This is a genomic window from Azospirillum sp. TSO5 (genome assembly GCF_003116065.1).
Classification (GTDB): domain Bacteria; phylum Pseudomonadota; class Alphaproteobacteria; order Azospirillales; family Azospirillaceae; genus Azospirillum.
Window position 1 is genome coordinate 1 of the sequence record NZ_LGQY01000062.1, and the last position, 40,736, is coordinate 40,736.

The 40,736-nt window shown below is 68.1% G+C and carries 39 protein-coding genes; 18 read left to right on the top strand and 21 right to left on the bottom strand.

Annotated elements, in window-relative coordinates:
* Positions 1 to 80 precede the first annotated feature (80 nt).
* Positions 81 to 1,268 (bottom strand): urate hydroxylase PuuD, encoded by a 1,188-nt coding sequence (locus tag TSO5_RS17460; protein WP_109152745.1) that lies wholly within the window; start codon positions 1,266 to 1,268, stop codon positions 81 to 83.
* A gap of 262 nt (positions 1,269 to 1,530) precedes the next feature.
* On the opposite strand from TSO5_RS17460, the gene TSO5_RS17465 reads away from it, so the two are divergent.
* Genes TSO5_RS17465 through TSO5_RS17475 form a run of 3 tightly spaced genes read left to right on the top strand, consistent with a single transcriptional unit; the run spans position 1,531 to position 6,556 of the window.
* Positions 1,531 to 2,220, top strand: coding sequence for a TetR/AcrR family transcriptional regulator (locus TSO5_RS17465; RefSeq protein WP_109152746.1), 690 nt, complete (start codon positions 1,531 to 1,533; stop codon positions 2,218 to 2,220).
* A 6-nt stretch (positions 2,221 to 2,226) separates the two neighbouring features.
* Positions 2,227 to 3,468, top strand: coding sequence for an efflux RND transporter periplasmic adaptor subunit (locus TSO5_RS17470; RefSeq protein ID WP_247870799.1), 1,242 nt, complete (start codon positions 2,227 to 2,229; stop codon positions 3,466 to 3,468).
* Positions 3,469 to 3,478: 10 nt separating this feature from the next.
* The gene (locus tag TSO5_RS17475; protein WP_109152747.1) at positions 3,479 to 6,556 is read left to right on the top strand and encodes a multidrug efflux RND transporter permease subunit; all 3,078 of its coding nucleotides are present in this window, start codon (positions 3,479 to 3,481) and stop codon (positions 6,554 to 6,556) included.
* Between the two features lie 86 nt (positions 6,557 to 6,642).
* Here the strand turns inward: TSO5_RS17475 and TSO5_RS17480 are convergent, their stop codons facing one another.
* The 3 genes from TSO5_RS17480 to TSO5_RS17490 form a co-directional block, all read right to left on the bottom strand.
* Positions 6,643 to 6,996, bottom strand: coding sequence for a MarR family transcriptional regulator (locus TSO5_RS17480; protein ID WP_109152748.1), 354 nt, complete (start codon positions 6,994 to 6,996; stop codon positions 6,643 to 6,645).
* Positions 6,993 to 7,286: a DUF6516 family protein gene (locus tag TSO5_RS17485; protein WP_109152749.1), complete on the bottom strand. Its 294-nt coding sequence runs from the start codon at positions 7,284 to 7,286 to the stop codon at positions 6,993 to 6,995. The genes TSO5_RS17480 and TSO5_RS17485 overlap by 4 nt, the downstream gene beginning before the upstream one ends.
* A gap of 81 nt (positions 7,287 to 7,367) precedes the next feature.
* Positions 7,368 to 7,556: a hypothetical protein gene (locus TSO5_RS17490; protein WP_109152750.1), complete on the bottom strand. Its 189-nt coding sequence runs from the start codon at positions 7,554 to 7,556 to the stop codon at positions 7,368 to 7,370.
* Positions 7,557 to 7,914: 358 nt separating this feature from the next.
* Here TSO5_RS17490 and TSO5_RS17495 point away from each other — a divergent pair, with 358 nt between their 5' ends.
* The 4 genes from TSO5_RS17495 to TSO5_RS17510 all read left to right on the top strand — a co-directional run bounded on the left by TSO5_RS17495 (position 7,915) and on the right by TSO5_RS17510 (position 12,565).
* On the top strand, positions 7,915 to 8,760 hold the full coding sequence (locus tag TSO5_RS17495; RefSeq protein WP_109152751.1) for a phosphate/phosphite/phosphonate ABC transporter substrate-binding protein: 846 nt from the start codon (positions 7,915 to 7,917) through the stop codon (positions 8,758 to 8,760).
* Entirely contained in the window at positions 8,757 to 11,489 is a 2,733-nt protein-coding gene (locus TSO5_RS17500) for a response regulator (RefSeq protein ID WP_109152752.1), read from the top strand. Before TSO5_RS17495 ends, TSO5_RS17500 begins: the two co-directional genes overlap by 4 nt.
* A 124-nt stretch (positions 11,490 to 11,613) precedes the next feature.
* Complete coding sequence (locus TSO5_RS17505) at positions 11,614 to 12,030, top strand: hypothetical protein (RefSeq protein WP_109152753.1); 417 nt, start codon at positions 11,614 to 11,616, stop codon at positions 12,028 to 12,030.
* Between the two features lie 160 nt (positions 12,031 to 12,190).
* Positions 12,191 to 12,565: a response regulator gene (locus TSO5_RS17510; RefSeq protein WP_109152754.1), complete on the top strand. Its 375-nt coding sequence runs from the start codon at positions 12,191 to 12,193 to the stop codon at positions 12,563 to 12,565.
* 35 nt (positions 12,566 to 12,600) lie between these two features.
* On the opposite strand, the gene TSO5_RS17515 is transcribed toward TSO5_RS17510, so the two are convergent.
* Positions 12,601 to 13,803 carry an NnrS family protein gene (locus TSO5_RS17515; RefSeq protein ID WP_109152755.1) on the bottom strand — a complete coding sequence of 401 codons (1,203 nt, stop codon included), beginning with the start codon at positions 13,801 to 13,803 and terminating at the stop codon, positions 12,601 to 12,603.
* Positions 13,804 to 13,939: 136 nt separating this feature from the next.
* Here TSO5_RS17515 and TSO5_RS17520 point away from each other — a divergent pair, with 136 nt between their 5' ends.
* On the top strand, positions 13,940 to 15,178 hold the full coding sequence (locus TSO5_RS17520; protein ID WP_109152756.1) for a winged helix-turn-helix domain-containing protein: 1,239 nt from the start codon (positions 13,940 to 13,942) through the stop codon (positions 15,176 to 15,178).
* 66 nt (positions 15,179 to 15,244) lie between these two features.
* Here the strand turns inward: TSO5_RS17520 and TSO5_RS17525 are convergent, their stop codons facing one another.
* Positions 15,245 to 15,724 (bottom strand): Lrp/AsnC family transcriptional regulator, encoded by a 480-nt coding sequence (locus TSO5_RS17525; protein WP_109152757.1) that lies wholly within the window; start codon positions 15,722 to 15,724, stop codon positions 15,245 to 15,247.
* 150 nt (positions 15,725 to 15,874) lie between these two features.
* Between TSO5_RS17525 and TSO5_RS17530 the strand changes: the two genes are divergently transcribed.
* Both TSO5_RS17530 and TSO5_RS17535 read left to right on the top strand, forming a co-directional pair.
* Positions 15,875 to 16,492: a DedA family protein gene (locus tag TSO5_RS17530; RefSeq protein WP_211099785.1), complete on the top strand. Its 618-nt coding sequence runs from the start codon at positions 15,875 to 15,877 to the stop codon at positions 16,490 to 16,492.
* 108 nt (positions 16,493 to 16,600) lie between these two features.
* Positions 16,601 to 17,287, top strand: a complete 687-nt coding sequence (locus tag TSO5_RS17535; RefSeq protein ID WP_109152759.1) for an alpha/beta hydrolase — start codon at positions 16,601 to 16,603, stop codon at positions 17,285 to 17,287.
* Here TSO5_RS17535 and TSO5_RS17540 read toward each other — a convergent pair.
* A complete protein-coding gene (locus TSO5_RS17540; RefSeq protein WP_247870800.1) occupies positions 17,280 to 18,017 on the bottom strand; it encodes an AraC family transcriptional regulator in 738 nt (245 codons plus the stop codon). The genes TSO5_RS17535 and TSO5_RS17540 overlap by 8 nt on opposite strands.
* A gap of 350 nt (positions 18,018 to 18,367) precedes the next feature.
* Here TSO5_RS17540 and TSO5_RS17545 point away from each other — a divergent pair, with 350 nt between their 5' ends.
* Complete coding sequence (locus TSO5_RS17545) at positions 18,368 to 19,876, top strand: acetyl-CoA hydrolase/transferase family protein (protein WP_109152761.1); 1,509 nt, start codon at positions 18,368 to 18,370, stop codon at positions 19,874 to 19,876.
* A gap of 60 nt (positions 19,877 to 19,936) precedes the next feature.
* Here TSO5_RS17545 and TSO5_RS17550 read toward each other — a convergent pair whose 3' ends face one another.
* From TSO5_RS17550 to TSO5_RS17605, 12 genes are all read right to left on the bottom strand, one after another.
* Positions 19,937 to 20,122: a hypothetical protein gene (locus tag TSO5_RS17550; RefSeq protein ID WP_109152762.1), complete on the bottom strand. Its 186-nt coding sequence runs from the start codon at positions 20,120 to 20,122 to the stop codon at positions 19,937 to 19,939.
* A 130-nt stretch (positions 20,123 to 20,252) separates the two neighbouring features.
* Positions 20,253 to 20,972, bottom strand: a complete 720-nt coding sequence (locus tag TSO5_RS17555; RefSeq protein WP_109152763.1) for a Fe-S cluster assembly protein HesB — start codon at positions 20,970 to 20,972, stop codon at positions 20,253 to 20,255.
* A gap of 57 nt (positions 20,973 to 21,029) precedes the next feature.
* Positions 21,030 to 22,859, bottom strand: a complete 1,830-nt coding sequence (locus TSO5_RS17560; RefSeq protein ID WP_109152764.1) for a NahK/ErcS family hybrid sensor histidine kinase/response regulator — start codon at positions 22,857 to 22,859, stop codon at positions 21,030 to 21,032.
* A gap of 3 nt (positions 22,860 to 22,862) precedes the next feature.
* A complete protein-coding gene (gene nosP / locus TSO5_RS17565; RefSeq protein ID WP_247870801.1) occupies positions 22,863 to 24,023 on the bottom strand; it encodes a nitric oxide-sensing protein NosP in 1,161 nt (386 codons plus the stop codon).
* 183 nt (positions 24,024 to 24,206) lie between these two features.
* Positions 24,207 to 24,602 (bottom strand): DUF779 domain-containing protein, encoded by a 396-nt coding sequence (locus TSO5_RS17570; RefSeq protein ID WP_199230922.1) that lies wholly within the window; start codon positions 24,600 to 24,602, stop codon positions 24,207 to 24,209.
* Positions 24,603 to 24,696: 94 nt separating this feature from the next.
* Positions 24,697 to 26,217, bottom strand: coding sequence for an aldehyde dehydrogenase (adh, locus tag TSO5_RS17575; protein ID WP_109152765.1), 1,521 nt, complete (start codon positions 26,215 to 26,217; stop codon positions 24,697 to 24,699).
* A gap of 177 nt (positions 26,218 to 26,394) precedes the next feature.
* Positions 26,395 to 27,396 carry a formate dehydrogenase subunit gamma gene (locus TSO5_RS17580; protein WP_109152766.1) on the bottom strand — a complete coding sequence of 334 codons (1,002 nt, stop codon included), beginning with the start codon at positions 27,394 to 27,396 and terminating at the stop codon, positions 26,395 to 26,397.
* A 169-nt stretch (positions 27,397 to 27,565) separates the two neighbouring features.
* Positions 27,566 to 28,201 carry a formate dehydrogenase FDH3 subunit beta gene (fdh3B, locus tag TSO5_RS17585; RefSeq protein WP_109152767.1) on the bottom strand — a complete coding sequence of 212 codons (636 nt, stop codon included), beginning with the start codon at positions 28,199 to 28,201 and terminating at the stop codon, positions 27,566 to 27,568.
* Between the two features lie 20 nt (positions 28,202 to 28,221).
* A complete protein-coding gene (locus TSO5_RS17590; protein WP_109152768.1) occupies positions 28,222 to 31,134 on the bottom strand; it encodes a formate dehydrogenase subunit alpha in 2,913 nt (970 codons plus the stop codon).
* Positions 31,135 to 31,152: 18 nt separating this feature from the next.
* The gene (locus TSO5_RS17595) at positions 31,153 to 31,377 is read right to left on the bottom strand and encodes a hypothetical protein (RefSeq protein ID WP_109152769.1); all 225 of its coding nucleotides are present in this window, start codon (positions 31,375 to 31,377) and stop codon (positions 31,153 to 31,155) included.
* On the bottom strand, positions 31,374 to 31,982 hold the full coding sequence (locus TSO5_RS17600) for a molecular chaperone TorD family protein (protein WP_109152770.1): 609 nt from the start codon (positions 31,980 to 31,982) through the stop codon (positions 31,374 to 31,376). Before TSO5_RS17600 ends, TSO5_RS17595 begins: the two co-directional genes overlap by 4 nt.
* A gap of 157 nt (positions 31,983 to 32,139) precedes the next feature.
* Positions 32,140 to 32,328, bottom strand: coding sequence for a hypothetical protein (locus TSO5_RS17605; protein ID WP_109152771.1), 189 nt, complete (start codon positions 32,326 to 32,328; stop codon positions 32,140 to 32,142).
* Positions 32,329 to 32,499: 171 nt separating this feature from the next.
* Here TSO5_RS17605 and nadA point away from each other — a divergent pair, with 171 nt between their 5' ends.
* From nadA to nadC, 3 genes are read left to right on the top strand one after another with little or no spacing between them, the layout of a single operon-like run.
* The gene (gene nadA, locus TSO5_RS17610) at positions 32,500 to 33,510 is read left to right on the top strand and encodes a quinolinate synthase NadA (protein WP_109152772.1); all 1,011 of its coding nucleotides are present in this window, start codon (positions 32,500 to 32,502) and stop codon (positions 33,508 to 33,510) included.
* 54 nt (positions 33,511 to 33,564) lie between these two features.
* Positions 33,565 to 35,226, top strand: a complete 1,662-nt coding sequence (locus tag TSO5_RS17615) for an L-aspartate oxidase (protein WP_109152773.1) — start codon at positions 33,565 to 33,567, stop codon at positions 35,224 to 35,226.
* Positions 35,211 to 36,044: a carboxylating nicotinate-nucleotide diphosphorylase gene (gene nadC, locus TSO5_RS17620; protein WP_109152774.1), complete on the top strand. Its 834-nt coding sequence runs from the start codon at positions 35,211 to 35,213 to the stop codon at positions 36,042 to 36,044. Before TSO5_RS17615 ends, nadC begins: the two co-directional genes overlap by 16 nt.
* Positions 36,045 to 36,109: 65 nt before the next feature.
* Here nadC and TSO5_RS17625 read toward each other — a convergent pair whose 3' ends face one another.
* Positions 36,110 to 36,664: a carbonic anhydrase gene (locus TSO5_RS17625; RefSeq protein ID WP_109152775.1), complete on the bottom strand. Its 555-nt coding sequence runs from the start codon at positions 36,662 to 36,664 to the stop codon at positions 36,110 to 36,112.
* A 218-nt stretch (positions 36,665 to 36,882) separates the two neighbouring features.
* Here TSO5_RS17625 and TSO5_RS17630 point away from each other — a divergent pair, with 218 nt between their 5' ends.
* Entirely contained in the window at positions 36,883 to 37,092 is a 210-nt protein-coding gene (locus tag TSO5_RS17630; protein ID WP_247870802.1) for a hypothetical protein, read from the top strand.
* Between the two features lie 137 nt (positions 37,093 to 37,229).
* Here the strand turns inward: TSO5_RS17630 and TSO5_RS17635 are convergent, their stop codons facing one another.
* Positions 37,230 to 38,402 carry a mandelate racemase/muconate lactonizing enzyme family protein gene (locus TSO5_RS17635; protein ID WP_109152777.1) on the bottom strand — a complete coding sequence of 391 codons (1,173 nt, stop codon included), beginning with the start codon at positions 38,400 to 38,402 and terminating at the stop codon, positions 37,230 to 37,232.
* 151 nt (positions 38,403 to 38,553) lie between these two features.
* Between TSO5_RS17635 and TSO5_RS17640 the strand changes: the two genes are divergently transcribed.
* From TSO5_RS17640 to TSO5_RS17650, 3 genes are all read left to right on the top strand, one after another.
* Entirely contained in the window at positions 38,554 to 39,564 is a 1,011-nt protein-coding gene (locus TSO5_RS17640; protein WP_109152778.1) for a LysR family transcriptional regulator, read from the top strand.
* 146 nt (positions 39,565 to 39,710) lie between these two features.
* On the top strand, positions 39,711 to 39,941 hold the full coding sequence (locus TSO5_RS17645; protein WP_109152779.1) for a hypothetical protein: 231 nt from the start codon (positions 39,711 to 39,713) through the stop codon (positions 39,939 to 39,941).
* Between the two features lie 115 nt (positions 39,942 to 40,056).
* Positions 40,057 to 40,635: a hypothetical protein gene (locus TSO5_RS17650; protein WP_109152780.1), complete on the top strand. Its 579-nt coding sequence runs from the start codon at positions 40,057 to 40,059 to the stop codon at positions 40,633 to 40,635.
* Positions 40,636 to 40,736 lie beyond the last annotated feature (101 nt).

A 40,736-nucleotide genomic window follows, 5' to 3' on the forward strand; every position in this document is an offset into this window, starting at 1 on the left:
TCTCCCGGGGCTCTCAGCGGATCTTCGATCCGCCTGACGCCGTCAGCACAAACGAAGTTTGTGCGAGAGGCGGGAGAGGGTTATTTCAGGTCCCCCGACCACGCCGCCAACACCGCGCGTTCCTGGGGCGTGATTCCGGTGATGTTGGCGGGGGGCATGGCGCTGCTGAAGCCGGCCTGCAGGCGGATCTGCTCGGCATGGCGGCGGATGCCGTCGCCCTCCAGCACGACGCCGCGCGGCGGGGTGGCGATGCCCTCCCACACCGGCTGGGCGGCGTGGCACATGCTGCAGCGGGTGGAGACGATCTCCTCAACCTGATTGAAGCCGACCTTGACCGGCGCCGCCGCCGCGGTGTCGCCATTCGCCGGCCCCATGGTGCTGAGCCACGCACAGGCCAGCATTCCGGCGGCGGCGACTCCCCAGGTCCACCAGGGCGTCGGCTTGCCGGCATGGCGGCTGTTGAAGAAGTGGCGGATCGCCGTGCCGACCACCAGCACCAGCGCCACCATCACCCAGTTGTAGCGGGTGGAACTGACCAGCGGATAATGGTTGGATAGCATCAGGAAGACGACCGGCAGCGTCAGGTAATTGTTGTGCAGAGACCGCTGCTTCGCCTTCTTTCCCAGCGACGGGTCCGGCGTCTCGCCGCGCAGCATGGCGGCCACCGTCTTGCGCTGGTTGGGGATGATCAGCATGAAGACGTTGCAGGCCATCATCGTCGCCATCAGCGCGCCGACCTGCAGCATGGCGCCGCGCCCGCTGAACAGCTTGGTCATCGCCCAGGCCGTCGCCACCAGCATCACGAAGCCGGCAATCGCCAGGGCACCGTCGTTGCGGCCCAGCGGCGACTTGCACATCAGGTCATAGGCGACCCAGCCCGCCACCAGCGCGCCGACGCTGATCGCCACCGCCTGCCAATGGCTGAGCGCCATCACGTCCTGATCGATCAGGAACAGGTCGGCGCCGCGGTAATACAGCACGCACATCAGGAAGAAGCCACTGAGCCACGTCGCGTAGGATTCCCACTTGAACCAGGTGAGATCCTCCGGCAACTGCGGCGGGGCGACCATGTATTTGGTCATGTGGTAGAAGCCGCCGCCGTGGATTTGCCACGCATCCCCCGCCGTCCCGGCCGGCGCCCCCGTCCGCTTGCGCAGCGAGGCGTCGAGATGGATGAAGTAGAAGGACGATCCGATCCAGGCGATGGCGGTGATGACGTGCAGCCACCGCACCAGGGCGTTGATCCATTCCCACAGGATGGGCTCCATCGCGCGCACGCTCCTTCCGGTCAAGATCGATGCCTTGACTGTAAGGCGAGTGTGCGGGTGCGGAAAACCATTCGTCCATCCCAACAGCTTCAAAAAATGACGAAAGATGGTGGTGCCCGTCAGGGCGGCTGTCAGGGGCCGGGCAGGAGACCCACGCTGGTCCTACCAAACCCCATGGACAGAATGCCGCACCCAAGCTATACCTCCGCCCGCAAAGGTGAGTAAGCACTCACTTATCACAAGCTACTGATTTAACGCCCCAATGGCCCCACGCCTCGACAGCAGCGCCCGCAAGCGGGCGATCCTCGACGCCGCCTTGCCGCTGTTCGCGCGCAAGGGTTTCGCCGCGACCACCACACGGGAGATCGCGCAGGCTGCCGGTGTGTCGGAGGCGCTGATCTTCAAGCATTTCCCGTCCAAGGCCTCGCTGTACGAGGCGATCTTCCTCAGCTGCATCGACGGCGACCCGGAATATGAACGGCTGGTCGCCCTGCCGCCGGGCACCGGCACGCTGGTGCAGATGATCCAGGGGCTGGTGAACTACTTCGTGGTCGAGGTGCCGTCCGATCCCAACGAACGGGCGCGCCACCGTCTGTCGATCATCAGCCTGCTGGAGGACGGCGAGTTCATGCGGCAGGTCTATGAGGGCATCCGCAGCCGCTTCATGCCCTGTTTCGCCGCCTCCATCGCCGCCGCCGTCGCCTGCGGCGACCTTGCGCCGGGGCCGATCGACGCGGAGAACGGACTCTGGCTCGCCGAACATCTGTGCGGAATGATGGCGACCGTCTGCCTGTCCGGCGGGACGGTGGTGCCCTATCCCTGCGGCCGTCCCGAGCTTGCCCGCCAGACCGTCTGGTTCATCCTGCGCGGCCTCGGCCTGCGCGACGACATCATCGCCGCCCGCGAGTGCGGCTCCAACAATGACGACCCCACACCCGAGAGACCGGAGTAGCCGAACGTGACCCTGGACCATTCGCCAAAGACCGAGACGTCATTCGGCCACCCGGCGTCCGAGCCGGGCCGCGGGACGCCTCCGCCGCCCTCCACGCCGCCGCGCAAACCGGTGACGCGCGGGCGGCTGACCCTGCGCATCATCATCACGCTGGTGATCCTCGGGTTGCTGGGGGCCGGGCTGTACGGCTTCAACAGCTTCCGCGCCAAGGCCATCGCCGACTTCTTCGCCAACAACAAGCCGCCGCCCACCCCGGTGGCTCTGGCGGACGCGACGGTGCAGACGATCCCGAAATATCTGCCGGCCATCGGCACGCTGCAGGCGGCGCGTCAGGTCACGGTGGCCCCCGAGGTCGCCGGCCGGGTGGAGCGCATCCCCTTCGAATCAGGCTCCCGCGTCAAGGTCGGCGACCCGCTGGTGCAGTTGAACGACGCCACCGAACAGGCCGACCTGCTGGCCCAGCGCGCCCAGGCGCGTCTGGCCGAGCTGAACCTGGAGCGCTACCGCGACCTGCGCCGCAGCCAGGCCACGCCCCAGAGCAACGTCGACCAGTATCAGGCGCAGCTCGACGAGATCAACGCGAACATGAAGCGCACGACGGCGCTGATCGGCCAGAAGCTGATCAAGGCGCCGTTCGACGGCGACCTCGGCATCCGGCAGGTCAATGTCGGCGACTACGTCAATCCCGGCGCCACCATCGTCACCCTGACCGACCTGTCGCAGCTCTACATCAACTTCACCCTGCCGGAGCAGGCGCTGCCGAAGCTGTCGGTCGGCCAGGGTGTGCTGATCAACGTCGATGCCCTGCCCGGCCACGATTTCGAGGCGAAGATCACCACCATCGAACCGCAGGTCAGCGCCGACACCCGCGCGGTGAAGGTGCAGGCGACCATGGATAACCGCGAGCGCCAGCTGCGGCCGGGCATGTTCGCCAGTGTCCGCGTCGTCCTGCCGCCGCAGCCCGACACGCTGACCGTGCCGGAAACCGCGGTCGACTACACGGTCTACGGCGATTCCGTCTTCGTCACCGTGAAGAAGCAGGGCCAGGACGGCAAGGAGCAGATGGTGGTGGAGCGCAAGGCGGTGAAGACCGGCGACCGCCTCGCCAACCGGGTCGAGATCCGCAGCGGCCTGAACCCCGGCGACCGCGTCGTGGTGTCCGGCCAGCTGAAGCTGGACAACGGCGCCGCGGTCGTCGAGGCGCAGAGCAATCCGCTCACGCCGCCGCAGACCCTGCCGCAGAACTGAGGCCGATGCCATGGGCAGTTTCACCGACATCTTCATCCGCCGGCCCGTTCTGTCCGTCGTGGTCAGCCTGCTGATCCTGCTGGTCGGCATCCGCTCGATGCTGGAGCTGCCGATCCGGCAGTATCCGCAGCTGCAGAACACGGTCATCACCGTCACCACCAGCTATCCCGGCGCCTCGCCGGAGCTGATGCAGGGCTTCATCGCGACGCCGATCGAACAGGCCGTGGCGACGGCGGAGGGTCTCGACTACCTGACCTCCTCCTCCACCCAGGGGCAGAGCGTCGTCACCGCCTATGTCCGGCTGAACTTCGACCCCAACGTCGCGATGACCGACGTGATGGCGAAGGTGCAGCAGGTCAAATACCAGCTCCCGCGCGAGGCCAACGACCCGGTCATCCTGAAATCGACCGGCGAGACGACCTCCATCCTCTATATGGGTTTCTCCAGCCCCGATTTGTCGGGGGCAGCGATCTCCGACTATCTGACGCGCGTGGTTCAGCCGGTGCTGTCCACCGTGAACGGGGTGGCGCAGGCCAAGATCCTGGGCGGCCAGACCTTCGCCATGCGGCTTTGGCTGGACCCGGCCAAGATGGCGGCGCGCAACATCTCGCCGGCCGACGTCTCGGCGGCGGTCGCCGCCAACAACTACCAGTCGGCTCCCGGCCAGACCAAGGGCGTCTTCGTCATCTCCAACGTCACCGCCAACACCGGCCTGACCGACGTCGACCAGTTCCGCGACATGGTGGTGAAGGCCAAGGACGGGGCGCTGGTGCGGATGCGCGACATCGCCACCGTCGAACTCAGCTCCAAGAGCTTCGACGCCAGCGTGGCGATGAACGGGCAGCAGGCGATCTTCATCGGCGTCGACAGCACCCCCACCGGCAACCCGCTGAACATCGTCGAAGACATCCGCAAGATGGAACCGGAGCTGCGGCGCAACCTGCCGCCCGGCATGAAGATGGAAATCGTCTATGACAGCACCCGCTTCATCCAGGCGTCCATCGACGAGGTGGTGAAGACGCTGCTCGAAGCGGTGGCCATCGTCATCGTCGTCATCTTCCTGTTCCTGGGATCCCTCCGGTCGGTGCTGATCCCGGTGGTGACGATTCCGCTGTCGATCGTCGGCGCCGCCACCTTCATGCTGGCTCTCGGCTTCTCGCTGAATCTGCTGACTCTGCTGGCGATGGTGCTCGCCATCGGCCTTGTGGTGGACGACGCCATCGTGGTGGTGGAGAACATCCACCGGCACATAGAGCACGGCAAATCGGCGGTCGCGGCATCGCTGATCGGCGCGCGCGAGATCATCGGACCGGTCATCTCCATGACCATCACGCTGGCGGCGGTCTATGCCCCCATCGGCCTGCTGGGCGGACTGACCGGCGCGCTGTTCCGCGAATTCGCCTTCACGCTCGCCGCGTCGGTGATCGTGTCGGGCATCGTGGCGCTGACGCTGTCGCCGATGATGTGCTCCGTCATCCTCAAGGAGGGCGGGAGCCAGGGCCGCTTCGCCGCCTTCCTCGACCGCCAGTTCGAACGGCTGGCGGGGTGGTACGAGCGGCGACTGGACGGCATGCTGGACTATCGCGCCGCGACCCTTCTGTTCGCGCTGGGCATCCTGCTGTCGGTCGGCTACCTGTTCGCCAACACCATGTCGGAACTGGCGCCGGAAGAGGACCAGGGCATTCTGTTCGGCATCTCCAAGGCGCCGCAATATGCCAACCTCGACTATATCGACAGCTTCGGAAAGCAGATCGACGACACCTTCGCCAGCTTCCCGGAGACCGACACCCGCTTCGTCCTGACCGGCATGCCGACCCTGAACCAGGGCTTCGCCGGCATGATCCTGAAGCCGTGGGGCGAGCGCGCGCGGTCGGCCAAGGAACTGCAGCCGCTGGCCCAGGCCGAGCTGAGCAAGGTGACGGGCATCAACGTGTTCCTGGTGTCGCCGCCGGCCCTGCCCGGTTCCACCGGCGGCCTGCCGGTGCAGATGGTGATCTCCAGCCCCGGCGATTACCGCACCATCTTCGACGCCATCGAGCGGATCAACGACGCCGCCATGAAAAGCGGCATGTTCATCGTCACCGACACCGACCTGAAATACGACAGCCCGGTCGTCCGGCTGAAGATCGACCGCGCCAAGGCGGCCGACCTCGGCCTGTCGATGAAGGCGGTGGGCGACACGCTGGCGGTGCTGGTCGGCGGCAACTACGTCAACCGCTTCAACCTGAACGGCCGTTCCTACGAGGTGATTCCGCAGGTGCCGCGGGCCGACCGCCTGACGCCTGAATCGTTGACCAACTATTACGTCACCTCCGGATCGGGCGCCCAGATCCCGCTGTCCACCGTGGTGTCGGTGGATACGGCGGTGGAGCCGAACGCGCTGAACAAGTACAACCAGCTGCCCTCGGCCACCTTCTCCGCCGTGCCGATGCCGGGCGTCTCCATGGGTCAGGTCGTCGATTTCCTGGAGGCGCAGGCGCGCACCCAGCTGCCGGCCGGCTTCAACCACGCCTACCTGTCTGAATCGCGCCAGTTCGTGACGGAGGGCAGCCAGCTGATGGTCACCTTCGCCTTCGCGCTGATCGTGATCTATCTGGTGCTGGCCGCGCAGTTCGAATCGCTGCGCGACCCGCTGGTGATCCTGGTGTCGGTGCCGATGTCGATCTGCGGCGCGCTGCTGCCGCTGTTCTTCGGCGCCGCCACCATGAACATCTACACCCAGGTCGGTCTGGTGACTCTGATCGGCCTGATCTCCAAGCACGGCATCCTGCTGGTGGAGTTCGCCCGCGAGATGCAGATCAACGAAGGCGTGGACCGCCGCACCGCGATCGAGCACGCGGCCCGCGTCCGCCTGCGCCCGATCCTGATGACCACCGCGGCGATGGTGGTCGGCCTGCTGCCGTTGCTGACCGCGGCGGGGGCCGGTGCGGCCAGCCGCTTCTCCATCGGTCTGGTGATCGTGTCCGGCATGCTGATCGGCACGCTGTTCACGCTGTTCGTCCTGCCGGCGGTCTACACCCTGCTGGCCAAGGACCACTACGCCGCGTCCCGTTCCAGCCGGGCGGAGCAACTGCGCAGCACGACCTGACGCGCCGTCGGGAACCGCAAGACGAAACAGGCCCCTCCCGACCGGGAGGGGCCTGTTTTCGTTTGGGGTAATCGTTGCTTGGAGGTTTACAGCGCGATCCGCGTCTGGATGCCGTCATATTCGGCACGCAGGTCGCCATCCTCGCTCCGCTCGATCAGCCCGGCTTCCGTCAGCGCCTGGACATCGGCATGGACGTTGCTGTAATCGCGCTTCAGCGCCATCGCCAGCGCCCGTACGCTCGCGGTCGGCTGCCGGTGAAGATGGCGCAGGAGTTCCAGGCGCTTCCCTGTCAGTGTCCGCGCCAGGGTTTCCCAGTCCGCGAAGTTGATGGAGCTTTCAGGTTCGACGGTTTCGCCACGCTCGACGCGATGCACGGCGTCCGCAACCTCCGCCGCGATGTCCCGCAGGCTTTGACCGACCGTGATCTTCAGATCCGTCATAGCGGTTCTCCCCTCAAGGTCCCGATATCCGCCAGAAAGTCTCCCAGCAGCGTTTCGATGTCGGTGAAGCGGTACGGCACCTCGTCCATTCCAATGTGCTTGTGGTCGCCCTTGCCACGTTCATTATCGTAGGCAACCAGACGCTCGCCGTTGCGCCCATAATATAGGCTGTACTTGAAGCGGTGTTCGCTCGGGGGCACCGGCACAGTCACCAGCCACACCCGGATCTGCACGATGGCACCGTCAGGCAGCACCATTTTGCGGTCGCGCAGAAGTTTGGCCTTGGTCATGACAGGATCATGGCATTCCCACGCTATGGTTTCAATCACCATATGGTGAAATGCGCCATGCTTCCATGCGGATTACACGTCTCACCCCGCCAGTTCCGCCGGCACCGGCAGATCCTCGCCCTCTTCACAGCGGAGCATCCAGACCAGCCAGCGCTCGGTGTGGATCAGCAGGCGCCGGGTTTCGATGCTGTCGCAGCCGCGGCTGTGGGCGCGCAGCAGACCGATTGCGCTGCAGATCGCTGACTGCGGGTCGAGGGCTCGTTCCGGCACGGCGGAGGTCCTTTGCGGCGAGGAGGCACGCCCGACACATAGCGGACCGCCCCGCAACCAAAGCGTGATCTTTCTTGGACGCCCGCCGAATCCTTCCCCGCCCCCGTTTCAAAGTTGCGCAGGGCCGGCAGAATGATGCGAGCAGGAATGGCCAAAGCTCCACAAGCTTTTCACATCGCGTAAAACCCGCCGCGGCATGCGCGAAAGAGGCCGCCCTGCGCGCTCTTGTCCCTACCTGCGGCATTTATCGAATGTTATATCTTTTGTCCTAGGCCACTGGTCGGGCCGCCGTCGTAACGAATGCTGTCCGTTCATGCGCCGGCATTTCACGCCTGCACAACGTAGGGATCCGAGATCCATGACAAAGCGTCTGTTGGCCGGCCTTGCCGCGCTCTGTTCCGCCCTGCTGTGCGGGCTGGCAACTCCCGCTCCGGCCGTGGCGGCGGAGCAGGCGTTCCGCATCGGCATCGCCCCGCACACCAGCGCCCGCGTCATCATCGAACAGTACCAGCCCGTCCGCCGCGCGGTGGAGGCGGCGCTGGGCCGGCCGGTGGAGATCGTGACGGCGCCCGACTTCACCGCCTTCGCCCGCCGGGCGGTCGACCAGGAATACGACATCGCCGTCACCACCGGCCATCAGGCGGAACTGCTGCGCAAGGACGCCGCCTATCTGCCGCTGCTGACCTACAAGGCCGACTTCCGCGCCGTCGCAGTGACGGCTGCCAAGGGACCGTACCAGACGGCGGCGTCGCTTGCCGGCACCACCGTCCTGGGCCTCAGCCCGTCGTCGCTGGTGACGCTGTGGGGCCAGCATTGGCTGGCCGAACAGAAGCTGCCCAACATCCAGCTTCGCTATGTCAGCGCCGCCGACAGCGTGGCCCAGCTGATCCTGGCCGGCGATGCGTCGGCCGGCTTCATGTCGCTGGCCAACCGAGCCAAGCTGGCGCCGGAGGTTCAGGCCCAGCTCTCCACCATCGCCGAAAGCCGCCCGATGGCCGGCCGCGTCTATATGCTGAACGGCAAGCAGGCGGACCTGGCGGACCCTTTGCGCAAGGCGCTGTTCGCCTTCGGCGAGACGGCGGAGGGCAAGGCGTATTTCGACGCCAACCAGCTCGACGGCTACCGCATGGTCACCGATGAAGAGCTGGAGGCGATGGAACCGCTGGCCGACGAGGTCCGGAGCGTTCTGAAGGCCGGGAAATGATCCTGACCCGTCTGGCGCCCTGGAAGACCCTGCGCGGGCGCATGCTGGTCGCCGCGATGGCGGTCGAGGCGATCATGCTGACCCTGCTGGTCGCCAACAGCGTGCGGCTGCTCTACGGCAGCCTCGCCGAACAGGCAAGGCTGCATGCGGGGCAGGTGGCGCCGGTGCTGAACGCCGCACTGGTGGCGCCGCTGGCCCAGCGCGACTATGCGACGCTGCAGGCGGTGCTGGACGAAAGCCGCTCCACCGGCGGCGTCCTCTATCTCGCCGTCAGCGACAGCAACGGTAGGCTGGTGGCGATCAGCGGCTGGCCGGAAAACCGCGCGCTGCCCAATCCCGACCCGGCCCTGACGCTGGACACCAAGGACGGCATCGCCCGCTACGACGTGGCGGTGCCGGTGTCGCTGGCCGGGCAGAAGCTGGGCGCGGTGCAGTTCGGTCTCGACCTGCTGCACATCGTCGAGGCGCGGCGTGACCTGCTGACCCAGGGCATCGCCATCGCCCTGTCGGAAATCCTGCTGTCTGCCGGGCTGCTGACCCTGCTGGGCCTGTGGCTGACCCGCCATCTGGCGGCGCTGGCGCGGGCCAGCGAACGGGTGGCGGCCGGCGACTACAGCCCGCCCGAACTGGCGGAGGGGAGCGACGACATCGGCCGGCTGGGTGCGGCCTTCAACACCATGTCGCACGCCATCAAGGAGCGCGTCGACCAGCTGACCGTCGCGCTCGACGAGCAGGAGGCGTTGGCCCGCGACGTGGAGCAGGAACGCGCCCGCCTGTCCGCTCTGCTGTCGGCGATGGATTTCGGCGTGCTGTTCGTCGGCGGCGACGGGCGCATCGCCTACGCCAACCCGGCCTTCTCCGGCCTGTTCGCGATCACCGTGGCGCCGGTCGGCCACCGGCTGGACGAGACGCTGGCCAACGCCGGCAACGCCCCGCGCGACACCGACTATACCCTGCTGTCGGCGGTGGACGGCGACGAGCGGCGCGAGATGACGCTGACCGACGGGCGCATCGTCAGCTGGCACAATGTGCCGGTGCGCAAAGGCGCCGGGGCCACCGGCACCGCCATCGGCAAGCTGTGGCTGTGCATCGACGTGACCGAGCCGCGTCAGGCGGCCGAGCAGCTGCTCCAGGCCAAGGAGAAGGCGGAGGCCGCCAGCCGGTCGAAGACCGAGTTCCTGGCGACCGTCAGCCACGAGCTGCGCACCCCGATGAACGGCGTGCTGGGCAACCTGACCCTGCTGGCGGACGCCTCGCTGCCGACGGAGGAGAAGCGGCTGGCCGACGTCGCCCGCCGCTCGGCCGAAACGCTGCTGCGGCTGCTGGACGACATCCTCGACCTGTCGAAGCTGGAGGCCCGCCGCATCGATCTGGAGGAGGCGGACTGCGCCCTGCCCCAGCTGATCGACGGGGTTCTGGAGGTGCTGCGCCCGAACGCCACCGACAAGGGGCTGGAGCTGTCGGCCCGGCTGATGCCGTCGGTGCCGGAGGTGATCGTCACCGACCCGGCCCGCCTGCGCCAGATCCTGTTCAATCTGGTCGGCAACGCGGTGAAATTCACCGAGGAGGGCCATGTCGCCGTGCGGGTGCGCCGGCTGGACCGCACCCCCGCCGACGTCATCGCTTATGGTCATCCCGACTCCTTCCTTCTGGAGTTCGAGGTGGAGGACACCGGCATCGGCATCGCGCCGGGTTCGGTGCCGACCCTGTTCGACCGCTTCACCCAGGCCGACAGCTCGATCACCCGGCGCTATGGCGGCACCGGGCTGGGGCTGGCGATCTGCCGCGACCTCTGCCTGCTGATGGGCGGCAGCATTGCGGTGGACACCGCCCCCGGCCGCGGCAGCGTCTTCCACTTCACCGTCGTCGCCCGTCCCGGCGACCCGTCGGCCCTGCGCCGCGTCGAGCCCGGACACGGCACCAGCGTCGGCGAGGCGGCACGCGCCGCGGCCTTGCCGACGCTGCGCGTGCTGGCGGTCGACGACATCGAGGTCAACCGCGACATCGTCCGCGGCATCCTGGAGCGCGCCGGCCACAGCGTGGCGCTGGCCGCCAGCGGCGGGGAGGCGGTGCGCATGGTGCGCGACCAGCCGTTCGACCTCGTGCTGATGGACATTCAGATGCCGGGCATGGACGGGCTGACCGCCACCCGCCGCGTGCGCGAACTGCCCGACCCTCAGGGAAGCGTCCCCATCCTGGCGCTGACCGCCCATGCGTCAGGCAGTTCGCGGCCGGAATGTCTGTCGGCGGGGATGAACGGTTTCGTCACCAAGCCCTTGCGCCCCGCCCTGCTCTTTGCCGAAATGGCGTCGGTGCTGGGCAACGGCGCGGCTGTGTCCGCCGCCCCCGCGCCCGCCGCTCCGGAGCCCGCCATGATCGACCAGCCTGCCATTCCCGACGCCGACCTGCTGGATGAGGAACAGGTGTCCCTGCTGCTGGAGGTGCTGACGGCCGACGACTGGACCGCCTCCGTCGCCGGCTTCACCGACAACGGGCAGAAGACCATCGACAGCATGGTTGCCCAGGCCCGCGCCGGGGAGCCGCACAACCGCACCGCCCACACGCTGAAGGGCACCTCGCTGAATCTCGGCGCCGCCGCCCTCGGCCGTCTGGCGAAGGAGCTGGAGCACGCCCCGGCCGCCGCGGTTCTGGAGCAGGAACAGCGGTTGCGCGACCTGCTGGACCGCTCGCTCGCCGCGCTCCGCACCCGCCAGCCGCTAAACGTCTGAACGGATAAGTGGTGGCCGCAACGCCACCAACAGGCAGCCGCTCCCTCCACATTCGGACAGGTCGGCGTGGCACAAAAGTCCTCCTGGCGCGTTGTCTCCTCAGGACCAAGACCAGAGAGGCGACATGAGCGACCTAGCGGACGATCTCGATCAATGGACCGGTCCACATACCGGGCCACATACCGGGTTGCTGGCCGGATTGCGGGCCGACCGGGTGCGACCGGCGGTGCGGAAGGCCATGACCGAGGCTGGCTTCACGCCGATGGATCTCGGCGACGGCTGCCGGGCCTGGTACCGTCGGTCGGACGACGGCACCCATGCGCTGATTTCGCACAACAACGCGCTGGACGGCGACCCGACGGTCAAGGACTGGATCGTCGGCCAGTATGGCGAGCGCGGCGGCTTCGTCGAGGTCGGCGGCCTGCCGCTTTTCCGGGCGCTGGAAGGGGCCGACACCCTGCCGTCGCCGGTGCGGCCGGACGGATCGCTGGTGGAGGCGCTCTATCCGTCCCTCCAACAGGCGCTTGATGATCTGGGGTGATAGTCCAGCTGTAGCTCGTGGATGGCCCAATGGGCGATGACCAAGGTCGGGCTGGACAAGCGGAGGGCTGAACGGAAAAGCTCACGCCGGTTGCCATATGGGATTAAGACCCCCATCTGACGGCCGACAACAGCCCCGACCATCAGCGAGCCGCCTGTCCATGGAAGCCGACCGATCGAAGCCCTTGCGCATCCTGCTCGTCGAGGACGAGCCGCTGGTGGCCATGGCCATCGAGGATTCGCTGGAAGTCCAGAATGTCGGCGTCGTCGGTCCCGCCGGCACGGTGGCGGAAGCGCTGGAGCTGATCGCCAAGGGCGGCATCGACGCCGCCCTGCTGGACGTCACCCTGCGCGGGGAGCGCGTCGACAGCGTCGCCGACGCGCTGAGCGCCCAGGGCATCCCCTTCGTCTTCACCACAGGCCACGGCGCCGCCGGCCTGCCGCGGAGCCATCAGGACCGGCCGGTCCTGACCAAGCCCTTCCGCGAGGTCGAGATGACGGACGCCATCGACCGTTACTTCCGCGGCGCCGCCTGACCGCCCGTCGGCCAACCCCGATCAGCCAACGCCAATCAGCCCGGCCGCCCGTCGACCCGCGGCGACATCAGGACCGGGGCGTAGGCGACGAGATACAGGGTGAAGGCCGCGACCCAGGCATAGCCGGAGCATTGCAGCGCCGACCACACCCACTCCACCGGCAGCAGCGGCGAGGCGGTGCGGGCGACCGCCGCGACCGTCAGCAGCACATAGGCGGCAACCGTCAGCCGCGACACCACCAGCGGCCGCCCGGTGTGGCCGAGCGAGGCGCGGCTCATCACCGCCAGGATCAGGGTGGCGAAGGCGCCGATCGTCATCGCATGGGTTCCCGCCGCCGCCGGCAGCCCGGCCAGGGCATGCAGCCCGCGCAAGCCCAGCGCCACCGGCACCCACAGATAACCGACATGCAGGATCCACAGGATCGGCGAGCGCCAGGCCTTCCAGCCCTGCCAGCCGGCCAGCCGCACCGCATGGGCCACCGCGGCGGCGAGCGCGATCAGCCCGGTGACCACGGACTCCGGCGCCACCATCGCCGCCGGGATCAGCGCCAGCGTCAGCACCAGCACCGGACGCTCCACCATCGGCCAGGACCGCACGCCCAGCCCCGCCTTGCCCAGCCCGTTGCGGGTGAAGGCCGGCAGGATGCGCCCGCCGATCACCGTCACCATCATCAGCACGACGCCGAGGCCCAGCGCGAAGCCGGCATCCGTCCCGCCGTCCAGAATCTCCAGCCAGTCGAGGTGGATCAGCAGGTTGGCCGCCGTCAGCAGGCCGATCAGGATCAGGAAGGCGCTGTTCCGCCACTTGCCCGCCGCCACCAGCGGCCGGCCGAGCGCCAGCCCCAGCCCCGGCAGGAAGGCGATGTCGATCACCGCCGCCACCGGCTCCGGCATGCCGGTCCAGGGGAAGACGGCGACGCGGCCGGCGATCCACAATGCCGCGAGCGCCATCAGCGGCGCGCCGGACACCGCCTTGGTTCCGGTCCAGCTCGGCACCGCGGTCAGCAGGAAGCCGGCGACGGCGGCCACCACCGTGCCGAACAGCATCTCATGCGCATGCCAGGCGCTGGCGCCGACCGCATGCTCCGGCCACTCCCCGGTCACCAGAACGCCCAGCCAGGCGCCGAGCAGCCCGACGGCGGCCACGCCGCTGAACAGGAAGAAGAAGCGGAAGCCATATTGGAACAGGATCGGGATGGCGGGGCCGTCGTCGCGGCCGGCAAGACTGGGGGAGGACATGAAGGGGAACTCCGCAAAAAGACGGGTGCTGCAGTGCAGGATTGACCATCAGCCTGCGCCCCACGCCCCCACGCCGCCTTGACGAAAATCAAACGCATTCGCAAGCTGGCATCCCGCCCGCTTTCCTTTCAGGTCCATGCCCCGTCCCGACAGCCTGTCCCTGCGGGAGGCCCGCCGCATCGCCATCGCGGCCCAAGGCTTCCCCAATGGGTTCCCCAACACGCCCCCCGAAGCCGATCCGGTAGAGGCCCGCCATGCCCGGCGCCTGATCGGGCGGCTGGGGCTGGTGCAGATCGATTCGGTCAACGTGCTGGTGCGCTCGCATTACCTGCCGCTGTTCTCGCGGCTGGGGCCGTACGAGGCGGCGCTGCTCGACCGGCTGGCCTATGGCGGCAAGCGGCGGGCGCTGTTCGAATATTGGGGCCACGAGGCATCGCTGATCCCGGTGGAACAGCAGCCGCTGTTCCGCTGGCGCATGGCGCGGGCCGAGCGTGGCGAGGGCATCTATGGCGAGCTGGCGCGCTTCGCCGCCGAACGCCGCCCCTACATCGACTCCGTCCTGGCCGAGGTGGCGGCGCGCGGGCCGCTGGGCGCCTCGGAACTGTCCGAGGCTGGGCGCGGGGCCGGCGGCTGGTGGGGGTGGAGCGACGGCAAGCGGGCCGTGGAGTTCCTGTTCTGGGCCGGTCTGGTCACCACCGCCGGCCGCCGCGGCTTCGAGCGACTCTATGACCTGCCGGAGCGGGTGCTGCCCGCCGCCGTCCTCGACACGCCCACCCCGGACGAGGCCGAGGCCCAGCGCGCCCTTCTGCGCATCGCCGCCCGCGCCCATGGCGTGGCGACCGAACGCGACCTGCGCGACTATCACCGACTGGAGGTCGCCGACGCCCGCCTGCGCATCGCCGAGCTGGTGGAGGCCGGCGACCTGCTGCCGGTGACGGTGGAGGGCTGGGACCGCACCGCCTACGTCACCCCCGACCTGCGGATTCCCCGCAAGGCCCCGGCCCGCGCCCTGCTCTCCCCCTTCGACTCACTGATCTGGGAGCGGCAGCGCACCGAACGGCTGTTCGGCGCCCGCATCCGGCTGGAGATCTACACGCCCGCCCACAAGCGGGAACACGGCTATTACGTCCTGCCCTTCCTGATGGACGAGCGCATCGCCGCCCGCGTCGACCTGAAATCCGACCGCAAGGCGTCCACCCTGCTGGTCCAGGCCGCCCACACCGAACCCCACGCCAGCCATGGCACCGTCACCCCGCCCTTGGCGGCGGAACTGCGCCGTCTGGCCGGCTGGCTGGGGCTGGAGCGTGTGACGATGACCGGCGGCGGCGATCTGGCGCCGGCCTTGGCGGCGGAGTTGCAAAGGGCGGGAGGCTGAGTTCGACCGGAGGTTAGGAAATCGCATCGGCTCCCTCTCCCGGGGCGGGAGAGGGCGAATCGCGCCTCACTCCAGATGGTCGAGCGGCAGCCGGGTCTCGAACTTGACCTCCTTCAGGGTGACGCTCGATTTGACGTGCGACACTGCGGGGATGGAGAAGATGCGTTCGCTGAGGAAGCGGCCGTAATCCTCCGTCGTCGGCACGACGATGCGCAGCAGGTAATCGGCGTCGCCGGTGACGGCGAAGCATTCCAGCACCTCCGGCATGTCGGCGATGGCGGTCTCGAACTGTTCGACCGCATTCTCCTTGTGGCGTTCCAACGTGACATGGGCGAACACGCACTCGCCCAGCCCCAGCTTGCGCGGGTCGAGCTGCACCGTGTAGCGGCGGATGACGCCGATGTCCTCCATCGACCGAACCCGGCGCCAGCAGGGCGAGGCCGACAGGCCGACAGTGTCGCCCAGCTCCTGCATGGTCAGGCGGGCGTTCTCCTGCAGGGCCGTCAGGATGCCCTTCTCATGCCGGTCGAGCTTGATCGCCGCCATCTGCGCCTTCCCCCTCCTCCGCCCAGTCAATCGTTACACCTGCAAACATAAGCAGAGCCGGCGGCCGGTGCGAGCCCTTCCATGCAACCAATCCCACCCTCCGGTGTTGGTCCGACGGTGGGAGTGGGCGCCAAGCGTGGGAGAACGAACGTGTTCGATTGGATCGTCGGTATGGTGGAGCACACCGGCTATGTCGGCGTCGCTCTGCTGATGTTCGCGGAGAACCTGTTTCCCCCCATCCCGTCGGAGCTGATCCTGCCGCTGGCCGGCTTCACCGCCGCGCGCGGCGAGCTGGGGCTGGTGATGGTCATCGTCTCGGGCACGGCCGGCGCCTTGCTTGGGGCGCTGTTCTGGTACATGATCGGCCGTTGGGTCGGCTGCCGCCGGCTGAAGCATTGGGCCGGGCGCCATGGCCGCTGGCTGACCATCGCGCCGGAGGAGGTCGATCAGGCCGCCAGCCGCTTCCGCGAGCATGGCGGCCGCTCGGTGCTGATCGGCCGGATGATCCCGGCGGTGCGCACGCTGATCTCGATTCCCGCCGGGGTGTCGGAGATGCCGCTGGGGTCCTTCCTGCTCTACACCACCGTCGGCACGGCGATCTGGACCACCTTCCTCGCCAGCGCCGGCTATCTGCTGGAGGACCGCTATCAGCAGGTCGCCGGCTGGCTGAACCCCATCTCCAACATCGTCGCCGCAGGGATCGCCCTCTGGTACGTCTACCGCGTCGCCACTTTCGGCCGGCGGACGAACCAGCAGCCGGCGGAATAACCGGCAAACCCTTTTCCACCCTGAGGAAAAGCTCCCCGCGCCGGCTGGACGCCGCGCCGCCGCCATGCTCTGACTGGCCGATCCGACCGCCAGGGGGAGCGCCCTTCCATGAGTTCCACACCCACCATCATCCTCGTCCATGGCGCCTTCGCCGACGGCTCCTCCTGGGGCCGGGTGATTCCTCGCCTGCAGGCGGAAGGCTTCGCGGCGGTCGCGGTGCAGAACCCGCTGGTCTCGCTCGACGACGATGTCGCCCATGTCCAGCGCGCCATCGACCGGACCAAGGGGCCGGTGGTGCTGGTCGGCCATTCCTGGGGCGGAGCCGTCATCACCCAGATCGGCGCTCAGGAACGGGTGAAGTCCCTGGTCTACATCGCCGCCTTCGCCCCCGACGCCGGGCAGTCGCCGAACGACACGCTGAAGCCCTTCCCGCCATCGGCCGGCCTGTCCGGCGTCTCGGTGGACAAGGACCGTTTCCTGACCCTGAAGCCGGAAGGCATGGCCCGCAACTTCGCCCAGGATTTGCCGGCGGAGGATGCCGCCCTACTGGCCGCCACCCAGGGGCCGGTGGCGGCGGCCTGCTTCGCGACCAAGGTCACCGCCGCCGCCTGGAAGACCAAGCCCGCCTGGTATGTCGTCGCCACCCAGGACCGCATGCTGCCGCCCGACTTCCTGCGCGCCACCGCGTCGCGCATCGGCGCCCGGACGGTGGAGGTCGACAGCGGCCATGCCCCGCATCTGTCGCGCGCGGAAGCCGTCGCGGCGGTGATCGTCGAGGCGGCCCGCTCTATCTAGACCTCCGCACCGCCCCCGGCGTGATGCCGCGGCGGCGGCGCAGGCTGCGGGTCAGGGCGCTCTGGTCGGAAAAGCCCACCGCCAGCGCCACCTCGGCCAGCGGCAACCGGCCGTCCCGCAGCAATGCCTCCGCCCGATCCAGCCGCAGCTCCGCCAGCATGGCGGCGGGGGTACTGCCGGTCCGGGCACGGAAGCGTTCATGGAACCGGCTGGGCGCCAGACCAGCCGCCTCGGCCAACTCCGCCACCGTCAGCGACTCGGCACAACGCTCCGCCATCAGGGCCAGGGCGCGGTCGATGGGGTCGGTCGATATGGGCGGCGGCTGGCGGGCTTCCAGGGCGCGTAGCAGCAGCCCCGCCGAATGATGGGCCAGCACCGGGTCGAGCGGCCGGTCGGCCGCCTCCGCCGCCAAATAGCGCACCAGCCCGTCCAGGGCGCCGTCGATGGTGAAGAAGGCGTCACAGGCGCGCACCGCCGCCTCCGGCACCAGCCCGGCGGACGGCACGTCCAGCACGACGAAGCGGTTGGTCCCGCCGCTGCGGAAGCTGTGCGGCACGCCGTCGGCCACCAGCACCCCGCGCCCATCGCCCACCCGGCCGCAAGCGCCGCCGACCTCCATGTCGAGGGTCCCGGCGACCGGCAGCACGATCTGGTGATGGTCATGGGCGTGCCGCCGTTCATGCCCGTCGTAACTGCGGGTGCTGACGGTCGGCCGATGCGGGGATGCCACGCCGGCGGGCTCCTTGCCGTTGGATCGACGGGCCGATGCTACGCCCTCCTCCCCGGCGCGTACAGGCACAGCTGTGCACAGGCACGGGACCGGTCGCCCGGCACAAATACCAGAACGCGAAACTGAGTTTCACCAAATCACACCGACACTTACCAAAGACCACGCCCATATTTCGCACCGATCATCCGATATTCGCCCACCTATTCACTTCCAAATGGCCTGATATTCCGGACGAACAATTGCAGCCCCCGACAGCCCATCCCTATTGATTATTTTCAAATAAGAAAGACGACCGCTATGGCACGGATCGTTCGCCATTCGCTAAAAAGCACTCATAAAAGGAACGCCCGATGTACCGAGATCGCATCCGCCTGAAATCCCTGTGGGGCAAGGTGGTTCCGGCGGAAGAGGCCGCCTTCCTCATCAAGGACGGCATGACCGTGGGCATGAGCGGCTTCACCCGCGCCGGCGACGCCAAGGCGGTACCGCTGGCGCTGGCCGAGCGCGCCGCGTCGGAAAAGCTGAAGATCACGCTGATGACCGGCGCCTCGCTGGGCAATGACGTCGACCGGATCCTGACCGAGGCGGGGGTGCTGTCGCGCCGCCTGCCCTTCCAGGCCGACCCGGTGCTGCGCAAGGCGATCAACCGCGGCGAGGTGATGTTCGTCGATCAGCATCTGTCGGAAACGGTGGAACTGCTGCGGTCCCGCCAGATGGGTCCGGTCGACGTCGCGGTGATCGAGGCCTGCGCCATCACCGAGAATGGCGGCATCGTGCCGACCACCTCGATCGGCAATTCGGCGACCTTCGCCATCCTGGCCGAGAAGATCATCATCGAGCTGAACCTGACCCAGCCGCTGGATCTGGAGGGGATGCACGACGTCTACATCCCGACCCGCCGCCCCTTCCGCGAGCCGATCCCGGTGGTGACGGCGGAAAGCCGCGCCGGCCTGCCCTATATTCCGATCGACCCGTCGCGGATCGCGGCCATCGTGGTGACGCGCAAGCAGGACAGCTCCGCCAACATCCTGCCGCCCGATGACGAGACCAACGCCATCGCCGGCCACCTGGTCGAGTTCCTGGGCCGCGAAGTGAAGCAGGGCCGGATGGGCCGCTCGCTGGCGCCGCTGCAGGCCGGCATCGGCACCATCGCCAACGCGGTGCTGCACGGGCTGATCGACGGGCCGTTCCACGACCTGACCATGTACAGCGAGGTCCTGCAGGACAGCACCTTCGAGCTGTTCGACGCCGGCAAGCTGAATTTCGCCTCGGGATCCTCGATCACGCTCAGCGCCGGAAAGTACGCCGAAGTGCTGCCGAAGATCGGCTCCTACAAGGGCCGGCTGCTGCTGCGCCCGCAGGAGATCTCCAACCATCCGGAGGTTATCCGCCGCCTGGGCGTCATCGGCATCAACACGGCGCTGGAGTGCGACATTTACGGCAACGTCAACTCCACCCACGTCAACGGCACGCAGATGATGAACGGCATCGGCGGTTCCGGCGACTTCGCCCGCAACAGCCACCTCGCCATCTTCGTCACCAAGTCGCTGGCCAAGGGCGGCGCCATCTCCAGCGTCGTGCCGATGGTCACCCATGTCGACCACAACGAGCATGACGTCGACGTTCTGGTGACGGAGGTCGGGCTGGCCGACCTGCGCGGGCTGGCTCCGCGCGAGCGGGCGGAGACGATCATCCGCAACTGCGTCCATCCCAGCTACCGCGAGTTGGCAATGGACTATCAGCGCCGGGCGCTCCAGCGCGGCGGCCACACCCCGCATCTGCTGGAGGAAGCTTTCGCCTGGCACACCCGCTTCCAGCAGACCGGCAGCATGATGCCGAGGCCGCTGGCGGCCGAATAGGGGCCCTCGAAAACGGGCGGGCCGCGAAATTCCGCGGCCCGTTCCCGTTACCTGTACTGGTCAGACATGCTGCCCGCCATTGCGCTCCAAGTAGAGAAGCAATGCTGGATAATAGTGCTTGCGCTCGGACGAAATCTTCTCGCAGAAACGCCGGGCAGCACCGCTCTTGAGCCAATCCTCGAGCTGACCGTTCTGACGTTTTTCCGCGACGATGGCATCGATCGCGTCCAGAATCTTGTGTATCACCTCAGGCCTCGTCTTATGAAGATCGGAGCGGCGTCTTCGTCGCTCTCACAATCTTATATGCGCTCAGCTGCCGGTGAACGGCCCTGCATTCTGGGAATGGCTGCGTGTTGCAATGCACAAAACGCATGAGTTAAGCCCTCTCCCGCTCATCCTCCGGCGGGCGCAGAGCTTGGCCCGTCGGGCACAGGCGCAGCAGCACGCAACGGTCACAGGCCGGCGCCTGATAGTAGCAGCAGCGCTGGCCGTGCAGCATCATGACCTCGTGGTTGTCGTAGACCTGCTGGGCGTCCCAATCCTCCGGCAATTGCGCCGACAGTACCGCATGCGACGGACCGACGGCGACGTTGGCGGGGATCAGGCCGGTGCGGACGGCGACGCGGTGGTGATGGCTGTCCACCGGCAGCGCCGCCTGCCGCAAGGTGGAGAAGCTGAGCACCGCCGCGCTGGTCTTCGGACCCACTCCCGGCAACTCCTCCAGCCATGCGCGGGCGTCGGGCACCAGCATGCCGGACAGCAGGTCGAGCGATAGGCTGCCGACCCGTTCGGTGATGCGGTGCAGGATGGCCTGGATGCGCGGGGCCTTCTGTTCCGGCCAGGTGACGCCGGCGATGGTCGCCTCCACCTCCGCGACCGGTGCGTCGCGCACCGACTCCCAGTCGGGCCAGCGCCGCCGCAGCGCCTTGAAGGCGGCGCCGGAGGCGGCGTTGCGGGTGCGGTGCGACAGCAGCGACGACACCAGCTCGCTCAGCGGGTCGAGGCTGTGGAAATAGGCGACCGGGCAGCCGTAGACGGTGCACAGCAGCCGGTGGATTTCGAGCGCCTTGTCGCGCAACGCAGCCGGGTCGGTCATAAGAACCGACAACAGCCGAACCGGTAAGGCGTTACCGGTAAATCATCACGTCTCGACTCAGCCCACCAGCCCGGACATCACCGCGCGCAGTTGCGCCGGTTTCACCGGCTTGTTCAGCACCAGACAGCCGGCCGCCTTGGCCTCGTCCGCCAGTTCGGGCGTGCGGTTGGCGGTGACGATCACGGCGGGCAGGATTCGGCCGCAGGCGGCGCGCAGCCGCGCAACCTCGTTGACGCCCAGCGCCCCGTCGTCGAGGTGATAGTCGGCGATCAGCAGATCCGGCGGCTGCGGCATGCCGGACAGCAGGGCCAGCGCCTCGTCGCCGTTGGTGGCCGACACCACGTCGCAGGCCCAGCCGCGCAGCAGCGCCTCCATCCCCGCCACCACCGCCGGCTCGTTGTCCAGCACCAGCACAGAGGTGCCGGCCAGCCGGTTGGTCATCGGCCGGGCGGCGACGCTGGCCGGACGTACGGCGCGCCGCTCCGTCCCGCGCGGCACGGTGACGGCGAAGACCGAGCCACGGCCCGGCTCCGACCGCACGGTGATGGGGTGGCCCAGCATGCGGGCGACGCGGTCGACGATGGCAAGGCCAAGCCCCATGCCGCGGTCGCGCCCCTTGGTGACGGGGGTGTCGAGGCGGCGGAACTCCTGGAAGATCTCGGTGATCTTGTCGCGCGGGATGCCGGGGCCGTTGTCCCACACCTCGATGCGGATGCCGTCGCCGGTCCGGCGGCAGCCGACCACCACCCGGCCGCCCTGGACATAGCGCAGCGCGTTGGACAGGAAATTCTGCACGATCCGGCGCAGCAGCCGCATGTCGCTGCGCACCACCGCACCGGATCCCACCACCTTCAAATCGATGCCGCGCTCCGCCGCCACCGCGGCATATTCGGTGGCGAGCGGCGCCAGGATGCCGCGCAGCGGGAAGTCCGTGACCTCCGGCGTCACCGCCCCGGCATCGAGCTTGGAGATGTCGAGCAGCGCCGACAGCAGATCCTCCACCGACGCCAGTGCCAGGTCGATGTTGTCCACCAACTCCGCATTGGCGGCCGGCTGCTCCAGGTCGGCCAGGGCCGAGACGAACAGGCGGGCGGCGTTCAGGGGCTGCAACAGGTCGTGGCTGGCGGCGGCGATGAAGCGGGTCTTGGACAGGTTGGCCTGATCGGCCTGGGATTTCGCCTGCTGAAGCTGGTCGTTCAGCGTCATCAGCGCGGATTTCTCCGCCTGCTCGGATTCGCGCCGCCGCTCCTCCTCATGCTTGATGACGGTGATGTCGGTGTAGACGCCGACGATGCCGCCGTCGCGGGTGCGCCGCTCGTTCACCTGGATCCAGCGGCCGTCGGACAGGCGATTGAGAAACACGCCCTTCAGGTCGTGGCGGTGCTCCATCCGCTCGCGCAGCCAAACGTCGGGCGGCGGTTCGCTGACCGCGCCGGCGGCGGCGACCATCGCCACCAGATCGTTGAAGCGGATGCCGGCCTGGATGCGGCCCGCCACCGACGGCCAGTAGGACAGGTATTTCCGATTGCACAGCACCAGCCGGTCGGACGAGTCGAACAGGGCGAAGCCCTCGTTCACCGACTCGATCGCCTCGAACAGGCGGGTGCGCATGGTGTCCGCCAGTTCCTTGGCGCGGGCGAGGTCGCGGTTGCTGTCCTCCAGCTTGTGCAGGGCGCGTTCCAGCTCCAGCGTGCGTTCGCGGATCTTCTGCTCCAGCACGATGGCGGTCTGGAACAGCGAGAAGGCGCCGCCCTGGAAATCCATCGACCGCTCGACGCGGTCCATCAGCACCTTGTTGATGCGCTGGAGCTTGGCGTTCTCGCGCTCCAGCCCGGCGATGCGGTCGGCGGGGTCGAGCGTCCAGTTGCGGGTGGGGATGCCGGCCATGGCTTAGCGCCCTCCGATGGCGACGCCCGTGAAGGTCTGGTTGACGTGCATGCCGTTCACCTGTTCGCCGTAGGCGCAGAATCCGACAACCCGGTTGCGCGCCAGCCGTTCCGCCATGACGGCGTTCAATTGCCGCTGCTCCATCTCCAGCCGGCGCAGGATGCAGTCGCAGCCGAGGATCAGGTCGGGGGCGCCGACCTCCGCCTCGATGCCCGCGATCAGCCCGTCGAAGTTGGAGACCGGATCGACCCCCTCCGCCACCGTCAGGACGATGCCCTCGTCGATGGCGCAGAAGAAGGTCAGGCTCTCGTCGTCGTTCACCTTCTGGATGGAGCGGACATGGTACTGGCCGCCGACCCGCACGACGACCGGATGGGCGGCGAAGATCATCGGGGTCAGCGGCTCGCCCTCCAGCCCGACCAGCCGGGCGTATTCGCGGCCGGCCGGCTCGGCATTGATCTCATGGACGATGCGGTGCTGCGGGTCGGCGCCGGTCACCACCATCTTGCGGTCGGAGCTGACGAAATGCTGGGTGCGGAAGACGGTGAAGGGCCGGTTGGTGGTGAACAGCGCCACCACCGCGGCATTGGGGTGGAAGGCGCCCTCGTGCAGGACGAAGGTGCGTTCGAAATGCAGGTCGTCGCCGGCCGAGGCGCCGAACAGCGGGATGTCGATCAGCGCGTTGTGCAGCGCGCTGACCACCGTCTCCTCGCTCATCGACAGGCCGTCGATCAGCAGCATGGCGAAGCTGCGGGCATCCTCGCCCAACGGCACCGGCCGGCTCGCCATCGCCCGATCGCGGCGCGACAGCAGCGAGCGCGCGATGGCGGTGCTGTCGGCGATCTCGAAACGGTCGACATGATCGACCAGCGCGGTGACGACGCAGAAATCCTCGCTCGGGAAGCCGACCGCCACCAGTGCGTTGGTGGTGTAGCCGCCAGGACCGATCTCCCCCGCCGTGGTGCAGCCGATGACCGGCACCATGCCGAACTCCCGCGCCAGGGCATCGGCCAGGGCGTCGCGGTCATAGCTGGGGGCGCAGAACACCACCACCAGCTCCAGCGGCACCTCGCCCAGCCCGGCGCGCAGTTCCCTCGCCGCCTCGTCGAGACGTTCGGCATGGGTGACGGCGCGCGGCATGCCATCGCCGGACGCGGGTTTCACCGGGCCGTCTGCGGAGGGACCGTCTGCGGAGATCTCCCGTGTGGACATCGATGCCGCCTGCGCCTCCCTCTCCGTGCGCGGATGCGATCCGGCAAGGGTACTCCAGGGATGGCGGCGGGCAAGACCAATCCGCGGACCGGTGAAGGAGGACATGATGCGGGGCGGCTCCTGAAGATGCTCGGCCTAGATACTCTCTGCCGGCTGCGGATCGGGCAAGCCGGCCAATTCCTCGTCGGTGAACAGGCGGGCCCTGGCGGTGAAGCGGACACCGTCCGGCGCCTCGATCGAAAAGCCGCCGCCGCGCGCCTGGATAACGTCCAGGATGACCTGGGTGTTGCGCCACCATTGGAAAGTGTCGTCGGACATGCAGAAAGGCGTGTCGCCAATCTTGCCGATGCAGATGTCGCGCCCGCCCAGCCGGAACTCCCCCTTCGGCAGGCAGAGCGGCGCCGACCCGTCGCAGCAGCCGCCCGACAGATGCAGCATCAGCGGCCCGTGCTTCGCGGCAAGGCGGTCCAGCAGGGCGATGGCTTCGGGGGTGGCGGTGACGCGTTCGGTCAGGACGGGGGCTGTCGGCATGGAACGTTCCCTTATCACGAAACCACGCTTGGAAAGAAAAAAGGCCGGGGGACGCGCCCCCGGCCCAGGTTTGCCCGATAGGGAGGAGCAGGGCTCAGAAGAAGCCGAGCGCTTTCGGGCTGTAGCTGACCAGCAGGTTCTTAGTCTGCTGGTAGTGGTCGAGCATCATCTTGTGCGTCTCGCGGCCGATGCCGGACTTCTTGTAACCACCGAAGGCGGCGTGCGCCGGGTACAGGTGGTAGCAGTTGGTCCACACGCGGCCAGCCTGAATGCCGCGGCCAATGCGGAAGGCGCGGTTGCCGTCACGGGTCCAGACGCCGGCGCCCAGGCCGAACTCGCTGTCGTTGGCGATGGCCAGCGCCTCTTCCTCGGTCTCGAAAGTCGTCACGGCGACGACCGGGCCGAAGATCTCCTCCTGGAAGATGCGCATCTTGTTGTGGCCTTCCAGGATGGTCGGCTGGACATAGTAGCCGCCCTCCAGCTCGCCGCCCAGATGGGCACGGCCGCCGCCGGCCAGAACCTTCGCACCCTCGGCCTTGCCGATCTCGATGTAGGAGAGGATCTTCTCCATCTGCTCTTGCGACGCCTGGGCGCCGATCATGGTGCCGCCGTCCAGCGGATGGCCCTGGGCGATCTTGTTGACGCGCTCGACCGCCAGCTTGATGAAGCGGTCGTAGATCGACTTCTGGATCAGGACGCGGCTCGGGCAGGTGCAGACCTCGCCCTGGTTCAGCGCGAACATCGCGAAGCCTTCCAGCGCCTTGTCCAGGAACTCGTCGTCGGACGCCATCACGTCTTCGAAGAAGATGTTCGGCGACTTGCCGCCCAGCTCGACGGTCGACGGGATGATGTTCTCCGACGCGTACTGCAGGATCAGGCGGCCGGTCGAGGTCTCGCCGGTGAAGGCGATCTTGGAGATGCGCTTGTTGGTGGCGAGCGGCTTGCCGGCCTCGATGCCGAAGCCGTTGACGACGTTGATGACGCCCGGCGGCAGCAGATCGCCGATCATCTCCATCAGGACCATGATCGCCATCGGGGTCTGCTCGGCCGGCTTCAGCACGATGCAGTTGCCGGCGGCCAGCGCCGGGGCCAGCTTCCAGGCGGCCATCAGCAGCGGGAAGTTCCAGGGAATGATCTGGCCGACGACGCCCAGCGGCTCATGGAAGTGATAGGCGTAGGTGGTGTGGTCGATCTCGGCGATCGAGCCTTCCTGGGCGCGGATGCAGCCGGCATAGTAGCGGAAATGGTCGATGGCGAGCGGAACGTCGGCGGCGCGGGTCTCGCGGATCGGCTTGCCGTTGTCCAGCGTCTCGGCCAGCGCGATGATCTCCAGCCGCTCTTCCATGCGGTCGGCGATCTTCAGCAGGATGTTCGAGCGCTCGGTCGGCGAGGTGCGGCCCCAGGCGTCCTTCGCCTTGTGGGCGGCGTCCAGCGCCAGCTCCACGTCGGCGGCCTGGGAACGGGCGACCTCGCACAGCGGCTTGCCGGTAATCGGGGTCAGGTTGGTGAAGTATTGGCCGTCCACCGGCGCCACCCACTGGCCGCCGATAAAGTTGTCGTAGCGGGGGCGGAGCGCGATCTGCTTCTGGAGCGTTTCGAGAGCCTGGTGGAGCATTTGGGCCGTTCCTCTCAGTGTGGTGAACCGGTCAGGTCTCCGGTCCAACGCGTTTGTCGGGGCCATTCAGCCACTCTGAGAGGTCGAGGGTAAATTGTACTATGGAAGGAGACGGTGCGGGGGTGGGATTGTTCGCCCACCACCCAATGGGCCACCCAATGAGCGGCGCGAAACCGCTCACTCCGCCGGCTGGCGCACTTCGACATAGCCCTTGCGCAGTTGCTCCTGATACCAGCGGCGGTGATGCTCCATCGCCCAGTTCTCGTCGACGTCGCCGGAGCCCATGGCGTCGAAGGCGCCCTCCATGCCGATGGTGCCGATGTAGATGTGACCGATCACCGCGGCGATCAGCGCCGCCGCCAGCAGCCCGTGGATGACGTGGATGGTCTGCATCCCGCCGATCCCGGTGACGGCGAAGGGCACCATCAGCAGGTAGCCGGTGGCCGCCATGCCCGAGCCGCCCAGCACGATGCTCCAGAACACCAGCTTCTGCCCGGCGTTGAAGCGCCCGGCCTCCGGATGGTGGCCGCCGGCCTTGGAGAAGAGCCCGCCGGCCGTCTTGATCCAAAGCCAGTCGGCTTTCTCCGGAATATTGTCGCGCAGCCAAAGCGCGACGATCATCAGCAGCCCGACGACGAAGGGCACGCTGACGAAGTTGTGGATCGACTTGGAATATTCCGCCAGCGGCGTGAAGGCCTGATGGCCGATCAGCGGGATCAGCAGCGGCCGGCCGAAGGTCAGGATCACGCCGGTCAGCGCCATCGTCAGGAAGCTGCCCGCCGTCGTCCAATGGGCGAAGCGGTCCAGTCCGTTGAAGCGCAGCACCAGCCGCCCCGCCTTGCCGCCATGGATGCGGATGGTGCCGCGATAAAGGAAGAAGATCGCCAGCACCACCGTCATGCCGATCGCCAGCCCGCCGATGGCCAGGCGCAGCGTGTGGGTGCGCCATTCCCGCCACTCCCGCCCTTCCGGCTGGACCAGCACCGCCAGCTTCTCGTCCGGAATGCTGACGCGGCCGACGACCTTGTCGTCCTGCGGGACGTAGAGCGGCACCTGCTCCTTCGTGGTCGGCGAGTTGGGGCCGGGCGCCTGATAGAGCTGCGCTTGTGCGAAAGTCGGAGCGGCCAGACCAGCAACGGCCAACAGGGCGATCAGCAGCAGGGCGTGCAGGGGGCGCATGGTGGTCTCCCAATTGACGAATTGGCGCCTTACTTGCCCCCACCCCAACCCTCCCCCGCTCTCGCGGGGGAGGGAGCAAGTGCTTGTGCGGGAGAGTGGCGGCAGTCCCTCCCCCGCGAGAGCGGGGGAGGTTAGGTGGGGGTCTAACGTCGCACTCGCTCAGAACTCCTCACGCCCCTCCCGTGCTCGGCCCGCCGGGCGCGAAGGGGGAGCCGCGGTCGTTGCGGCCGTAGGCGGTGGACCAGCCCGGCGCACCGGAGCCATAGCCACGGCGCACCGACCGTTCCTGATAGATGTCGGCCAGGATCGCGCCGTCGCCGGCCATCAGCGCGCGGGTGGAGCACATCTCCGCGCAGAGCGGCAGCTTGCCCTCGGCCAGCCGGTTGGCGCCGTATTTCTGGTACTCCTCGACGCTGCCGTCCGGTTCGGGGCCGCCGGCGCAGAAGGTGCACTTGTCCATCTTGCCGCGGCTGCCGAAATCGGTGGTGCGCGGGTATTGCGGCGCGCCGAACGGGCAGGCGTAGAAGCAGTAGCCGCAGCCGATGCACAGATCCTTGCTGTGCAGCACCACCCCGTCTTCGGTCTGCAGGAAGCAGTCGACCGGGCACACCGCGGCGCAGGGTGGGTCGTTGCAATGCATGCAGGCCATGGAGATCGACCGCTCGCCCGGCTTGCCGTCGTTCAGCGTGACCAGCCGGCGGCGGTTGATGCCCCACGGCACCTCATGCTCGTTCTTGCAGGCGGTGACGCAGGCGTTGCATTCGATGCAGCGTTCCGAATCGCACAGGAACTTCATCCGGGCCATGTCTCATCAGCTCCTGCACGTCATGCCGGCTCGACCCGGCAGAGGGTGACCTTGGTTTCCTGCATGAAGGTGACGGGGTCGTAGCCGTAGGTCGTCACCCCGTTGGCCGGCTCGCCCAGCACGATCGGGTCGGTGTTGGGCGGGTAGTTGCCGCGCAAACTGTCGCCGCGCCAGAAACCGGAGAAGTGGAAGGGCAGGAACACGGTGCCGCTGCCGACGCGGTCGGTGACCAGCGCCTTGACCTTGGCCTTGCTGCCGTCCTCCGGCCCATGGATCCACACCCAGGCGCCGTCCCGGATGCCCAGCCCTTCGGCGTCCTTGGTGTTGATCTCCGCGAACATCGACTGCTGCAGCTCGGCCAGCCAGGGGTTGGACCGGGTTTCCTCGCCGCCGCCCTCATACTCGACCAGCCGGCCGGAGGTCAGGATCATCGGGAAGCGCTGGCGCAGGTCGCTGTCCGCCACCTTGAACTGAAGCGAGCGGGCAAGCTGGACCAGACGGAAGTCGCGCCGGTCCTCGATGGCCGGGAAGGCCTTCACCAGATCGGGGCGCGGGGAATAGATCGGCTCGCGGTGGATCGGCACCGGGTCGGGCAGGTTCCAGGCAACGGCGCGCGCCTTGGCGTTGCCGTGCGGCACGCAGCCATGCTTCAGCGCCACGCGGATGATGCCCATCGACAGGTCGGTCTGCCAGCTGACATTGTCCACCTCGGCCCCGCCGCCGCCGATGGCCTGGATGACGCGCATCTCATCGGGCGTCAGATCCTTGTCCCAGCCCAGCTTCTTCAGCACGGCCATGGTGAATTCGGGATAGCCGTCCTCGATCTCCGATCCCTTCGAATAGGAGCCGTCGGCCAGCAGCGAGACGCCGTTGCGCTCCACCCCAAAGCGGGCGCGGAAGACGCCGCCGCCGTCCATCACATGCTTGGAGGTGTCGTAGAGCACCGCCGATCCCGGATGCTTGATCTCCGGATGGCCCCAGACCGGCCAGGGCAAGCCGTAGTAATCGCCGGCGCAGGGGCCGGAGGAGGCCCGCATGGTGATCTTGTCGAAATCGGCCTGATGCTTCATGTGCATCTTCAGCCGTTCCGGCGACTGGCCGGTGGCGCCGATGGACAGGCAGCTGCGGTTCATCTCGCGCAGGATGTCCTCCGGCACCGGCCGGGTGTTCTCCACCGTGATGTGCTTGAACATCTCGTCGGCGAAGCCCAGCTTGCGCGCCAGCAGGTACATGATGGTGTAGTCGTCCTTCGATTCGAAGATCGGCTCCACCACCTTCTCCCCCCACTGCATCGAGCGGTTGGAGCAGGTGCGCGACCCGTCGGTCTCGAACTGGCTGCAGGCCGGCAGGATGTAGGTGCCGTTGCGCCGTTCCTTAATCGCGGCGAAGGTGGTCGGGTGCGGGTCGGCGATGACCAGCAGGCTCAGCTTCTCCAGCCCCTTCACCATGTCCGGCATGCGGGTGACGGTGTTGCCGCCATGGCCGAAGCACATCATGGCGCGCAAGGGGCTGGGCTGGTCGATCTCGCCCGGCTTGGCCAGCACCGCGTCGAACCAGCGCGTGGTCGGGATGCCCTTGGCCTCCATCAGTTCCTTGGAGGCGAACCGGCTCTTCATAAAGTCGTATTCGACGTCCCAGGCGCGGGAGAAATGCTTCCACGCCCCTTCTGCCAGCCCGTAATAGGAGGGCAGCGTGCTGACGTCGAGGCCGAAGTCGGTGGCGCCCTGCACGTTGCAGTGGCCGCGATAGATGTTGGCGCCGCCACCGGCCACGCCGATGTTGCCCAGCGCCAGCTGCAGGATCGACAGCGCGCGGACGTTCGCGGTGCCGACCGTGTGCTGGGTGACGCCCATGCACCAGATCACCGTGCTGGGCTTGTTCTTCGCCAGCGCCTCCGCCACCCGGCGCAGTTGGGGACCGGGGACGCCGGTCACCCGCTCCACCTCCTCCGGCGTCCATTTCTTCACCTCGGCGCGGACCTCGTCCATGCCGTAGACGCGCTGGCGGATATACTCCTTGTCCTCCCAGCCATTCTCGAAGATGTGCCACAGCAGGCCCCAGGCGATCGGTATGTCGGTGCCGGGACGGATGCGGACATATTCGGTGGCGTGGGCGGCGGTGCGGGTGAAGCGCGGGTCGATGACGATGAAGGGGGCGCGGTTGTGCTCCTTGCCGCGCAGCATGTGCTGCATCGACACCGGGTGCGCCTCCGCCGGGTTGCCGCCGACGATCACCAGCGCCTTGGAGTTCTGGATGTCGTTGTAGCTGTTGGTCATGGCGCCGTAGCCCCACGTGTTCGCCACGCCGGCGACCGTGGTGGAATGGCAGATGCGCGCCTGATGGTCGACGTTGTTGGTGCCCCAGAAGGCCGCCAGCTTGCGGTAGAGATAGGCGCCCTCGTTGGAGAACTTCGCCGAGCCGAGCCAGAACACCGCGTCCGGCCCCGACGCCTGCCGAATCTCCATCAGCTGGTTGCCGATCTCCTCGATCGCCTGGTCCCAGGTGATCCGCTGCCACACGCCGTCGACCAGCTTCAGCGGGTATTTGACCCGGCGGGTGCCCTTGGTCAGTTCGCGCACCGACGCGCCCTTGGCGCAGTGGGTGCCCTGGTTGATCGGGCTTTCCCAGCCCGGCTCCTGCCCGACCCAGACGCCGTTCTGCACCTCCGCGATCACGGTGCAGCCGACCGAGCAGTGGGTGCAGACATTCTTGCGCGTCACCACCTCGACATTCGGCAGGATGGGACCGGCCTCCGCCTTGCGGATCATCGCGCCCGGCAGCGCCCCGACGGCGGCGATGCCGCCCGCGGCAAGGCCGGAGCGGCGCAGGAAGCCGCGGCGGCTGACGCCCGACTCCAGACTGTCGGCCAGCGCGGCGACCAGACCGGAGCGCTTGTTGCCTGTCGTTTTCGCCGAGCTGCGTTTGACCAGCATGGACACCCTCCGGATCGCCTACAGGCGGTTCAGCGCGTAGAAGCGCTTGACGTGTTCGGTTTCGCGGTAGCGGGTCTTCACCTGCTCCTGCGGCGATTCCATCGCCTGCGCCTCGCCCCCCGCCGGCAGCACGGCCGCCGCGGCGGCACCTGCCGCGCCGAGACCCAGCGTCTTCAGGATGTCGCGGCGTTGCAGGGGATTGCGCGGCGCGGAATTACGTGAGGGTTCTGGCGGCGTCTTCATGCGTCGGCCTCCTCCAACTGGTCGGTCTGTCGGTTGAGTGCTTCCTGTTCGATCTCCAGGAACAGGCGGCCGATGGTGCCGACCGGGCGGTAGAGGCCGGCCGCCTCCGCCCCTTCCAGATCGCCGAAGAAGCGGTCGGCCCAGGGCAGCAGATGGCTGTCCAGCATGTGGCGCTGCACCGCCGGGTCGGCCCCCTCGCGGATCAGCACCGCCATCACGTCGCAGAGCGCGGCGATGTGGTCCTCCGGCTCCGCCACGTCGGGCGCGCGCTCCAGCCCCAGCGCCTGCAGGTCGGCGCGCAGGGCTGACAGCGGCCGGTCGGTCAGGAAGCCCGTGCGGTAATAGGAGGCGTAGGGGACCAGCTCGCCCTGGACGACGCCGATGAACAGCGCGTTGAACTCGCGCTCCGCCGCTTGGGGATCGGTGGCGCGGGCGCGGGCGGCCAGATCGTCAAAGGCGCGGCCGATCGGCGTCGCATCGCCGGCAAGGCCGCCCAGCAGCGCCAGCAGGTCGGCGCCCGGCGGGGCCGACAGCGTCAGCACCAGCAGCCGGTAGACGTCGGCGCGCAAACCATCCGCGCCGCTTTCCGGATCATGAACCGTCATCACACTCCCGCAAGCCGCTCCGTAACTCTCTTCAAAAGCCATGACCGGTCGAAAGCCATGACTGGCCCGAACATGGACAACGCCCGGCAGGACCAAAGGTTGCCTTACCCGGTCGGGGCTATCCCGCCGGGGTCATCCCTTTTTTCCGGCGGAAGGATCACTCCTTACGGTCGGCCTGCGGGCGGCCGGAAAAGTTGCGGTGCTCGACCGACGCCTCCTCCCCCACCCGTGCGCCCACCGATGCGAAGGTCTCGTCGGCGCTGCGGGCGAACAGGCTCGGCAGGATCGCCCAGGCGCCACCCGCCAGGACGAGGATGGCGACGAGCGCGGCAAGAAAGGCTTTCATCGGCTGAACTCCGGACAGCGCTGACCGGAACGAAGCCGCGCTGCCGGCTCCGCCCACGCCACGCACAACGCTGCCCAAGCCGGATTGTTTCCATCCGATCTTTTCCGCTTGATATGCTCTAATCGAGCACATATGGTTTTGCTCAGAACGAGCATAGAGCGGAGCACACCGATGCCCGAGGTCGCCGAACTCGCCTACACCCCCGCCGTCGCCGCGGCGACCGCACCAATCTATGACCGGATGAAGCGCGTCGTGCCGGCCATCGAATGGCCCTTCCACGCGCCGCTGGTCCACGCCATCAACGAGCTGAAGCGCGAGCGCAACGCCGTCATCCTGGCCCACAACTACCAGACGCCGGAGATCTTCCACGGCGTGGCCGACATCGTCGGCGACAGCCTTGCGCTGGCCGCCAAGGCGACGCAGACCGACGCCGACGTGATTGTGCTGGCCGGCGTGCATTTCATGGCGGAGACGGCGAAGCTGCTGAACCCGGCCAAGACGGTGCTGATCCCCAGCCGCAACGCCGGCTGCTCGCTGGCCGACAGCATCACCGCCGCCGACGTCCGGCTCCTGCGCGAGGCGCATCCCGGCGTGCCGGTGGTCGCCTATGTCAACACCTCCGCCGAGGTGAAGGCGGAGGTCGACATCTGCTGCACCTCCGGAAACGCGGTGGAGGTGGTGGAATCGCTGGGCGTCGACCGGGTGATCTTCCTGCCCGACGAGTATCTGGCGAAATACGTTGCCACCCAGACCAAGGTCGAGATCATCGCCTGGAAGGGTCATTGCGAGGTGCATGAGCGCTTCACCGGCGCCGAGATCGAGGAGTTCCGCCGCCGTTTCGACCGGCTGACCGTGATCGCCCACCCCGAATGCCCGCCCGACGTGCTGGAGGCGGCCGATTTCGTCGGCTCCACCGCCCGGATGATCGATTTCGTCGGCACGGAGAAGCCGCCGCGGGTGCTGATGGTCACCGAATGCTCGATGAGCGACAACGTCGCCGCCGCCTCGCCGGAAACGGAGTTCGTGCGGCCCTGCAACCTCTGCCCGCACATGAAGACGGTGACGCTGTCGGGCATCCTGGAGTCGCTGCAGACCCTGGAACCACGCGTCGAGATCCCGGACGCGCTGGCCGCCCGCGCCCGCCGCTCCGTGGAGCGCATGCTGGCGGTGAAGCCGAAGTGAGTGCGTAGAAAAGCCCTCTCCCGGGGCGGGAGAGGGAGAGTCAGGAGTCCCCCCATGATCTCCAGCATGCCTTACGATGTCCGCGATGCCGAGGTGATCGTCGTCGGTTCCGGCCTTGCCGGGATGACCGCCGCCCTGCAACTCGCCCCGCGCGCGGTCACCCTCATCACCAAGACCGCCGGCCTGCCCGGCGGCTCCAGCCTCTATGCCCAGGGCGGCATCGCCGCCGCAGTCGGTCCCGACGACCGGCCGGAGGACCATGCCGCCGACACCGTCGCCGCCGGGGCCGGGCTGGTCGACGCGGCGATGGCGGCCCTGCTGACCCGCGACGGCGCCGCCCTGGTCCGCCGGCTGCTCGATGACGGCCTGCCCTTCGACCGCGCGCCCGACGGCTCGCCTTTGCTGGGCCGGGAAGCCGCCCATGGCGCGGCGCGCATCGTCCATGCCGGAGGCGACGCCACCGGCCGCACCCTGGTCACCGCCCTGGCCGAGCGCCTGCGCGCCACCCCCTCGGTCCGGGTGGAGACCGATGCCTTCGCCGTCGATCTCGTTCTCCGCAACGGCCGGGTCTGCGGTCTGCTGGCCTGCCACCCGGAGGGTTGGGTTCTGCACCGCGCCCCGCGCGTGATCCTGGCGACCGGCGGCATCGGCGCCACCTTCGCCCGCACCACCAACCCGGCGGAGGCCACCGGCGACGGCCTCGCCATCGCCGCAAGAGCCGGCGCCCGGCTGGCCGATCTGGAGTTCGTGCAGTTCCACCCCACGGCGCTCGCCGTCGATGCCGACCCGGTGCCGCTGCTGACCGAAGCGCTGCGCGGAGCCGGCGCCATCCTGCTCGATCACGCCGGCCACCGCTTCATGCCCGACGAGCATCCGCTGGCCGAACTGGCGCCGCGTGACATCGTCGCCCGCGCCATCGGCCGGCGCGTCGCGGCGGGAGAGCCTGTGTTCCTCGATTTGCGCCCGGCGCTGGCCGCCAAGCCCGACGGCTTCCCCACCGTGCTGGCTCTCTGCGCCGAGCATGGGCTGGATCCCTTCGCCGAGCCGATGCCGGTGGCGCCCGCCGCCCACTACCACATGGGCGGGGTGGTCACCGACGCCGACGGGCGCACCAGCCTGGAGGGGCTGTGGGCCTGCGGCGAGGTCGCCTGCACCGGCGTCCACGGAGCCAACCGGCTGGCGAGCAACTCGCTGCTGGAGGCGCTGGTGTTCGGCGCCCGCGTCGCCCGCGACGTGGCGGAGCGCCCCCTGGCGCCGCTGCCGCCCTTCGCCCTGCCCCGTCCGCCGGCGGTCGCCGCCGATGTCAGCTATATCCTGCTCGACGCTATCGGGGCGGAGGCGCGCAGCGCGCTTTATGACGGCGCCGGGCTGGTGCGCGACGGCCTGGGGCTGCTGGCCGCCCGGCGCAAGCTCGACCGGCTGGCGGCGGCCCTGGACATGCTCCGCTGCGAAGAGGATGACGCCCACGGAGACGCCAAAGCCCCGCCGGAAATCGTCCGCCAGTGGGGCGAGGCGCGCAACCGGCTGCTGGTCGGCCGGCTGGTCGTCCATGCCGCGCTGGCGCGGGAGGAAAGCCGCGGCGCCCATTGCCGCAGCGACCATCCACTCCCCAACCCCGCCCATGGTGATGGGGCTGGCACCCGCACCCTGACCCTCAGCGATCTGGCCGGCACCGCCGGTCCCCTGTCCGGAGACGCCGCATGCTGCATCCTCTGACCGTCGAGCCCATCGTCCGCGCCGCCCTGGTGGAGGATCTGAGTCGGGCCGGCGACATCACCACCGACAGCATCATCCCGGCCGACGCGGTGGCGACCGCCCGCATCGCCGCCCGCAAGGATGGCCGCGTCGCCGGTCTGGACGCGGCGCTGATCGCCTTCCGCCTGCTCGACCCCGGCATGTCGGTGACGGTGGAGCGCGCCGACGGCGACGACGTGGCGCCCGGCGGCACCATCGCCACCCTGACCGGCAAGGCACGCGCCCTGCTGACGGCGGAGCGCACGGCGCTGAACCTGATGGGCCGGCTGTCCGGCATCGCCACCGCCACCCGCGCCCTGGTGCGCGAGGTTGACGGCACCAAGGCCCGCATCGTCTGCACCCGCAAGACCACCCCGGGCTTGCGCGTTCTGGAAAAGCATGCGGTGAAGCTGGGCGGCGGCTTCAACCACCGCTTCGGGCTGGATGACGCCGTCCTCATCAAGGACAACCACATCGCGGTCGCCGGCGGCGTGCGCCCGGCGGTGGAGCGCGTCCGCGCCGCCATCGGCCACATGGTGAAGGTGGAGGTGGAGGTCGACACGCTCGACCAGTTGGACGAGCTGCTGGGCCTGCCGGTCGATGTCGTGCTGCTCGACAACATGGACCCGGACACGCTGCGCCGCGCCGTGCGGATGGTCGACGGCCGCCTGCTGACCGAGGCGTCGGGCAACGTCACGCTCGCCACCGTCCGCGCCATCGCGGAGACCGGCGTCGACATGATCAGCTGCGGCTGGCTAACCCACAGCGCCCCGAATTTGGATCTGGGGCTGGATATGTGACGGTGCAGGAATCAAAAAGCCCCTTCTTCCATTGAAAGGAAGAAGGGGCTTTTTTCTGAACCGGCTTACGCCGCCAGCTTCTCGACGTTGCCGTCCAGGCCCATCAGCAGCAGTTCGACCTCAAGGTCCGGATGGCGTTCCTTGACCATCGCCTTCAGCTTGGTCAGGTACTGGCCATGCACCTCGGCCTCCTTGGCCGGATCGGGCGACAGGTCCATGCCGAGGAAGACCTTGTAGGCGCCGCAGTCGCGGTGATCCATGACGATCACGCGCTTGATGTGGTGCAGCTCCTTGGCGACCGCGACATGGTCCCAGAAGGCCTCGCCCCAGGCGGGCTTCTTCTCGGTCAGGGCGCCCAGGCTGGCGCCGGCCAGGATGACATGGTCGTAGTTCGCCTGCATGTTGCGGGCGTTCATGTAGCTGGCGACATGGCCCATCAGGCGATAGTCCATGCAGGACAGCAGAAGCGTGTCGACGCTGCCGGCCAGGGCCGGGCGGCTCATCATCATCGGCGCCATCAGCGTCACGCCGGCACCCAGCGTCGCCAGCTTCAGGAACCCGCGGCGCGAGCTGTGTTCGCCCTGGCAGCAGCCATGGTGATGACCGGTCGAATGATCCATTGTGCCCTCCCAACACGCCCCGAACCCGTATCGGGGGTTTCACGCGCGATGGTGGCAGGTAAGTATTAAAAATTCCAATACATGGGGTTCCACAGTGCGAAAAAGCAATGAATCCAGACGCTGTGGTATTTTTCGGATAGATCGACCTACAACCGGATTTCATTCCGTTACCGAACGGAAAGGAAAACGGGCCGCCCGGTGAGGGGCGGCCCGTTTCCATGCATGGATGTTCCCGGTCGTCAGCGTTCGGCTGTCACCCGCCGCGCGTGCTGCTCGGCGCCGGCGTTCCGGCCGATCCGACGGTGCTGGAGGCCGGCGGCGGCGAGGCGCTCGCGCTGTGGCTGGACGAACAGTCCGCGTTGGCGATCCCCGCCGTCAGGAGAGTGGCGAGACCGAACAATGCGGCGACGACCGGACTGGCTCCATGAGACATTGGATCACCTCCTTTCTGAAACGTTGCGACCACCAACAGATTGACACAGTAGAGCACTCGGTCAATGGCCGATTCAAAGATTGATGGCCCGTCTCCCAAAGGAACAGGTTCCGGTCTTGAACTTGAGCAGCGTTACCGGGTTTCCAGCAGCCCGCTCATCGTCGCGAACAGTTCCGACTTCGCTTCGAAGCCGACGCCCGGCAGGTCCGGAAGGCGAACCCGGCCATCCTCGACTGCGATACCGTCGGCGAAACCGCAGAAGGGCTTGAAGACGTCGGGGTAGGATTCATTGCCGCCCAAATGCAGGCCGGCGGCGATGTTCAGCGACATCTGGTGCCCGCCATGCGGCACCACCCGCCGGCTGGACCAGCCATTGTCCTTCAGCATGTCCAGCGTGCGCAGATACTCGACCAGACCGTAGCTCAGCGCGCAGTCGAACTGCAGCCAGTCGCGGTCGGCCCGCATGCCGCCATGGCGGATCAGATTGCGGGCGTCCTGGTGGGAGAACAGGTTCTCGCCGGTCGCCATCGGGCGGTCGTAATGGTTGGCAAGTTCGGCCTGCAGCGCATAGTCCAACGGATCGCCGGCCTCCTCGTACCAGAACAGGCCATAGGGCTTCAGCGCCTCCGCGTACTTGATGGCGGTGTCGAGGTCGAAGCGGCCGTTGGCGTCGACGCACAAGTTCTCGCCCGACCCGACCACCTCCAGCACCGCGTCGATGCGCCGCAGATCCTCCGCCAGCGATGCGCCGCCGATCTTCATCTTCACGACCTTGTATCCGCGGTCGCGGTAGCTGCGCATCTCGTCCTGCAAGGCCGTCACGTCCTTGCCCGGATAGTAATAGCCGCCGGCCGCATAGACCCAGACGCTGTCGTCGGCCACCCCGCCGCGGAAGCGGTCGGCGAGCAGGCGGTAGAGCGGCACGCCGGCGATCTTCGCCACGGCATCCCACACCGCCATGTCGATGGTGCCGACGGCGACGGAACGCTCGCCATGGCCGCCCGGCTTCTCGTTGGTCATCAGCCGCGCCCAGATGCGGAACGGGTCCAGGTTCTCGCCGCTGTCGTCCAGCAGGCTGTCGGGCGCCGCCGACATCAGCCGGGGAATGAAGCGCTCGCGCAGCAGACCGCCCGCGGCATAGCGGCCGTTGGAATTGAATCCGTAGCCGATCACCGGCTTGCCGTCGCGCACCACGTCGGTGACCACCGCGACGACGCTGCACGTCATCTGGCTGAAGTCGATGAAGGCGTTGGCGATGTCGGACTTGATGCCGGCGGTCTGCTCGCGGATTTCGACGATGCGCATGGCGGTTCCCCTTGCAGCGTGGTGGCGCGTTCGATGACGGCACTGTAGGGATGGTGCGGGCCGCCGGGCCAATGCCAAGGTCGGAACGCTTCATGCGGGTTCGGCATAGGCGGCGGAAAGCCGGCACGGCAGACGTGACGAAGATTGGGCGATGGAACTCTCCTGGCTCGACGATTTCCTGGCGCTGGTGGATTGCGGCAACTTCTCCCGCGCCGCCGACGCGCGCCACCTGACCCAGCCGGCCTTCAGCCGCCGCATCCGCGCGCTGGAGGATTGGGCCGGCACCCCGCTGTTCGACCGCAGCGCCCAGCCGGTGACGCTGACGGAGGCCGGGCGCCGCTTCCGCCCCTTCGCCGACGAGACCGTGCGCCGCCTGCTGCAGGGCCGCGAGGAGGCGCGGCTCGCCGCCCAGTCGGAGGCCGCGACCCTGCGCTTCGCCGCCACCCATGCACTGTCGCTGACCTTCTTCCCCTCCTGGCTGCGGGCGCTGGAGGCGCGGGCAAGGCTGGGCGCCATCACCCTGTCGTCCGACAGCATGGAGGCCTGCGAGCGGCTGATGCTGGCCGGACAGGCGCAGTTCCTGCTCTGCCACGCCCATCCGGCGGCGGCCGGCCGGCTGGATGCGGAGTCCTTCCGCTCCGTCGTCGTCGGCGGCGACCGGCTGCTGGCGGTGACCGCCCCCGATGCGGCCGGCCGGCCGCGCCATCTGCTGGCTGCCAGGGAAAACAGTGAAAGCGGCGAAAGCGCGCCGCTGCCGCACCTGTCCTACAGCCGCGAATCCGGCATGGGCCGCATCCTGGAGGCGGTGCGGGCGGCGCAGTCGCTGCCCGCGGCGCTCGACACCGTCTTCACCTCCCACCTCGCGGCAGTTCTGCGCACGCTGGCGCGCGACGGGCGCGGGGTGGCCTGGCTGCCGGAGAGTCTGATCGCCGAGGATCTGGCGCGCGGCACCCTGGTTCGCGCCGGGGTGCCGGCCGGCGACGAGCGCTGGATCGTTCCGGTGCAGATCCGGCTGGTCCGTCCCCGCGCCCGCCAGAGCAAGGCGGCCGAAAGCTTCTGGACGCTGGCGGTCGAAGCCGCCCTGTGGCGCAATGCCGAGTCGCCGACAGAGTCCATCATCCCGGTTGCCGGAGCGGAGTCGGTCACGGAAGAAGAGTTGTGACCGTTTGACCGCAAGTCACTTTGATCGTTGACATTCTCAACAAAGGCTGTCCAAGCGCGCGATTTCGCTGGCGCTAACCCTTCCGATCGGGCAAAATTTGCCTAGTTGGTTTAGGGAGCGTCGCGTCAGCGACCGGAGGAACGATCATGGGCGTCAGCAGCATTGGCGGTATCGGCGGCTATCAGCAGCAGCCCTACGTCACCCCGCTCAGCAGCGGCCCGGCCGCGGCGCAGCGGTCCACCTCCCCCGTCGAATCCGCGCAGGAAGACCAGACCGAGCGCACCCGCCGCCAGCAGGAGGCGCAGACGGTCCAGAGCGGTTCCAGCGGCGGCAACACCACCCCCACCCGCGGCCAGAACCTCAACATCACGGTCTGACCCGGATCGGGTTATGTAGCGGGGACGGCTGGGAGAACGAAGCGGGACGGCACCCGGCCGGGGGCTGTCTCAACGGCAACGCCTGGAAAGCGGGCAAGAAGCGCGGGAGGCACCGATGGAGATCCGTGGCGTTTCCAGCACGACGGTAATCCGCCCGACGGCTTTCCAGCCGACGGAGTCGGGATCCGCTTCCGCAGCACGTCCCGCCGAGGGCACCGGCAGCACCGCCGAGGGCGGGACGGACAAGGCTTCCGGCCCCGGCTATATCAGCCCCTTCCTGCGCTACGACCAGGGCGCGCGGGTGGCTGTTCTGTATTTCCGTGATTTTGACACCGGCGAAACCCAGGACCAGATCCCTTCCCAGCGCGTGGTGGAGGAATACCGCCGCACCGCCAGCCGCCTCGCCCAGGAGGACGAGCGGAAATCGGCCGCTGCGAAGGCGGGGTCGAGCGGATCGGCGGACGGCTCCACCGGTGGAACGGGGGCTTCGTCGGGCAGTGGCTATACCCCGGCGGCGAGCGGCTCCGGGTCGGCCGGCACGTCGATCGGCGTATCCTTTGCGAGTGCTTCAGGCGGCGGGACGGCGACAGGGGCCGGCAGCGCTGCGGCGCCGACAACCGGCGGCTTCACTCCGGCCGCGACCGGCGGGCGCTCTGGCGGGTCGCCGGGCGGACTGGTTTCGGTGACTGTTTGAAGGGTAACGTTGTCGCTCAACGCCCCCTCCCCATCCCTTGTATGTTGAGTTTGGCTTATAGTGTCTCCGACGGATCGAGCTGCTGGGGGTGGCCACCCCCA

Coding starts and splice junctions, on each gene's coding strand:
- TSO5_RS17480 (WP_109152748.1), bottom strand. CDS start 6,996: ATGACGGATCTGAAGATCACGGTCGGTCAAAGCCTGCGGGACATCGCG.
- TSO5_RS17465 (WP_109152746.1), top strand. CDS start 1,531: ATGGCCCCACGCCTCGACAGCAGCGCCCGCAAGCGGGCGATCCTCGAC.
- nadA (WP_109152772.1), top strand. CDS start 32,500: ATGCCCGAGGTCGCCGAACTCGCCTACACCCCCGCCGTCGCCGCGGCG.
- TSO5_RS17625 (WP_109152775.1), bottom strand. CDS start 36,664: ATGGATCATTCGACCGGTCATCACCATGGCTGCTGCCAGGGCGAACAC.
- TSO5_RS17635 (WP_109152777.1), bottom strand. CDS start 38,402: ATGCGCATCGTCGAAATCCGCGAGCAGACCGCCGGCATCAAGTCCGAC.
- TSO5_RS17640 (WP_109152778.1), top strand. CDS start 38,554: ATGGAACTCTCCTGGCTCGACGATTTCCTGGCGCTGGTGGATTGCGGC.
- TSO5_RS17485 (WP_109152749.1), bottom strand. CDS start 7,286: ATGACCAAGGCCAAACTTCTGCGCGACCGCAAAATGGTGCTGCCTGAC.
- TSO5_RS17580 (WP_109152766.1), bottom strand. CDS start 27,396: ATGCGCCCCCTGCACGCCCTGCTGCTGATCGCCCTGTTGGCCGTTGCT.
- fdh3B (WP_109152767.1), bottom strand. CDS start 28,201: ATGGCCCGGATGAAGTTCCTGTGCGATTCGGAACGCTGCATCGAATGC.
- TSO5_RS17500 (WP_109152752.1), top strand. CDS start 8,757: ATGATCCTGACCCGTCTGGCGCCCTGGAAGACCCTGCGCGGGCGCATG.
- adh (WP_109152765.1), bottom strand. CDS start 26,217: ATGCTCCACCAGGCTCTCGAAACGCTCCAGAAGCAGATCGCGCTCCGC.
- nadC (WP_109152774.1), top strand. CDS start 35,211: ATGCTGCATCCTCTGACCGTCGAGCCCATCGTCCGCGCCGCCCTGGTG.
- TSO5_RS17600 (WP_109152770.1), bottom strand. CDS start 31,982: ATGACGGTTCATGATCCGGAAAGCGGCGCGGATGGTTTGCGCGCCGAC.
- TSO5_RS17555 (WP_109152763.1), bottom strand. CDS start 20,972: ATGACCGACCCGGCTGCGTTGCGCGACAAGGCGCTCGAAATCCACCGG.
- TSO5_RS17645 (WP_109152779.1), top strand. CDS start 39,711: ATGGGCGTCAGCAGCATTGGCGGTATCGGCGGCTATCAGCAGCAGCCC.
- TSO5_RS17510 (WP_109152754.1), top strand. CDS start 12,191: ATGGAAGCCGACCGATCGAAGCCCTTGCGCATCCTGCTCGTCGAGGAC.
- TSO5_RS17460 (WP_109152745.1), bottom strand. CDS start 1,268: ATGGAGCCCATCCTGTGGGAATGGATCAACGCCCTGGTGCGGTGGCTG.
- TSO5_RS17560 (WP_109152764.1), bottom strand. CDS start 22,859: ATGGCCGGCATCCCCACCCGCAACTGGACGCTCGACCCCGCCGACCGC.
- TSO5_RS17525 (WP_109152757.1), bottom strand. CDS start 15,724: ATGGCGGCGATCAAGCTCGACCGGCATGAGAAGGGCATCCTGACGGCC.
- TSO5_RS17630 (WP_247870802.1), top strand. CDS start 36,883: ATGCATGGATGTTCCCGGTCGTCAGCGTTCGGCTGTCACCCGCCGCGC.
- TSO5_RS17475 (WP_109152747.1), top strand. CDS start 3,479: ATGGGCAGTTTCACCGACATCTTCATCCGCCGGCCCGTTCTGTCCGTC.
- TSO5_RS17515 (WP_109152755.1), bottom strand. CDS start 13,803: ATGTCCTCCCCCAGTCTTGCCGGCCGCGACGACGGCCCCGCCATCCCG.
- TSO5_RS17520 (WP_109152756.1), top strand. CDS start 13,940: ATGCCCCGTCCCGACAGCCTGTCCCTGCGGGAGGCCCGCCGCATCGCC.
- TSO5_RS17495 (WP_109152751.1), top strand. CDS start 7,915: ATGACAAAGCGTCTGTTGGCCGGCCTTGCCGCGCTCTGTTCCGCCCTG.
- TSO5_RS17535 (WP_109152759.1), top strand. CDS start 16,601: ATGAGTTCCACACCCACCATCATCCTCGTCCATGGCGCCTTCGCCGAC.
- TSO5_RS17590 (WP_109152768.1), bottom strand. CDS start 31,134: ATGCTGGTCAAACGCAGCTCGGCGAAAACGACAGGCAACAAGCGCTCC.
- TSO5_RS17605 (WP_109152771.1), bottom strand. CDS start 32,328: ATGAAAGCCTTTCTTGCCGCGCTCGTCGCCATCCTCGTCCTGGCGGGT.
- TSO5_RS17545 (WP_109152761.1), top strand. CDS start 18,368: ATGTACCGAGATCGCATCCGCCTGAAATCCCTGTGGGGCAAGGTGGTT.
- TSO5_RS17595 (WP_109152769.1), bottom strand. CDS start 31,377: ATGAAGACGCCGCCAGAACCCTCACGTAATTCCGCGCCGCGCAATCCC.
- TSO5_RS17505 (WP_109152753.1), top strand. CDS start 11,614: ATGAGCGACCTAGCGGACGATCTCGATCAATGGACCGGTCCACATACC.
- TSO5_RS17570 (WP_199230922.1), bottom strand. CDS start 24,602: ATGCCGACAGCCCCCGTCCTGACCGAACGCGTCACCGCCACCCCCGAA.
- TSO5_RS17615 (WP_109152773.1), top strand. CDS start 33,565: ATGATCTCCAGCATGCCTTACGATGTCCGCGATGCCGAGGTGATCGTC.
- TSO5_RS17650 (WP_109152780.1), top strand. CDS start 40,057: ATGGAGATCCGTGGCGTTTCCAGCACGACGGTAATCCGCCCGACGGCT.